Genomic DNA, 57,671 nt, shown 5'->3' with positions numbered 1-57,671 from the left:
GTGACCAGCGCTGTTCTCTGATTGAAGTCATCCTCAACCGCACAGATCAGCGTCACATACCTCGGCAGCACGAACGCCAACCCAACCGGCGCGAACACAAGCAGAAGCGCCACCATGAAGGGCAGATTTAAAGCCCCCACAACGAGCAGCGATAACGCCAACCCGCCGAGGCCAGCATAGATCTTCGTGCGATATTTGGAGATGAAACGCATCGCGCGCCGGTCGTGAGGCAGCAGCGCGCCCTTCAATGCCGCTTTGTCCATTTGATCACCGACGACCGTTAAGCAACGCAACAGTTGGGATAAATGCCTTTGTATTTTTCGAAGGCATAAGGTCCGTATTTGAGCGGCGGAAAATCCTCAAGTCGGATATCCGTTACGCCACCGAAGGGTTGCACGACCGTTTCGTAGTCGGGCTGAAAAAAGAAGGGCAACGATATGCGCGATTGGTTCGTCAAAACACGATGCAACGTCGCCACAAACAAATTGCCTGTCCAGTATTGCAGCATATCCCCGATATTGCAGATATAGGCCCCAGGAATTGCCGGCGCGTCGAACCACTCCCCATCACGGTTACGCACCTGAAGGCCAGGATTGTTCGCAAGCAAGATCGTCAAGCACCCATAATCAGTGTGAGCACCACAGCTGTAATCCCCAATCTCGATTTCCGAGACAGGTCCGCTCTGCGGCGCATACTCGGCCATCTGCCGCACGGACTGAGGTTCAGGATAATGCGTCGTCCGAAACTGCCAGAACGAGCGCTCGTTGAATGCGTCGTAAAAGAAGTCTTCCGGTAGCGATAAGCTCATGGCAATGCCGCGCATCAGGTCAAAGCCCAACTCATTCATACTTGCCACATATCGCATAATAGCCGCGCGATAGCCGGGTAAGGATGGCCAAAGATTGGGGCCATGCATCGGCTTTCCGGCGACCACGTCGGGGTGTTCGTCATCAAATTCGACACTGAATTCCATGAGCTCGTAGGAATTGCGTTTGCCATCCGCCAATTCCGAGAGGACGGGCGCATATCCTCGAAAGCAACGGCTATGGCGCTCCATGGAGAACTTCATCTTCTCAGCAAGCGGCAACGAGAAGAAGGCCTCAGCCTGACGGAAGGTATCGGATATCACACCGTCGGCGATGCCGTGATTCCGCACGTAGAAAAAACCGATGTCTTTACAGGCCTGCCCGATCTGACGCGCGGCTTCACGGGACCCCAACGGATCTCGATCGCGCAACAAACCCACATCGACGACTGGAATAATGTGCTCTCGCATAAAAATGAAACCCCTCAATAGAAAACAACAAACCAACACCAGCTGCGAAAATTTAAAAAAGCAAAATATTGTTTTTTTCAGATTTGCCGATCATTGACTCAATTCAAAGCGCATGTCTATAGTTCGATCGCATTTCGAAGTTGTTTTTTTTAAAACAGTTTTCTACGTTATTCAGAGAATAAACAAATGGTTTTTATACTTTAGAGAACTCATCTGCACAGAACTCACCAAGCCACTTGAAAGAACGTAAAGTCCACCTGCATGGCAACGCGACTTGCAGGACGACCAATCACGTCCAAAGGACAAAGCGGCACCCAAGAACAATTAAAGGGAGACAAGCGATGCACCTAGCTCTCGAAGGCCATGGGATGGAACAAAACCAATCAGGAACTCTGGATTGGACCGAAGCCCTATTTGACCTGACGATGTCGAAGGATTTCGAGCCAAGCACATTAGCAGACATGCACGAGCAGTTTTTACGAGGCGGCTACGTAAAACTGCCGGACTTCCTCACCCCAGCAGCGTTGCACTTCCTGCAAGCCGAGTTGCGGCGTCTCGAAGCGACAGCCAGCCGCCGAACTTTTGAAATGCCGGGATACCTCTCCCCGAGAAATCTCTCCGTCCTTGGCGGCCGCGCGATCAAAGAACATTCCCGTTTTCTCTACCGGCTGTATCACCACACCGCGCTGCGGGCGTGCGTCGAGGCAATTTCGGGCCGTCCGATATTCTCCTGTATCCACCCCGAAGAATTCATGGTCGCCAATTTCCTCCAAAGCAGTGGCGACACACACGGCTGGCATTTGGATGATCCTCCATATGCGCTCGTCATCTTCGCGGAAACTCCAGATCCCGGCCAAGGCGGCGAAGTGGAAATAATCCCAAACTGGTCAGATTTGTGCCGCCGCAAAAAGCGTCAGGCGGACCAAAACATCACGGATCTCATCGCATGGGCTGAGGAGAATAGCCTCGTCGAAAGGCTCCATCATAAAGCCGGCGACGCCTATCTGCTTCGCGCCGACCTAAATCTGCATCGGGTTGTCCCAATCACAGCAGAGGGTGCGCGACGCAGCGTCATAAACATGGCCTTCCAGACGACGCGCGAAACTGAATACGCCAACACTGCCGATCTACTTTACGGCAACGGCAATACGCCGGCTGCTTAGACGATCTCGCACCGTGCCCCCTCCCGAAACGCTAAACGAGAGATCAATGTTATACTCAGCCCTCCCGGCGAAACCGCCAGAAAGCGGCATGCCGATCTCACCCGCATCCGAACCAACGTGCAAGGGTGCCGAAACCATATCGCCATGCACGAATTCTTCTGACACGAAAGCCGATGCACGCGAGAAGTGCCACATATGCCCCCACGCGATCACGTGGAGCTGGTCCCAATTTGAGGACCTACAAGCACAGCAGCTCTATGCCGTACTGCGCCTCAGGCAAGAAATATTCATCGTAGAACAGGGCGTTCCATACGCGGATATTGACGACAGGGACGCGCAGTCCCTGCATCTGCTCGGGCTCCTGAATAAAAAGGTGGTTGCTTATCTTCGGGCTCTACCACCCGATCTCTTTGCGCCAGGCTACGCAAGCTTTGGTCGCGTGGTCGTCACCCACAAGATGCGCGGGCGCGGCCTGGGACGACTGCTCGTTGAAAAGTATTTTGATCGTTTTGAGAACGAAAACAGTGACATCCCAATAAAAATATCCTCACAGGCCTATTTGAAAGATTTCTACGCCTCATTTGGATTCGTTGCCGTCGGCGCGCCCTACATCGAGGATCGGATTCCTCATATAGCGATGATCAAACAAATAAAATCCGCCAAATAAGCACGAGCGATTTCATCTGCCTGACGAAATTATTAGGGCACAAAACATTTTATATTGAAGGCATATTGCGATGAGCACTCAAAACATAGAGACGACAACACCCGCCCCCCCCACCCGCAACGCGGTCACGCGAAAAGCCTTGAGCAAACATGGCCCCGCGCCGAAGCCGGTGCCGGTGACGATCATCGGAGCCGGCCCCTTCGGTCTGTCTGTTGCTGCTCACTTACACGGACTGGGAACGGATTTCCGCATCATCGGCATACCAATGAAATCCTGGCGCGACAATATGCCGAAAGGCATGCAGCTCAAGTCAACGGGTTTTTCCTCAACGCTCTATGATCCCGATCAGAGCTTCACGATACGTCGTTACTGCGAGGACCACGGCATAGCCTTCGAAGACGTTGGGCTCCCCGTTAAGCTAGAAACATTCACGGCTTACGGCTTGGCATTCCAAAAAGCCCTCGTCCCCAACGTCGAAGAAACGACCGTCATCCGCGTAAAGCGCCACCATCAGGGCTTCATCCTTGAGCTAGCAAACGGACAATCATTCACGTCCCGCAACGTGGTCATTGGCATCGGCCTCGATTATTTCCGCAACACACCGGGCGAACTGAGCGGACTACCACAGGAACTGGTCACGCATTGTGCGGAACACCACGATCTTTCCATCTTCAAGGATAAACACGTCGCTGTAATCGGCGCTGGATCATCAGCCATAGATTCCGCGGTGCTGCTGCAAGAAGCGGGCGCCAGGCCCCTGCTCATCGCACGTAAATCTACTATCGAGTTTGGCTTGGACGAGCCGCTCCATCGCCCTCTGCTTGAAAGATTATATCGCCCCATGTCGGGAATAGGCCCCGGCTGGCAAAACCGCGCATGCACCGATATGCCGTGGGCCTTTCGGTACCTTCCCGACCAAGTCCGGCTACGCACCGTCAAGGAGTTTCTCGGGCCGGCAGGCGGCTGGTTCATGAAAGAACGGATGGCGCAGGTCCCCCGCCTACTCGGTCACGACCTGCGCCACGCTCATGAAGCGCTCGGGAAGATACGGCTCCAGCTTTCAGACATAAGTGGTCGGGAAAAAGCCATCACTGTCGACCACGTCATTGCAGCCACAGGTTATCGGCAAGACGTATCCAGACTTCCCTTCATTGCGCCCGACATCATCGACAATCTAGACCGGATAGGCCCAACGCCCAGGCTTTCGGCCAACTTCGAATCGTCCATTCCAGGCCTCTATTTCATTGGCCCAATCTCAGCCAACACCTTTGGGCCTGTGATGAGGTTTTCAATTGGTGCGGCCTTTACGGCCCGACGCTTATCGCGTCACTTGGCAAGGGCGGCACATTCCACTCAACGGTCACTCTCGACCTGACCCTGGCCCTGCAGCCACAGCATCAGCATCCAACACAACAGCGCCCATCCCGCCCCGAGGGTCCAGCCGGCCAACACATCCGTTGGCCAGTGAACGCCAAGATAAATCCGGCTCAGTCCAATCATCAATGTCAGAAGGACACAGACAGAAAAGATGAAAATCTTCACCCTCGGGTCGGGCTGGGAGCGCGCCAGCAACATGCCCAACGTTAGATAAACGACCGCCGACATCATCGAATGCCCGGAAGGAAAACTAAGCGTATGAACCTCTGTGCCATGCGTGATGATATCAGGACGCGGTCGCCCAAAACCGATCTTCAAGAGGTTATTCAACAGCGTCCCGCCCACGACTGCCAAAACCACATAAAGCGCGGAGTGCCCCTTTCGCGTTATGAGCAGAAACAACGCCGAGATAACAACGATGAGGACGACAACGCCGGTACTTCCCAACGCTGTGAAGTCACGCACGGTCCCCTCAAGCCAAGCGGGTCCAATTGGCCCACCATTGTCGCCAGGGGCGCGCATCGCGCGAAGCAACCATTCGTCAAAGTTGCGCGAATTTCCACTAAAGACGAGGGCTGCAATCTGCACGAACACAAAGGTCAGCACAGCCAGCGACGCAAGAAAGAACATCGGCAGCTTCTCGATTTGCCGAACGGACGCCAGACGCCGGAGAAGATTACGGCGCTCAACGGTGCTCCTGGGCGCTGCTCCTTGATCGTCGGCCATTCTCTACTCCACCTCCTGCCATTCGCACGCTTGATGTCGAACCAGTGGCCTATCTATAGGCTTGAGCATCATGGTTCCACGCACGCCATCACTCATCAGTAACATGGCACTGGAACGTCCGAACGAAGGTAGACGTTCATAAGCCATGCGTACCCATACAATCGTAAATTGCCGAGCCGGAACCGCACTCGACCTGTCGCCCCGTGATATCGAAAAAAAAGTTGCACAGGCGTTTCGCGATGGCGGGCATGAAACACGCGTGGAGTGCGTCGAACCGGAAAAGCTTGTCGGCGCGATCTCGGCGGCCGCGCAAGGAGATATCGACGCACTTATTATAGGCGGCGGTGACGGCTCTGTCCGTTCAGCCGCCGAACACCTGATCGGGACCAATAAGGCGCTCGGAGTGCTCCCCCTCGGCACCATGAACAGATTTGCACGGGATCTGAACCTCCCGCTCGAGATCGACGCTGCACTGAAAACGCTCGCAGAGGGGCACTCCGTTCCCATAGACGTCGCCGCCGTCAACGGCCAAATCTTCCTCTGCAATTCGATGTTTGGGCTTCCAACGGGGTTCGCCGAACAACGTCAACATCTGCGCGGCAAAGCGGCCCTTGAACGCTTGCAAGGATACATTCGCATCCTGCGACAGATGCTAGCTAGCACACGCATGATCTCTATCGCCGTCGATAAGGACGGTGAACGGCATCGCATGCGTGCGTTATCGGTTGTGGTAACCAGCAATGAATACGACGAAGTTCCAAGCCTGATGCTCACAAAAACAGCAATGGACCGAGGCTACCTGACCTTATACGCAGCACGGCATAAAAACGGAGCAGCCTTATCCGTCGCTGTGGTACGTGCAATGCTCGGACTATGGAAAAGCGATCCTGAGGTTGAAAAAATATCCGCAACTGAATTTACAATCCGCATGCCTCGGCGCTCTGTGCGCCTGACGAACGATGGCGAAGTCGAGAGTTTTAAAGCTCCACTTCGATACACCATCCGGCCATCAAGCTTGCGTGTCCTTTGCCCTCCTCCAGCGTACGGGACCTAACCCTCGAACGACCGTGTCATCCGACATTCAGATCAAGCCTTTAAGCAGACAGTCTGTGTACTGGGCCTGCGAGCGCTCACGCCACCCTTGCTCTACGAGCCCGCATGGGCAATCCTCTCACCAGAACCCTCGAAAGAAAACGAAATCGTAGACATTCTGGGCGTATGCCGCAGCTCCACGCCCCCGATCCAGCGCTGCCGGAACATAAAATGAAAACAGACACACCGCGCCCCATCTACCTGCGCGATTACCGTCCTCCAAATTTCCTGATCAAGAGCGTCAATCTCGACTTTAAACTCGATGCAGCAGCGACGAAGGTTCGTTCGCGTCTCAAGGTACGACACAACCCAAAATCTCAGGTTCACAATGCGCCCCTAATCCTCGACGGCGAAAACCTCAAACTCGATGCCGTGATCCTGGACGGGAACACGCTCACCCGTTCGCAGTACCGGCTAACCAAGACGTCGCTGACTATTCCCGAAACGCCGATCAAACCCTTTACGCTTGAGATCCATACGACGATCGATCCGAGCCAGAACAAATCCCTTCAGGGCCTCTATCGCTCGCGTGGCGTTTTCTGCACACAATGCGAAGCCCAAGGCTTCCGGCGCATAACGTACTTCCTGGACCGCCCTGATGTGCTCTCGACCTACACAGTTAGACTGGAGGCCGATCCGAAAGAAGCACCGGTCCTGCTATCCAATGGAAACCGCTTGGAACGCGGCACCTCTGATCGCGGCGAACGTCATTACGCCGTGTGGCATGATCCGCATCCCAAGCCCTGCTACCTATTTGCGCTGGTCGCTGGCGACTTGTCGTCAATCGCGGCAGATTTCAAGACCGCAAGCGGTAGCGATGTCGGGCTGACGATCTACGTCGAACACGGCAAGGAGGAGCGCGTTGCATGGGCCATGGACTCACTGAAACGCTCAATGCGTTGGGACGAAAAACGTTTCGGCCGTGAGTACGATCTCGAGGTCTTCAATATCGTCGCCGTATCCGACTTCAACATGGGCGCGATGGAGAACAAGGGGCTAAATATTTTCAATGACCGACTTGTACTCGCATCACCAGAAACCGCGACGGACACGACATTCGAAGCTATCGAAAGCGTCGTTGCGCACGAATACTTCCACAACTGGACCGGCAACCGCATTACCTGCCGCGATTGGTTCCAGCTCTGTTTAAAGGAAGGTCTCACCGTCTACCGTGATCAGGAATTCTCCGCCGACGAGCGTTCACGTGTCGTCCAACGAATATCGGACGTTCGCCAGCTAAAGGCCCATCAATTTCCTGAAGATTCCGGTCCTCTGGCACACCCTGTCCGACCGGAAAGCTATATCGAAATCAACAACTTCTACACGGCAACGGTTTACGAAAAAGGTGCCGAAATCGTACGCATGATCGCGACGATCCTCGGCGCCGAGGCTTTCCGTTCCGGGATGGACCTCTACTTTGAGCGGCACGATGGAGAAGCCGCAACCATCGAACAGTTTTTGGAATGCTTCGCGGAGGTCTCGGGGCGCGATCTTTCGCAGTTCGCTCTTTGGTATTCGCAATCTGGCACGCCGCATGTGGAATGCCGCACATCCTACGATAAACGTGCGCGGACCTACTCCCTAACCCTGAAGCAAACGACCCCGCAAACACCGGGGCAGCAACAAAAGAACCCGATGCACATCCCGGTTCGCATTGGCCTGCTGGGTCCGGATGGCCACGATCTGCCGCTGACGACGGATGCAGGAGACGCCCTGCTGGACGACATCATACATCTCCGCCAACCCAGCCAAACGATCACCTTCACTGACGTCCCGGCGCGCCCGGTCCCTTCGGTCCTTCGAGAATTTTCAGCGCCTGTCCACCTGGAAGTTGAACTCAGCGAAAAAGACCTAGCTTTTCTGCTCGCCAACGATAGTGACGCCTTCAACCGCTGGCAGGCCGCCAATACATACGCAATGCGCACGATGGTGGCGATGGTTGAGGCTCTCTCACGCGGCAAAAGATCCTCGCGTGGCACTGGCTTTGCCAAAGCGCTTAGCGCAGCCCTTGTCGACGATAACCTCGATTGGGCCTTCCGAGCCGAGTTGATGCGGCTACCATCACAAAGCGATGTCGCAACCGAGATAGGACAGAACGTCGATCACACGTTCATTTATCGCGCTCATCGTCAACTCACACGGTTGATTGCACGTCGGCTGGAAGACCAGCTTGCGGCCATCCATGACACGTTGAAGGAGAGCGGACCGTTCTCACCGGATGCCGCAAACGCCGGCAAACGCGCCGCCCGCAATGCCGCCCTGCAGCTGCTCGCGTCTCTGGGCTCAAAAACGGCAATAAACCGAACCGCCGACCAATATTTTAACGCCTCAAATATGACCGAGGCCGCGCACGCACTCAACTTGCTCGCCGCTAGCAACTCACCCCAGCGGCGCACCGCGCTCGACCATTTCTATCAACGCTGGCACGAAGACCATGTCGTCATTGACACTTGGTTCGTGGCGCAGGCCCAATCGCCGCGCAACAACGCCCTTGACGTTGTTCGTGCACTCACGCGGCATGAGCGCTTCGACATTACCGCTCCCAACAAAGTGCGCGCCCTGATCGGCAATTTCGCCCTGATGAACCCCGTTCAGTTCAACCGACCAGACGGCAAAGGCTACGAATTCTTAGTCGAGCAAATCCTCGCTATCGATCGCTTCAATCCGCAAATCGCCGCGCGTCTTCTCAATGCCATGCGGAGCTGGCGCGCACTTGAACCAAAACGTCGAAAACTCGCCCGTAACGCATTGACAAAAATTACGAAACATCCCGACCCCTCTCGTGATGTACATGAGATTGTGCTTCGAATCCTCGATGAATAACGTCATCGTCATAACAGGACGCGAATTGAATTAATCTCCTCGACAGTGACACCCTAATGAGGTGAACTGAAATAGCGATTCGCGTGGCAGGCAGTACCGAGTTTGTCAGCGGGGGCGGGGGCGGCAATTTACAAATATGGCGGGGCATGCGAATGGCGTGGACGGTGTCTGTCCGCCCTCACGGGAGACTTGTGTCTTTCGCGATGAGGCGAGTGACTCACTCTGACGTCGACCGCCCCACGGTGTCCCATCAGCTCGCACGATGTGTTTTGCGTTTTTCAGGCCTTGCGTTGCGCATAGTCTTGATCACGGCAGCATTTGCGCACGTCACCACAGCTCCAATTCTCGCGACCTTGGCTATCATCGGCGCGGTAGTTTCGTTGGTGACGTCGGAGTGGGGGCGCGATTGCTCCTTCGTTGCGAACAATCAGACTGACGAAAACCAGGCGGCTGATCCTGCCGCGTCGATCCAGGCGGCCCCATTTCCCGTTCAAGAAGCGCCTTTTGATCCGCTGACGCTCAACTTTACGACTGGAACTCCTTTATCAAGCCCAGCCGCAAGCTGTTATCCAAATGAAAGCCTTATCGATAAGATAGCTCCGGCGAACGACGCCGATGCCTGGGCTGGCCTGTGCGCGCGCTTGAGTCATGAACTACGGACACCACTTAATGCGGTGCTAGGCTTTTCTGAGCTTATGAAGGCGGAATTGCACGGCCCCCTCGGCCGCCCCCTTTATCGCGAATACGTCAGCCATATCCGCGACAGCGGTCAGGCATTGCTCAAATCCACGGAAGACACGCTCGCTATAACGGCCGCACTGTCATGCATCCGCTTGGGAAATGGCGCAGTGAGCAACCGTCTGGCGATCAAACCACTTCTAGAAGATGCATGGCATTTCATTGAGCCGACCGCGCGTGCACGCAATGTTCAGCTTCATCTGAAGGCACCAGCTGATCTGGAAATATTGGGAGATCCCCGCGCACTGCGCCAAGCCATCATCAACCTGTTCGAAGAAGCCGTCAGCCACGCAGCCAAAGATAGCCGGGTCGAGGTCACCGCGACACCGGAGCGTAGTATCACGTATCTTGATGTACGCGCGTATAGTTCGCATGAACGCTTAAACGACACTCTGTCGATCCATCTCGCGCGCGCACTCTTCGACATTAACGGCGTGCGTCTTGATACCCAAAGTAGCAAGGGATGTTGGCGGGCCATTACGCAGCTTGACCGCGCCGCACAGTCGGACTTCTTTGATTATCTTAATAGCCCATCAGTCGCACAGAATTCCTGAGCTCAACGCTTCCGAGACCCGCGCCACTCCTCATACCATTCAGCATAAGCACGACGCTCTTCCGGCGTCATCTTGTCGATCATGGTTAGAAACTGCTCCGACAACGAGCGCCGGGCCGTCACCCTTTCCGCGAGAATCTCGTTCAAGGCGGCGACAAACTTCTCTCTATCGAATGGATCGGCCTTCAGAAGCTGAACAGCTTCGACTTGCCTGTTGCGAATATCCCTACGAAACGATCGCCAGTGCTCCTTGTAGGATTGAGCAAGTTCGCGAAAGAGCTGTTGACGTTCGCCCTCCAGCCGATGCGCAAAGCCACTGACCCCGTGATCCTTCCACGGTCGCCACCCATGGTGTGAAATCTTTGCGCCGATAAAAAAGCCCGCTACGAGGAGATTCAGCGACAAAGACACCACAAACGCCCACCACAGCCAGCCTCTCCTGCCAGCTTGCTGCGCTGATCCTGAGCCAGAGCTGCCTTGATCGCTCATATTTTATCTTCCTCGGCGAAAATAACGAAGCCATCGTCGGCCAACGAAGTCGTAAATGTCTCCTCATCAAGACTGCTAACTTCCGACGTTTGCTCAACGGGTGACGCAACCAAGCCGCTTTGCCCGACCATAATGCCCGTGACGAGGCAAGCCGCCATAAGGGTCGCGGCCTGCCACAACCGGGCGCGGACCGACTGATAGGACCTGACGTTCGGTAGTGTCTGCCTGAACGAAGCCGCCTGCCTCTTTTCAGCAAGCGCGCGCGCCATGATCCGGTCACCCAGATCATTCAGGCGCATTGAATCGGATCGTCCCGATGGCAATTGACAGTTCATGATTACATCATCGAGGACGCAAGCCTCCCTCAGCAATCGTTGAGCCTCTGCGTCCTCAGCCAAAAACGCTGCCACGCTCAATCGTTCGCGCGCGGGCCAGCGATCGCGGTCGCCTCCATAAACTTCGAGCAAATACCGCAGTCGCTCCATGTCGCGCTGTCTGTTCTGTTCGCTCGTCATGTCTTCCTTCCGACGCTCATTCTTCGAGCCCTTCAGGCTCTATATCCAGCAGTTGCCGCCAAACACCGGCAAGTTTGCCTTTCAGTCCCCGCCGTCCCCGCGCCAGCAGAGATTCGACAGCTTCCGATGAAGTCCCCATTTCGTTCCCAATCTCGATGAGACTGAGTCCCTCGTGGTGAAACAGTAAAAGCGCGGTCCTTTGCCGTTCTGGCAATTCTTGCATCGCTTGTTCGACGCATGCACTCACGTCAGCCGCCTCTAATCCATCCAACTGTCGCGGCGGTTCGATTTCCTCGGGCACCTCCTCCACGACTCTCAGTCTGTGATTGGTACGCTGACGGTCGATGCACAAATTGCGCGCCACACGAAATAGCCATCCACGAACGCCATTGGCGCCGACTTCAATTCGGTCTGCCGTACGCCACAGACGCAACATCGCTTCTTGGGCGACATCTTCAGCTTCGGCAGTGTCACCCAACAACCGTCGAGCCAAACCAACGACAGCTCTTAAGTGACGATCAATGAGGCCACGAAAAGCGCCGTCATCACCTTCAATCAGCCGCGCCATAAGAACACGGTCGTCGTCGAGAGGCACCGCCCCGAATGACGCGTCAGTATCGACCCCCAACGGCCTTTGCGTTTCGAACTCCTGCCCGGAACCGCTTCCAGATCCGGGCAGGACGGACTTTGCCGCCACGCTGAACCTCAAATGTCTTTGACGTGCCAACACGTCATGACCTCCGAATGCCAGCCATTACTTCTGGTCTTTGGCATCCGCCTTGGCCTCCCAGTACCGCGCAGCACGCGGCGGGAGATCATCAACGGTCACCTTACCGTCGCCGTTGAGATCCATCATCGAAAAACGTGACTTAGTCTTGGCAAGGTATTCGTCCTTGCTCACACTTCCATCTTTGTTGGCGTCAAGAACGTGCATGAGAAGCTTTTGCTTATAGGCTATCCGCTCCGCTCCACGGCCACCGATCTCATCCTGATCGATCACACCGTCATCGTTCTTGTCCATGCGCGCAAACCGTCTGTCTACCCGTTCGAGAACACGGTCTAGATCTCGCGCCTGGCGTCCGCTCCACCCTTTACCGCCATGGTGATCCCCACGATGCCAACGTCCTTCGTGGTGACGTTTGCCCTTATGCTCGCGCCCTTCTTCGCGGTCACCATCGTCGGAAGCCTCAGCCTGGCGATCGTCGGCGTCCTCAACATCGTCAGTACGGTGCCGATCGCTCCGTCCAAATCGGGGGGGAAGTTCATCATCGGTGATCTTTCCATCGCCGTTAAAGTCGCGCTCGGCAAAACGGTCCTGCGCAGGCTTTCGGAATTCTTCTTTCGAGATCTTTCCATCGCCGTCAGTATCATAGCGCTTCAGCATACGCTTGATGCGGTAGTCCAACTGCGCCTGTTGACGCGCTACCAGCTGTTCACCGGTCAGGCTGCCCTTGCCATCTGTATCGAGCTCAGCAAAGCGCTCTTCGCTTGGTTTCAGAAACTCTTCCAGAGTTACGACGCCATCACCATCGGCATCGAGCTTCTTAAGCTTGGCGAGTTTGCGATGAAGTCGGTGATGCCCCTTGCCGTGACCTCCGCGCCCCCAATCGTCATCATGGTGATATCCATGCTTGCCATGAAACCCATGATGTTTACCGTGATGCTCAAAGTCACCTCGAGCCATTGCTCCTGCTGTAACAGCACCCATGATCGTCAGAACACCAGCTGTCAGCATCAAAGTTTTTCGCATAAGTCTTCAACCTCCTTGCGCATCACGCAGATTTAAAGGCCCAGGCGTGACCCTCATGACAGCAAGAACGCAAGGAGTGAGTGTATTCCGTCGCAGCGCAGAAAAAATTTAACGAACAATCTCCTCGAACATATCGGCCACGGCGGCCAAGGTCACCGTAAGGTGTTCTTCCAGCATAATAAAACTGGGGGCATCCCCTGCCCGCGCCAGGAGTTCCTTCAAGCCGAGCGGGGCAGTATCACGATCAAAATTGCCATCCGTACAAATACGTAAAATTTGAGTGAGATCGTGAATGAGTCGTGTTGCCGGCAAAAGGACATCAGCCTGTCCAGCCGTGAGGAAACCGGCATCGCGCAGCCGTTCCAAAGACGTGTAGGTAGTTTGATCAAGCACTTCCGGATTCTGGCCCGCCGAGACAAGTTGCAGAAACTGAGCGATGAATTCGAGGTCCACAAGCCCGCCACGCACGTGCTTAAGATTCCAGATATTAGTCGCCCCCTTCTCCGCAAAAATACGCTCACGCATTTCACGGACATCACTGGCAATCTTGCTCCGATGGCGCGGGCGAACCAACACATCACGGATTGACGTGGTGACCCGTTCGCCGAGGTCACCGGTCGCCGCCACGACCCGTGCGCGCGTGAGAGCCATATGCTCCCACGTCCACGCCTCTTCGGTCTGATAGTTGACGAAACTCGAAATCTTCGTCGCGACCGGTCCTTGCTGACCTGACGGCCGCAAGCGCATGTCCACGTCATAGAGTTTGCCTTCCGCCGTCGGAGCCGAAAGCGCACTGATCAATCGCTGCGTCAGACGCGCATAGTACTGCGACGGCGAGAGAGGTCGCTCACCATTCGATTCCTCAACACCCGGAACAAAATCATACACGACAATCAGATCGAGGTCAGAAGCAGCAGTCATCTCACGACTTCCAAGCTTACCCATGGCAATGACAGCCACCTCGCCTCCGGCAATTTGACCGTTCACACGGGCAAGCTCATCACGCGCGGCTGTTAAAAGCGCCGCAATGAGACGTTCGGCAACAAGCGCATAAGCGCCGCCAGCCTGACTGGCATCGATCGTCCCGGACAGAACACGTACGCCAATCAGAAAGCCCTGTTCATTCCCGACAATGCGCGAAGCATCGAGCACGCCTTGAAAATCTGGAGCAGCCGCAATCTCCGTCGCAATGATTTCGTCGAGCTCCGCCGCAGAGGGGCGCGTATCATAGGTACGCGGATCGAGCACCGCATCGAGCAAACGCCGCCGCCGCGATAACACGCCTGCCAACCGAGGCGCCGAGCCCATAATGTGCGCAACAAGTTGCATCAACCCGGGATGTGCGCGTAGCAATGAAAATAGCTGCACGCCTGTCGGAAGTTGTGAGAGGAACCGATCAAACGTCGCGATCGCCGCATCCGGATCCACAGTCGCAGCAAGCGCTTCGATCAGCAGCGGCTGAACCTCCGTCAACCGTTCCTGTGATCGCGGAGACCGTACTGCAGGATAACGGCCATGATGCCAGCCCCTCACCATGGCAATCACGGTAGAAGGCTGAGAGAACCCCATGGCTTTTAATGTCGCTACCGTCTCCGGGTCGTCCTCTCCCCCCGCAAAAACCATATTGGAGCCACGTTTCGTAAGCTCCGGCATATCCTCAAAGAGCGCAGCGTAATGTGCCTGGACCTTTTCGAACACGGCTTTCAGTGCCAGGGAAAACTGCTCAACGTTTTCATACCCACTGAACAGGGCCAAGCTCTCGAGTCTCTCAGGATCATCTGGCAGCAGCTGCGTTTGCTCATCTGCCACCATCTGAAGTCGATGCTCGATACGCCGCAGAAAACAATAGGCCTGCACCAAATCATCCCGAACGTCTTCTCGAATCCAGCCACGCTCAGCCAACGTAGCTAGGGTATCGAGGGTTCGTCTTGAACGAAGGTCTCGCTGACGCCCACCGGCGATGAGTTGTTGCGTCTGAGCGAAAAACTCAATCTCGCGAATGCCGCCGCGACCAACCTTGATGTTATGCCCAGCCACACCGATCTTGCCGAAGCCCTTGAAGGCGTGGATCTGCCGCTTCATCGCATGCACATCCGCGATAGCTGCGAAGTCAAGGTACTTGCGCCAGATAAAGGGTTGCAGCTCCCGCAAGAGCGCCTCGCCGGCACGCAAATCACCCGCCACGACACGCGCCTTAATTAATGCTGCCCGCTCCCAATTTTGCCCGAAGCTTTCGTAGTAGGCCATTGCCGCATCGGTCGACATGGCCAACTGCGTCGCCCCAGCATCGGGCCGTAATCGGAGATCTGTCCGGAAGACGTAGCCGTCCGCCGTATGCTCCTGGATCAGCTTCACCAGCTCGCGTGTCAGCCGCACAAAAAACGTCTGCGCTTCGACACCTTCGCGGAGCCGTGCGCGATCCCGGTCGAAAAAGACGATAAGATCAATATCGCTGGAATAGTTCAGCTCGTCGGCACCGTACTTTCCCATTCCCAGCACGATGTAACCGGATCCGTCTACGCCTTCTGCCCCCTCCTCCGATGCAAGCCAGTCTCCCTTCGCAATCGCACGGGCAAAGAGATAGCGGACGCTCGCACGCAGAGCAGCATCCGCCGTTTCACTCAAAGTCCGCGTCACTGTCATGACCGACCACACGCCACCCAGGTCGGCCAGCGCAGTCAGCAACGCTACCTCGCTTTTAAATTCGCGAACCGCACGCATGATGGCCGCTTGATCGCCGGCCTCTGTCGCAGCCTGAGTCGACTTCTCCAAACGCACTTTAAGTGTTTCGAACAAATCTTCCGGGTTCGTCGCCAGAACCCGAAAGAGGCGGGCAGGATCACGACGCGCTAGCCCAAACAAATAGGGGGAGCCGCAAAACGTGCCGATCAGAAGTTGTTCAGTTTTTGGGGCCGACAGAATTTGGCTGATGGTCGCGCTTTCGAAGCCCGCTGCTTCCGCAGAAGCCCGCAAATCTGCGGCTTCACCCCTCCAGCGCTCTGGAGATGATGCATAAGGAGTTTCCGCTATGCGCGTATAGAGAGCGCCGCTCGCTTCGTGATCTGTTAGTCCCATCTCATCGCTCCGCATCCTCGCCCGTTTTCGATGCCCGAGCGTTATGGACTTCGTTATCGAGGTATCAGGGACCGGCAGGTAAATCCACAACGGCACGCAGGCCAGGTTTGTTGTCTTCGAGACGGATAGCACCGCCATGTAGCCGCGCAACTGCAGATACGAGGCTCAGCCCAAGCCCCGTTCCCGGTGCTGTGCGGCTCTCCTCCAGCCTCACGAAGCGTTCGACAACGCGCTGCCGATCAACAGCTTCAATCCCTGGTCCGTCATCACTCACGCTAATTTCGACGCGATTGCCGCCACAACGGCGTACGTTAACCTCCACGTGACCAGCCAGCCGGTTGTCGCCATCAACACGGCTGCGTCGGGAGGAATACTTGATGGCATTGTCGATGAGATTAGCTATTGCCTGAGCGACTAACCGGCGGTTGGCATTGAGCTTCACGTCATGCTCAACCTTGGACGTCAGTGCCAGCCCGGCATCATCCGCCACAGGCTCATAGAGCTCCACCGCATCCCGTATCAGTGCGCCAATATCAACAGGCTCCAAAGTGGAAGATACGGCGCCGGCCTCCAACCGCGCAATCAGAAGCAATGCGTCGAAGGTTTTGATAATCTCGTCAGCCGCTTCGATAGTCTGTCCCAGACCATCCTGCAATTCCTGACTCGTCGTGGCATCTCGCAACGTCGCTTCTGCGCGGTTGCGAAGTCGGTTCAAAGGCGTCTTCAGGTCATGAGCAATGTTATCTGAGACCTCGCGGAAGCCCGTCATTAGCTGCTCAATTCGAGACAGCATCGTGTTAAAGCTCTCGGCGAGACGATCAAGTTCATCTCCCGTATGCGAGCGGGGCAATCGCTGGGCAAGGTCTCCGGCCATAATGGCACGGCTCGCCTGGCGCATCCCTTCAACACGCGACAGAACGCTCTTCCCAATCACCAGACCCAGAACCAAACCACCAACGCCAAGGCAGCCAAAGCCAATGAGCGCCAAGATACGGATGCGGGCCGCCAACGCCCGCTGATCCTCAATGTCACGCGCGACAATCAAGAGACCGCCGCCGCTCAACCTTACGGGAAGACCAGCGGCAATCCGCTCCCATCCTCCCTTTTTGCCATTCGAGGTGTAGTCGAAAACCCCACCCGTCATCCCATCGGCCAATTCGGACGGCAAACGAGAAAGATTGCCCGCGAGTTTGGAACCCGTAGCGTCCGTCAGATAGTAGAGATTGGATTGATTTAACTCAGAGCGAACATTGATCGCCCGCGTGATCGCATCCAGCCCCCCCGTCGCCTCCGTCGCACTTAAGACCTGCGCCTCAGACGAAAGTGTCCGCAAAACCTGTTCGCTCAGCACTTTGTTCGTCTGCCACACAAGACCGGCAACAACGAGTGCCGCGACGACAAGAAACGCGACCACAGCCGCCGCCGTGACACCGAAGACGGTCGTATAGAAAGCTGTTGTTGTCCGCTTATTCGCTACCGTCACGGATCACATACCCAGCGCCGCGCACCGTATGCAGCAGCGGCCGATCGAAGCTTTTATCAATCTTGGCCCGAAGCCGGGACACGTGCACATCGATCACGTTCGTCTGCGGATCGAAATGATAGTCCCAGACATTTTCAAGAAGCATAGTCCGCGTTACGACTTGCCCAGCGTGCTTCATGAGATACTCAAGTAAACGGTATTCGCGAGGTTGAAGTTGTATGGCTTCACCTCCACGGGTTACGCGATGCGATAAACGATCAAGCACCAGATCCGCGACCGCATAACGCGTGACTTGCTCTTCAGGCACGGTTCGCCGAGAGAGCGCTTCAACTCGCGCTAGCAGTTCAGCGTAGGCATAAGGCTTCGTGAGATAATCGTCTCCGCCGGCTTTCAAGCCCTTGATGCGGTCATCGACAGCGCCCAACGCGGAAAGCACGAGGACTGGAGTTTGCTTTCCTTCTTCACGCAAGGTTTTGATGATTGTTAGACCATCAAGTTTCGGCAGCATTCGATCAACAATCAGAACATCATAGCCGCCTTCACGGGCCATTTCGAGCCCGGTCTCGCCATCCTCTGCCCAGTCGGCGGAGTGCCCGCTTTCCTTCAACGCCTTTACGAGAAAGCTAGCTGCTTCGCTGTCGTCTTCAATAATGAGCACGCGCATCGTGTCTAATCCACCCTTCCGGCAGATATCCGATTAAAACCTTATCGGCCTGAATTTTATACGATTATGATACCGCCAGGGTTCTCATAAGCCCTACCAAAATGCGAACGCTCTTAAAAAAGAAGACGGGAGTGGTTCAGTGGTCCTAATGACCCGAACCACTCCCGACATTTAGTCTATGTGGCACTCACTTGGCTGCGTGAGCACAATGCGCTCAGCTCTTCTTAAGTTGAACAGCGACGAACCGTTTATCGTTGCCGGACATCACATGCAGCAACACGGCGGGACGGTTCTTTTCGCGCGCTTGTTTGAGCCCCTTAACGACGTCATCAACGCTCGACACCTTCACGCCCTGAACTTCAAGCACCCGATCCCCGGCTTTGAGACCCTTGCGAGCTGCGTCGGATGAAGGATCGACATTCGTAATCCGAACGCCTTCCTCATTATCGTCATTAGCTGCAGCAAGCGAGAAACCCAGCTGATCGAGCTCAGCCGTCTTTGGCTCGGCCGGCTGCCCCTGATTCAGAGCCGCCAGTTCGTCCTTCGAGGTCGGAAAGCGTCCGAGATCAACCTTGATGGTCTTCTCCTTACCATCACGCCAGACACCAACATCAACCTTGGTGTTCGGCGAATACGCTGCGATCTTACGAGCAAGATCCCGGCTATCCGAAATCTCAGACCCATCAACCGTCAGAATAGCGTCCTGGGTTTCAAGACCTGCATCCTGAGCAGGACCGTTCGGCGTAACCTCCGAAACCAGAGCGCCCTTCGGTTCCTTCAAACCAAGGCTGGCAGCTGTATCCTCGTCGATGTTCTGGATCTTAACACCCAACCATCCACGGCTAACCGTACCGTTGTTCTTCAGCTGCGCGATGACGTCAGTCGCCGTCGCTGCGGGAACAGCAAAGGCGATACCTACGTTGCCGCCCGAGGGGCTGTAGATCGCGGTGTTCACACCGACCACGTCACCGTTGAGGTTGAACGTCGGACCACCAGAGTTGCCACGGTTCACCGCTGCATCGATCTGCAGATAGTCATATGGACCAGAGCCAATATCGCGACCCTGCGCCGAGAGGATGCCGGCCGTCACAGTACCGCCCAAACCGAACGGATTACCAACGGCCAAGACCCAGTCACCAACGCGCGAAGGCTTATTGGCAAACTTCACGAAATGGAACTTGATGTTGTCGGGATTCTTAATTTTTAGAAGCGCTAGATCCGTGCGAGGATCCGTTCCGACAAGCTCAGCCTCGAATTTGCGATCCTGGTCGAACTGAACCTGAATCTCGCTGGCATCATCGATGACATGGTTGTTCGTGACAACATAACCGTCCTCGGAAATGACGAAGCCTGAGCCTTGCGCCAAGCTAGGACGGCGTGGCTGACCACCACCTGGTCCGCGGAACTCCTTAGGCAGATTCTTGAAGAAATCATGCAGGGGGTGATCGTCCGGGAGGTCTGGCAGGCCCGGGATTGGCTGGCCCTGTTGTTTCTCCTCATTGGACGCCATGGCTTTACCGCCATTTGTCACAGAGATACTGACGACGGCGGGCTTCACCTTATCAACGATGTCCGCAAAGGTCAGAGGCGCGCGGGGGAACGGCGCTTCAGCTGTCTGAGCTTCCGGCTTGAGCTGAGCAACCGCTTGCTGGGGTGGGCTGAAAAACACTGCCGAAACACCGGCAGCAGCAATAAGCGCCGCGGCAGCACAACCATTGCGAAGATTCTTTGACCGGAAAATACCTCCGGCGCGGGTTTTTGAAACCTCATTGGTCTCGATAGGCATTGGGGCACGTCTCCATCTAGCGAAACGACAAGCATGTTCACCAACAAGAGATAGTGCGTGCGCGCTTACAGCAGCCTTTCGAGAGAATTAAACATTCGTAATATTCAGCGGGTGTTCTCTTCGTCAAAACACCACAAGCCTGAAAACCTCACTTCTCATCGAGAATTTTGCGCAACTCAGCTTCTTCGTCAGGAGTGAGTGACTGAGCGGCCGAAATCGTTTGTGCTGCCGCATCGCGTCCACGACTGGATAAAAACACACGATAGGCTAGCCAGATCCCTGAAATCAAAGCCAGGGCCGGCGCAAGCCAAAGCAGCAGCGTATGCGTGTTGAATGGCGGCTTAAGCAGCACAAATTGGCCGTACCGCGCAACCACAAAGTCCAAAACCTCGCGGTTCGTATCTCCGGCCTTCAAACGGTCCCGAACGAGAAGCCGCAGATCCCGTGCCAACGGCGCATTGGAATCATCAATCGACTGATTCTGACAAACCAAACACCGTAGCTTGAGAGATAATTCTCGGGCGCGCGTTTCTAGAGCCGGATCCTTAAGTATTTCATCGGGCTCAACGGCCGCGCCAACACCGGCAAACATCGTGGTCGCCAATGCCAGCGAACAAATACCAACGCGCACTTTCCGTATGAAGGTTGCCATTAGAAGCATATGCCTCCGGTCATTCGGCAGGAGCCACTGCAAACCCGCGCGAGCGACGTGGTGCCCCCACACGCAGACGACGATCCGACAACGACACCGCTCCGCCCACAAACATGATCAGAGCTCCGAGCCAGATAAAGCGTACGAGAGGATTAAAATAGAGCCGGATCGAATAACCGCCATCCTCCTGCGCATCACCCAGCACTGTGTACAGGTCTCCGCGCCAGGAAGCATGGATGCCGGCCTCTGAGGTCGCTTGCGGTGGCGCGTCGTATACCCGCTTGGATGGCGACAGCGTTGTAACGAAAGCACCGTTCTGATGAACCTCGAACTTTCCAACCTGCTCGCGGTAGTTAGGTCCGCGTTGGGGCGCCACACCCCGAAATGTCAGATCATATCCTGAAATTTCCCGGCTCTCTCCTGGTTTCATCAAGATAACCTGCTCGCTTTGATAGGCGGTTGTCGCCGTTATTCCGACGACCATCAAACCGACACCAAAATGGGCCAACGCAGTGCCAAAAACAGAACGTGGAAAATTCCAGAAACGCCGCCGCGTCTCTGCAAAGGGAACCAATCCGAGCTTCGCGCGATACGCCAATTCCGAAATCGCTCCACCCATGATGTAAACGCCTATAGCGAACATGACAGGCGCTAACCACGGACCACGTCCGAACATCGCGAAGACGGCAACCATGACCACGACGGCCACAAGCGCCGCAGCCGCAAGCCGTTCCGCCGCTCCGCGGATATCGCCACGCTTCCACGCCAATAACGGACCGAAAGGCATCGCCAAGAGCAACGGCACCATCAAGGGCACAAACGTCATGTTAAAGTAGGGTGGCCCTACGGAAATTTTTTCTCCGGTAACCCCCTCTAGCGCGAGTGGATAGAGCGTACCGACCAGGACAGTAACCGTGGCCGTCGTCAACAGCACGTTGTTGAGCACGAGACTGCCTTCACGGCTGATCGGCGCAAACAGGCCGCCCTGCCGCAACTGGCCCGCACGGAACGCATAGAGCGTTAGCCCGCCGCCAATGAACAGCACCATGATCCCCAAAATCGCAACACCGCGTTCGGGATCAACAGCAAACGCGTGCACGGATGTCAGAACACCGGAGCGTACAAGGAACGTGCCCATCAGAGAGAGTGAAAACGTCAGGATCGCCAGCAGAACGGTCCAGACTTTCAGAGCCTCGCGCTTCTCCATGACAAGTGCTGAATGCAACAGCGCCGTACCGGCAAGCCAAGGCATAAACGAAGCATTCTCGACGGGATCCCAAAACCACCAACCACCCCAACCGAGCTCGTAGTAAGCCCACCAAGACCCCATCGCGATGCCGAGCGTCAAAAACATCCACGCCGCCAAGGTCCATGGTCGAACCCAGCGCGCCCAGGCCGCATCTGTCCGGCCTTCAATCAACGCTGCGATGGCGAAAGAGAACGCCATCGAAAACCCGACATAGCCCGCGTAAAGAAAAGGCGGGTGAAACGCGAGGGCTGGATCCTGCAGGATTGGGTTGAGACCACGTCCCTCGAAGGGGGCAGGGTCAAGTCGTAAGAACGGGTTCGACGTAAACAGAATAAACAGACCGAACGCCAAGGCGATCGACGACTGCACTGACAGGACGTTGGCTCGTAGTCGCGAGGGTAGATTACCCCCGAAGACAGCAACCAGAGCGCCAAACAGCGCCAGAATAAGCACCCACAAAAGCATGGAGCCTTCGTGGTTTCCCCATACACCAGAAATTCGATAGATCAGCGGCTTCGCTGAGTGCGAGTTAGCGGTCACGTTCGCGACGGAGAAATCCGATGTGACGTACGCGTAGGTGAGCGCACAAAATGAGAGAAGCAAAAGGATGAACTGCGCGAGCGCCGCGGGTTCGCCGGTCGCCATCATGCGAACATCACCCGTACGCGCCCCCCACATCGGAACGATCATCTGAAAGAGTGCAACCACGACCGCGAGCACAAGCGCGAAGTGGCCCAATTCAATGATCATCGCCTTGAGACCCTTTCCTGCCGATTACTGATTGCCCGGATGAGTCGCACCCTGCCCGAGCTTCACGCCCTTCTTCTCCAGCGCATCCGCCACTTCCGGCGGCATATAATTTTCGTCGTGCTTCGCAAGCACGGTATCGGCCACAAAGAGACCGGCATCCGTCAGCTTGCCCTCCGTCACCACGCCTTGGCCTTCCCGGAAAAGATCCGGAAGTATCCCTTCATAAGTGACATTCACAGTCTCAAGTGTATCGGTTACGGCAAACTGGACCTTGGTTCCAGCGCCCCGCTTCACCGATCCTTCCGCCACCAACCCACCAAGCCGAAAGCGTTTACCAGCTTCAACCTTGTGAGCCGCGACATCGCTCGGCGTCTGAAAAAAAACGATCGTATCACGCAGCGCAAACATAACCAGGATGGCTGCAACGGCCAGCAGAGCAACCCCGCCGCCGATAAGAACCCCTCTTTTCTGCTTACGCGTCATGATGTTCCTTAAGATCCGTCACGTTCCAAGACCGAGTTCGACAGCCAAGCCGTCGAGCGCCGCCCTATTCTCGCTGCCGTCAGGAAATGTCTTTCTCGCGCGATCAAGTGCCGCCAACGCGTCGTCCTTCCGGCCCAACACCGTATAGGCACGTACCAACCGTATCCACCCCGCAAGATCATCAGGCTTTTGCTCAAGTCGGGCCGCAAGCTGAGTGACCATTTGACTGATGAACTGACTCCGCTGCTCCGCTGTCATCGATTGCGCTGCAGCGATATCGGCCGCAGATGGACCTCGCGGAGTCTCTGAGCTTTCCGGCGAACCATTCGGCTGAACCGCAGCTGTCTTGTCTTCTGCCTTATTCTCGTTGCCTGCCTCTACCGGTTGCCCTGTGACGGTGGCTAAGCGCTGAGCAACGACTTCTTTCCATCGGGCATCTTCAGGTGCGGATGCCAGCAACGCGCGATACGCGTCCGCTGCAGCATCGCCTTTGCCATCCTGTTCCAGTGCTACAGCTAGCCAGAAACGTGCTTCAGCAAAATCGGGCTGGCTCTCCAACAGACGCTGATAAGCTTTGCGTGCAGGTTCCGTCACAATCCCGTCGTTGTCGAGAATGGTCGCTTCAGCGAAGCCTGCAAGTCGCTTTGGGCTTTCGCCCTGCAAGCGAATGGCCTGCGCGTAGGCATTGGCCGCTTCAGCAAAGCGCTGCAGTCGGAGATAAACCGGAGCAAGAACATCCCAACCCCGGCCGTCTTCGGGATGTGCGCGCAGCTCAGCCTCGACCCTGCCGATAAGATCGGCGACAGTTGCATTTTGGTTAGGAGTGGTGAGACGCGCTGCATGGGGCTTGCTGGGCAGATCGGGAGCACCGAGACTTAGATAAACACCCGCACCAGCTAAGGCGATGAGCACTGCAGAGGCCACAGACACCCATGAGCGATACCGCTCTCCGATCCCAGTCGTTGCGGTATCATCGCCCTGACCGGAACCAGCAACTGCCAACACACGGCGGCCGAGCTCCGCGCGGGCGCTTTCTGCTTCCGCCGCTTCGATAAGACCACGCGCACGCTCGGCTTCAATTTCAGCCATTTGGTCTCGATAAACGGCCAAATCCGCTTGACGCGATGCAGCCGCCTGCACACGCGCACTCAGCAGGGGCCGAGTAATAACCGCAATTACGGCTGCAGTTAATGCCGCAAACCCTATCCAGAGAACCATTTGCCATCCAAATCCGAGCCTCGGATTTGGATTAAGGTGATGAACCCAATAACACAAGGCCCGTAGGCTGAACCGGCTCTATAGGTCGCAACCCAATCACGCCACGGATCAACCCACGTTGCGCCAAGTTCCATCCGGATTACGGCAGGCCGTTCCGCTCATCGTCTGCGGCCGCCCGTCAATATAAACGGTATGCTTAAAGTCACGACAATCGTATTCACCACGCCGATAAGTACGGGTCGGTACGACCTCGCCATAGTGTCCATTATCGGGGTTCCGCCAAGGCCGGGCGACACCTGACTGGCCAGTCTCTAGAGCCGCATATTCGGCTTCCTGCGCCAACATCCGATCCTGCTCATCAAGCGACTGACCGATGGAATGACCGACGATACCGCCGACGAACGCACCCGCTACCGTCGCAAGAACACGCCCCGTGCCGTTGCCAACTTGGTTGCCAATGATGCCGCCGGCAACAGCGCCGACCACCGTACCGGTATCAGCCTTCGTCGGCCCTTCAGGACCGCAACCAGCCAGCACAAGCGCAGCTCCTGCAACAACAAGGCACTTAAAAACCGAACCGGTTGCAACACCCGTTACGGAGAACGGCAATTTGCCCATCGTACGTTTCCTGCTGGTTCAGGTGCGGATAACCGCGCCTGGACAAATACTGAGCCGCGCATTGCGTTAGGGAGCTTCATAACAATGGCAGCATTGTATTGCCGATAACACTTTGGATTCGGGCAAAAGTTCGACGCCGCTGTGGCCGAACAGCCACCGAAGCCCCATCACAAGCCCGGAACACCGAACTACACGGCCGGAAGATCCAAACGGATGAGTAATCCACCCTTCGCCGATTCATCGAGCCCGAGGCTGCCTCGGTAGGACTGAGCCAACTCGATCACAATCGACAACCCCAAACCCGACCCAGGCTTGGTTTCATCCAACCTTAGTCCGCGCTGACCAATACGAGCTCGTTGCTCACTCGTCAGCCCCGGCCCATCATCCTCCACAACAATCTTAAGCCGACGCTGCTGAGGCCGCGCAGTCCGACGTGGTACCGCCACGCTGAGGTAGACGCTCCCACGCGACCACTTAGCCGCATTGTCGAGCAGGTTGCCAAGCATCTCCTCTAAATCCTGCTTCTCTCCTTGGAACTTCGCATCCTCGGGACACGTCACGGTAATGCTGACACCCTTATCGCGGTATATCCGCTCAAGAGCGCGGGCCAACGGTTCGACGACAGGTAAAACGGGCGTTGAACGGCCGATAACGCTCACCCGGGCCGCCATCCGCGCACGATCAAGGTAATGAGTGATTTGATCACCCATGATTTTAGCCTGTTCGGCCACCTTTTCGCCGAGCGGTCCCTTGTGCTCGCGCGCTTCGTTGGTCACTACCGCCAGCGGTGTCTTCAAGGCGTGTGCGAGATTGCCAACCTGCGTACGCGCCCGTTCCACGATATCGAGATTTGACTGGATCAGCGCGTTAAGCTCTTCTTGTAGCGGTTCAATCTCTGTTGGGACCTGGCCTTCAAGGCGTGTCGCCCGGCCCGATCGTATCTCTGCCAGGGCGCGTTGCACCCGCTTCAGCGGCGCTAGGCCGAATCGGATCTGGAACAACGTAACCAGCATCAAGCCAAGCCCTACCAAGGCCAAGGCTATCGTAAGCCGGTTACGGAAATTCACGATCGACGTTTCAAACCATTCAAGCGGCCCAGCAACGATGATCGAATACTGCTGACCGTCCGGGTCATTTCGCAATGTATCGAGAATTTCGACGATCCGAACACGCTCGCCACTGGGACCCACATCATTGCGCCAACGGGTATTCGTCTCGGGGTCCACTGGATACCCAAGCGCATATGGGGACGTGAGGCGCGCGTTACCCAGGGAGACAGATGCAAGAACAGGCCCCCCCGCATCCCCGACCGGCGAAATCTGCCAGTACCAACCCGACTTGCTGACCTCAAATAGAGGTTCATACCGGTTCGTAGGTGCCACAGGCTCATTACCGGTCGCGGCCATACTATCCACATCGATCGCGATCACGAGCTTCTGTAGTTGGCCATCAAAACTGGTCTGAACATCCTCGCGATAGAGCGAGTAAATGAGCAAGCCAGCGAGAGGTAGCGCCAGCAGTGTCCACACTGCTGACGTAGCAAACATACGAAAAGCGAGAGAGTTAAGCTTCATCGCCGCCGCCGCAACTCATGCGGTAGCCCAGCCCCCTCACGGTCTCAATCACATCCGTCGGAATTTTCTTGCGAAGCCGCCCAATAAACACTTCGATCGTGTTTGAATCTCGATCAAAGTCCTGATCATACAGATGCTCAACGAGTTCCGTCCGCGAAACAACGCGTCCGTTATGGTGCATCAAATACGCAAGTAGACGATATTCGTGAGACGTCAGCTTAATCTGCGTCCCGTCACACGTAACCCGGGCCGATTTGGTATCGAGCCGGACACTCCCACATTCAATCTCGCTAGAAGCATGTCCTGATGCGCGCCGCATCTGTGCACGAGCACGCGCGAGCAACTCTTCCATGTGGAACGGCTTCGCCAGATAGTCGTCGGCACCCGCATCGATGCCCTGCACCTTGTCGCTCCAGCGGTCGCGCGCAGTAAGAATGATCACCGGCATCTTCCGGTCAGAGCGCCGCCATTGCTCAAGGATCGAGATGCCGTCCATCTTGGGCAGGCCAATATCGAGGATCACAAGATCATAGGGCTCGGTATCACCAAGAAAGTAGCCCTCCTCCCCATCACTGGCGGAGTCAACAGCGTATCCAGCACCACTTAAGGCGTCGACAAGTTGACGATTGAGATCCTGATCATCTTCAACGACAAGAACGCGCAATGGAATGTGCCCCGATTTGTTTCTCGACACCCCCTTATTAAGGAAGCGTAAGAGAAATCCTAGCCGTTGAATGGGCTTTGCGCATCCCCATTTGGCACCAGCGTGTGAAACGCCTCAAACGCCTATAGCTTCAAGCTCATAGCTTTCCGCATAAGCGGCCGTTTTGCTTGAGTACGCCCATAAATTGCCATCAAGGTTCCCACGAGAGCCGTAAGAGCCTGTCCGACTTGTAGGACCTCTTCCCCCACCTGCCGCACCAGATCAGCCGTAATATCCAGCCCCACAATCGGCGCGATGGCTGGCAAAACGCTGGCCGCCGCAGCGATCAAAGCGCCCCACACGGTCATGGACTCACCCCACCACTTTGGCGTGACGTCTGAGGATGGTTGCTGAGAACTCATACTTGCATCTCCATTTCGCTGCTCGATAGACAGGTTTGGTTTGCTTGCCGAAACTTGGCCAAGAGGCGGCAATGTTTTCGCCCCCTCCAATGTCTTTTCAACCCGCGACAGCCAGCCGCGTCCGAACCGCCAGAAATGCGGCAACGACCGATATCGGCGCCGGCGGATCTCAGCGTACGTCCGAATAAGATCTATAATCGGCATGGCGGCAATCCTCCCGCGCGTTTCTGCTCCGATCTCCCCGTCGACGGCAGCCCCACTCGCTTCCTGCAAAATACGAATTGCAGTACCCACACCGTGGTTGACCGCGGCATCGAAATGCATAAACGCGAGCGCCGGGGCCAAACTCGAGCAGCCCGCGGGACGCCAATAACGTTGCCGGTAAATTTCGGTGACTTCGGATTCGGAAATACGCCGCAAGCCGGTGATCAGATCATCTCTGCGCTCAGATGTAACTTTGAGCCCACGCCAAGCCGCGAACGTCGCCAACGTGATCCCCTTGTTCGTCGGACCACCAGGATCATGCGGATCGTCGGTATATCCGCCCTCCATCTCTAAGACATGCGCAAGCGACAACTCAAAGAAGTCGTCTGAGCGAGGACTTAAAACGCCAGTTTCGCGTTTGGGCCATCGCAGCGCCACAAGCCGCGCGCGATTAAAAGCCGTAACGTTGACTTCATTTGCTTGGTTACCGCCCAACAGCCACAGGCGCGTCTCCGTCCATCCGACAAGAAACCCGACATGGCCCAGCGCCGTATCACGACCTCGACTGAGAACAACAACAGCACCAAAACGCTCTGCCGCTAAGGGAACTCCCCACTCCACGTAAGACCGCGCCATGAGCGACCGCGTACTTGTGACACCCGAACGTTCCAAACTTGCCCCCAGGAATACAGCGCACCACGCCACCTCATCCCTGCGAACACTGTCGTGTCCAAGCTCCCGAAAGAACTCAAGAATACGATCATTGTGACGAGCTCCACTAACTTCGCGTTGGCCAAACTCCTCCCATGCCTGCGTCAGCCAGCCAGGCTGCTCGCTTGCTGCCATCACACATATCCTTGTCGTGGTTTATCCAGTCAGAGGACCGCGGTCGCTGAAGCCCCACGGCCGAAAACCGCGCTTAGCTGAGCAATGCGCACACGAACCTGCTCCTGTGCGCCGCCGAAATCTTCCATCTGGGCACTGACCGTATACGTTACCGACGAAGTGTCAGACGTCAGCGTCCGCGCCACCGAACCATCCGGCCGAAGAATATCGATCTCATAGCGTTCGAATTCTTCGGCCAACGGCACGACTGACGTCCCCCAACTGTCGCCCCCAACCCGCGTGCGACGTACCCACGTCACCTCAAGCTCACCGCCCGCACGCCTCCCCCGCAAATGAACCGGCGCATAGGGCCTGAGACCAATGCCGCGAAACGCATATTGCTGTTGATCGTAGGAAGCGTCGGCGAGATCCCGGTTCGCCGGGCCATAGCGCCAGAAATAGGGCAGCCCCAGCTCTTCTGGACTGAGATCAACGCGTGCAATCGCGCCATTGAGCATCACGAATGGTGCACCCGCTGCGATGGGCTCACCTGCTTGCATCGCGCCTTCGCTGCCTGCTTGCCCGCGCAATAAGTCCGACAGAAGATAGGTCCCCGATCCGATCAATTCGGCCATTTCAAATTGCAGGATCTCCCAATCACCGGCGCCGGTACGCACGGCCGCGGCATTGGCCCCAGCCAACAATTGAAGTCGAGAAACCGAATACAGCTCACCACCAGAAACAGACACCTGAAGCCGGTTCGCATGATCAATCCGGGCAATCGGTCCCGGCGGTAGCGATTCGATCGTCTCGCCCAAAATCGCTGGCGCAGCAGCCGTAGACCGAAGCCGATAGCCCGCCTCTTCAGGCGATCCATAAAGAGCGATTGCTCCCGGCCAAGGTGACTTCAAAGCCGCAAAATAGGCTCCGCAGGCGGCATGAGTGTCCTCATCTGAGGTGAGCAACGGAAGATCAAGAAGTTCCACTTTTGGGCGTCCGACATCGATCGGTCCGACCCCACTTGCTTCTCTATCGGGAGCTGAACCGCCCACGTAGATATCCGGATCGATGCTCCGCGCCTCGATTTCGCGGGCGCCGTGGTCTCCTATCTCCGTGATACGAAAAAGTTGTTCGTTCCCAAGGCGGGTCAGACGCACGACGTCCCCGGGCTCGAGCCCGATCTGGCTCGGCGGCAGAATGAAACTCGCACGCTCCCGCGACGCCCACGTCTCAAACAGCCAGCTCTCCGCAATACGCGTCGCTTGGTCCGCCTCAAGTACGATAGGCAAATCCGCCCGGCCTAAACGGCCACTTGCTCCGACAAGCCGCCGTGCATCCACCACCGCTTGCTGATAGTCCGACAGACTAGAGATATAGTTGAGTTTTGCCGACGCAGGCAGGTCAGTCTCTTGCCCACGCACAACCGTTGCCAGCGGCGTGTCTGGGTCGCCCTCAACAAGATCGGCCTCAACGAAATCAGCAGCAAGACCACTGGCACCGCGATGCCGGAAAGCAATCGCGCCTTGACTCTCGACAGCATCGAAGAAATACGCGAGCCCCAACGGCTGCAGCGCATCTCGCGCACTCATCGCGCGATCGACGATGTAACCCGGCACCATTCCCTGCAAGCTTTCCGCTTCGAAGCGATCGAAATCGAAGTCCCGCAAGATCGCCTCAACAAGCTCCGACAACGGTACACTCGCAAGCCGTCCGCTCAACCAATGCCCAAGACGCCAGTTCGCTCCATCTCCCCAGGCTTCGAGGTTCTGAGGAAAAGCCGGATACGGACGAGCATCCCAGCAGTAGGCGTAGATCCTCTCGCAATCGACCATCCGCCCACCATAAACCTCGGAGATGGGATTGAGCCCAGCGACGTATCCATCCGCATCTGGGTCAAAACCGCTGACGAAGGCACGGATGTAGCAACGTTGCATAAGGTCATCGCGCGCACCGTTCGAGTAGTGCGGCAACGCCGTCTCCGAACTTTTCGGATCGACAAAAACGTTAGGTTGGTTCGCGCCTTTGTCCGCTGCCGGACAACCAATCTCCATGAACCAGATAGGCTTGGACTGAGGCACCCATTCCGTTGCGGCCACGTCCTCAACACCGCCGGGCCGATTGAAATGAGCGTTGATCCACCAGCTTCGGACATCCTTGTAACGGAACACCCAGGGCTTTCCCGCTCCGTCGGTGATCGGCGTACGCGCCTGCACATCACGATCCGTCGGGCTCGCATAATACCAGTCGAACCCTTCGCCCCCGACGAGATTGCTGCGCAGATATGCGAGATCGTAAATCGAACGATGCCCCCCGACGTAGTCGAGGTGTTCTCGCCCATCGCGCCAATCCGCCAGCGGCCAATAACAGTCAATCCCAATGGCATCGATCGACTCTGACGCCCATAAGGGATCGAGATGAAAGCACACGTCTCCGGAGCCATCCTGCGGTTGATGTCCGAAGTACTCAGACCAATCCGCTGCATACGTAATCTTGCAGCCTGCACCAAGCACGGCTTTGACGTCATCCGCCAACGCACAAAGCGCAGCCACGAAGGGATAGCTCCCCTCCCCGTCTCGCACCCAGGTTAACCCGCGCAGCTCGGTTCCAATTACGAAGGTATCAACCCCACCCCCGGCCTTCGCGAGATGCGCCAGATGCAGCACCATCCGTCGATAGGACCACTCCGAGGGCCCCGAATAGGAAACGGTCCGACCAGAAATATCGAAGTCAGCCGCCTCCGCCGTTCCGACAAAGGCTGCAATCTGCGTGGCTGCCGTCGCCGTCTTATCAGGGCTCCCCGGCTGACCTGGAGCGGGATGGCATGTAATACGGCCACGCCACGGGTAAGCAGGTTGCGAAGCCCCGCCGTAGGGATTGGCCAACGCGTTCCCATCGGGCACGTCCATTAAAAGGAATGGCGTTAGCGTAACGCCGATGCCGCGCTGCTTGAGATCGCGGATGGCATCGACCACCGTTCTATCGGCTGGCGTCCCTCCATAGGCCGCCGCGCTATCATGCGTACTGATAAGATGTGCCTGAGCCCGCATCGCGCCACCGGCGCGCCACGTAAAGGGTTCGGTCGTCTTCTCCGCAATATCAACACCCGGGCGTATCGCGCAGTGACCAGCACGCAGATCCGTTCCGAACCAACTCACAATGAGCGAAACATTCTTCGCGTTCGGCAGCTCATCTTCAAGCTGATCGAGCGCCACCTGCCAGTCGCTGGCACCTTGCAGGGTGTGGACATTTTCAGCTCCGGTTCCACCGTATCCGAACGTCCGCACCACCGGCTCGGGCGCATAGACAAATTCGCCCGATCCCGGTATCAGCACAACCCCGCGGATCTCCTCGGCAAACGGTTCGACCGAGCGATAGACCTCAAACGACAGCTGTGGCAGCCGATTGCCGAACCGCGCCAAAGGCAGACGCTCAAACACAACATACGCCGTTCCCCGATAGGCCGGAGCCTGATCTCTCCCCTCCCGCGCGGAGATGAGTGAATCAACGGGCTGCGTCTCAGAACCACGATAAAACCGCGTCACATAGCGTGACAGATCAATCTCGGCACCGTCGGCCCATACGCGTCTTAAACCGCTAATCTCGCCTTCGCAGATCGCCACCGCGAAGTTGGCATAATACCGATACTCAACACGTTCGATGCCGCCTCCACCGCTGGAAACACCCTTCCCGCCACCGGACGTCTCGGTTGTCGTGCGGACCTCTTCTTCAAAATCCGTTGCCCAAATCACTTGGCCCCCGAGCCGCACACGGCCATAGATCCGTGGGATCGCCGCGCCTTCAGTGGACGATGTGACATGCAGATGTTGAAGCCGTGGACCTTCCACCGTCCGCGTTTCCCCAGAAGCTCCAAACAACGCTTGATCGACGTAGGCTCCGGCAAGCGCTCCAATCTGCGACCCGATGGTCGCGCCCGAGATCGTTACCCCGAGCACACTCATGCCGGCAGGCAGAACCGCGCTGCCGACAGCGGCGCCTGCAGCGGCCAAGGCCAGTGTTGCCATTCTCAATTGATCCCAGGAAACGAAAACACGCCAGCAATGCGTCGACGCCACCAAGAGGTCAACGCAACCTCGCTAACCGCAACGCCCTCCATGGCGTGCACAAACGCCACCGGGCTCGTCGCAAGTCCGCAGTGCTTTGCCGCAAAGCCGCAGCGGTAGCGAAACACCAGGACCTGCCCCGCCGCGATCACATCTGGTGGCAGCTCCACGAGATACGTGCGAGCCGCTCTTAGAAGCAGTTCCTCTCCCGCTCGCGAAGACCAGTCACGCGTATAGGCTATGGGCTGCTGCACCTCAGATCCGTAGAGCTCCCTCCAAACTCCGCGTATGAGCCCCAGGCAATCGGTCCCCACCCCGCAACGGCTGGCTTGGTGATGGTAAGGTGTCCCAATCCACGCACGCGCCAGACGCACCACGTCATCAGAGGAAGCCATCCACGCGCCGCACGCTTCAGTTGGCGAGACGTCCACGGTTGCCATTGAGTTCAATCCGGTCAGCTTTTGTTAGTCCGGCTCGGCGCGTACGCCGCCACGAAGTCGTTGCCGGGCATATGCGGGAAGCCACGAAAATTCGCGGCGTTGAAAAACTTCTCCCGGCACGTAACGAGTGTCTTGTCGCAGCCCGCGCGGATGAGAAACGTGTGCCCCGGTTCGAGCGGTGCCCGTGCCGCAGTCCACAACTCGATCTGAATGCCGCTTCCCGGCTTGGAGTGCGATTTTACTTCTATCGACTGACCGCTCGCAGCTCCACTCGAGAAAGTCAGAAGCCCGCGAGTAAACCAACCGTTTGCGAAAAGTTCGAGCCCGCTAACGCTGAAGCGGCGAGGGCTGATGACCGTGACGACCTCACCCGCAGAAGTGTATTCCGCTGTGTCCAGAGCAACCTTGCAGCGATGATCTCCAAGATCGGCCCCACACGTGTATTGGAAAACCCTGCCTTTGGTCTGCTGCAGGTAATGCGCAAGCCCACGAACTTCGGCCGCAAAACCTATGCCCGCGCGGCGCACCTCTCCGAGGCTTCCCGAGCGCATCAGCACACGATTTTCCGGAGCCTCCCAATCGACCCGGAAAATCTCGACCTGCGCATCATCGTAGAGGCCAGCCGCCAGATCAGTCTCCGTCAGCCGTTCTGACGTTAGCGCACCCGTCACCTCCAAGTTATCGACGCTCAGCCCGACGGAGTCCCGTATTTCACTAGCCGTGAAGCCCGTAGCCGCCTCAAATACGGTCTCGTCGAAAAGAACGTTTCGATCATGATCTGTGAAGCCTTGCGTCACACCATCATGCCGTTTCAATCGCCAACACCAACACAGCGTCGTCACACCGCTGGTAAGCTTTGCAGCCAATCCCTCGGGCAGTTGCTTCATAGGCGGATCTCAACAACGGGAATGTTAGGGAGGGCTCCGTGCGTAAATCCCTGTACGTTGACTTCAAGCTTGTCGGTATCGAAACGGACCGGGACATCAAACGCGAACCCAGCCGACACAACCGCACCTGCCTCCGGTTCATAACCAGGCAAAAACGTCACGAGCCCACGCGTCGTATCAGCCGAGAACACCTCACCCTCAGCCACCGGCGTTCCATCGATCGCAACGAGCACGCTCTCAGCCACCGGCTTCTTGATCTCCCGAACCCACGGCGCATCCGCGCCACCATAAGTCTTGGTCAGCGGAAATACGGCGCGGGCACCGTCCCCCACACCAATCACCTGGTCCTCAGCGCTCGGCACCTGTCCGGGCGTACACGACTTCCAGTCGCTATGATCTCGCCAACGAAACCCGTAAAGCCGCCCACGCCGCTCTTCGAAGAAGGTGATCACCGCGTGCAGATCATCCAAGGAACGTACGCCGTATCCCGCATTAAAACTGCGCCGCGAATCCGCCCACCGGCTGTTGCGCTCTTCGAAGCCGGAACCCAGCACCACGACATCCGTCCGGCGTTCCGGTCCACCTTGCGCTCCCCGGGAAATCCCGCTGGGAAAGCGCACCTCATGAAACGACATAGCCAGTTAGCCCGCCCACCTAGAGATTGCGCTGCCCCATAGAGATCGCGCGCGCCATTGCAGCCGCCACCTGTGTCTGCGCGCGCTGAAAACTTTCCGCGTTCGGTGTCGTGACATTGACCACAACATTGATTCCCGCGCGGTCACCCTGTGCCACAACACCGAGTCGACCGTCCCGCCCCCTGGCCAACGGCATAATGGCTTCGGCGCCGGCTTCGCCAGCCAAGCCAACGCCACCTTTCACCGGAAATGTGAAAGGGCTTTGCACGACGCCGCCCTTGGCAAAGGGAACCGGCAAAGGGGTTGGTGCACCCCGGGCAACACCAAGTCCGCCCGCAAACAATCCCGAAACAAGTGATCCAAATCCCTGTTCGAGCGGTTTGAAAGCAGCTTTGAGAACGATGCCTGAGAGATCAGCCGTCAGCCCCCGCAACACCTCCCCCAGGCTACGCCCCTTGACCGCAATCCCCTCAAAAGCCTTGACCAGAGAATTCGAAAACCGCCGCCCGAGCGTTGACGCAACGTCCAACTCCTGACGCAGCGCCCGCGTGTCCGCATCCACCACAACCGTCCACGTCTCGAGCCCTTCATCGAAGTCACCCATGGATCAGTCCTTTCGATCTGGATATGCGCGCATCAGGTGGCCCAGATCTTCTCGCGAGAGCGCCGATAATCTTGAGCCACGGCCCAGACGGCCACGCAGCGCAGCTTCGAACTCACGCGGCGTCATTGCCCAGAGCTCAGCAGGCGCCAACCCAAGCAGGCCTAAGCCCACGGCCATCACCTCGTCCCAGGGAAAGGGACACCCGCAATCCCCTCCGCCTCCCGCTGAGGCTCCGGCTCTCCACTGGAAGAAGTCCCTTCAGAACCTCCGAACGTCACTGAAAGCAGCCGAGCGACGATGTCTACGAACCCCGCCGCACCGCCCTCCGCTTGCATCGAGGCAACCACCGCATCGGAAATATCGTAACTCGCCCCTCGGAGCCCGGCCCCGATCACACGCTGGGCGTCTCTTGCCGAAATCCGCCCGCGTTCAAAACGCGATGCCAGCCCCACCATGTCATCATGCCCGAAAACCGCTTCCAATTCCGCAAGCGCGCCCAACGTCAGACACAGCGTGAAAGCCTTGCCATCCAGTTGCGCCTCGATCTCACCGCGATGCCGGTTCGCCATTCCAACTGCTCCTGTTGTCTCAAGCCGCCGCAAAATCGATTTCGCCGGCGCTTTCCAGCGACAGCTCAAAATTGACTTCCCCATCGTGGCGACCGTTGAACTCAAATGAGGTGATCTGGAACAGTCCGGTCATCGTGCCAAAATCCGGAATCACCACCTGCCAGGAGCGAATCGAGCCGTTAAAAAAATACGCCCGCACCGTCTCGTCTGAGGCTTCGTCTTTAAAAATCCCAGCGCCCGTCAGCCGGGCACTTTTAACACCCGCACCTGCAAGCAACTCACGCCAATGCCCAGCCGACTCCTGATGCGTGACGTCCACCGTCTCCGCGTTGAAAACGAGACTCCGCGTTCGCAATCCCGCAACCGTAACAAAGCTGCCCAACCCATCGCTATCGACCTTCAGCAACAGGTCTTTGCCCTTTTGAGCCGCCATTCGGATCGTCCTTTTTTAAAGTCGCACTCGGCACAACCAACTGGCCCGCAACGCACCTTCATCCCAACCGGCGTCATCACCGCGTCATGACGCAGGAATGCGTGCGGGCCAATGCTGTTTAAACCTCAGGCTCCGTGACAGCCCGGAACCGCACGATCCCTTGATAGGTCTCGCCATCCTCATCGCGTCGTACCTCCGACATCTCATGCCGGAGGTTTATGAGTCGGTGTCCGTCGAGAGTAAGAGGCCGCTCATGCAGTGCGGCTCGCACGACATCCATCACTTCAACCGTCTCTCGTCGTCCGCTATGCCGCGACCACACATGCAAAACGAATACATGTTCACGCCCCACCTCAGACCCGGTGCTCCAGTCCCGCTCAACCGTTGGGCCGAACGCGACGTAAGGAAACTCGGCTTCGCGCGGCACGTCATCGAAAACTTGGTTCGACCCGAGCCGCGCCGTAAGAGCCGCGTCACCCGACAGGGCGGCGTAAACAGCCTTTTGCAATGCCCATCCAGCACTCGCCATTAGGTCCTCACCCGCATCTCACGAAGGTTGAGGGAGAACCGACGAACACGCCGTCCACGCTTTGCAATGAGCCTGGCAATCCGCTCTTCCACCAGACGTCTGCGTGACGAGCGTGCTTTGCTGCTTAATCCACGCAGCGTCACGCCCACCTTCACAGATCCCGCTCCTCGCATAAGCACCGCAGAAACCGGCGACGTTCTTCGACATCCATGACGGCCCGTACGTCGAACAGCCGAGGCCCAAGGCGCAGCCGCATATCAGGAGCGACATCCGGGCGATAACGCATCCAGATCTCGTGGGAGACGTTCCCATTAACGGCATCGGCTTCGACGCGTTCGGTGCCTGTCAACGGCATCACGGCCGCCCAGACTTCAGCCACCATGTCCCATTCTTCTTCCGCACCGCCGCCACCATCCGTGACGCGCACAACACGTTCAATACCAACACGTTGCCGCAGGTCGCCAATGCGAACATCCCCACCTCGGATCATACGCGCACCATTCGATAGGGCTTCAACAACCGGGAAACACTAGCCGGAATAGCCACCCCATCCGATCCGATTTCGATCGGGTCGCGGTGCTCATACCAATGGGCGACGAGTAACAGCAGCGCTTGGCGGATGGGTTCAGGCACATCCTCAAGCGCACCTCCATAGCCGGCTGTCAGATCGATCTCTATCCCGTTGCCGGCGCGGGTCGGCTTAGGCCAGCCAGCAACCGTCGCGATCAAACGCGCTGGCGTTCCCGCAGTGTCGACCACGTAGCGGGCGGGATCGACCGTGGCGTGCCCTCCATCGGCATCGAACACACGCACTGCGTTCACTGACTGTAGAGGGCGAAGCGGCAACCGCACCGCTCCCGAACGCGGCCAGTGATCCAGAACCAACCGCCAATCCTGCGTTATCAACGCCACCCCAAGAGCCGCCTCGACATGCAGGCGCGACGTCAGGATTAGACTGGAGACGAGGGCATCCTCGCTATTTCCGTCAATGCGCAGATATCCCTTCGCCTCCTCAACCGAAACGGGTTCGGAAGCCGGGCCGCTTTGCAGGACGAGAGCCATTAGGTCACCTATTCTCGACAACCGCGTTTTGCCATTCCAGTTCAACGAACAGCCTGACAGCCGTCTTTAAAAAGAAAGCGGCAGGACCGCCGTATGTGGCGTGTCAGGCGGCCCTGCACTCTCCGGCAGCGGCAGAGGAGACCCGCTGGCGGAAACAAAAAAGGGCGCGACCCCAACGGCCAGCGCCCATCCCAATGAATCGTCGTGTCGCGGAATTCAGCGACTAGGCGCTGAACTGCAAAAGCTTGATCGCATCGAAATCTTGGATGCCACCGCCCACACGCTTCGTCGTATAAAACAACACGTAGGGCTTCGCGGAATAAGGGTCTCGCAGCACGCGAATACCCAGTCGGTCCACGATCAGATAGCCGCGCCTGAAATCGCCGAAGGCCACGGCAAGCGCATCCGCCGCGATATCCGGCATGTCCTCCGCCTCTGCCACGGGGAAGCCCAACAAGGAAGGAGCTTCACCAGGTCGCGCGCCCGGCTGCCACAGGTAATGACCATCGTTGTCTTTGAGCTTTCGGATCTCCGCCTGCGTTGACCGGTTCATGACGAAGTGAGCATTCGCCCGATAACCCGAACGCACCGCGTAAATGAGATCAATCAGAATGTCGCCAGGATTAGACGCAGCAAAGTCTCCGGCAACACCCGTCGTCAAAACACCGACCTTGCCCCATTCCCACGCAGCGTTGTCGACGGTCGTATAGCTGAGAAATCCTTTCGGCTTATTCACACCATCGCCGGCGACAAAGGCTTGGCCTTCCTGTTCCGCAAAGGCGATACGCACTTCTTCCGCCAGCCAGGCATCGATGTCGACGGCACTGTCATCGAGCAAGCTCGAAGTCGCCGCAGGCATTGCGTAAAGTTCCATCGTGGGAAACGACAGCTCTGCAAGCGTTGGCGTCGCCGTCTCAACGCGCGCTGCGGTCTCCCCGATCCAGCCCGTATCCGGACCCGATACAGCAAACGGTCGCTTGTAAATGGAGCCGGAAACCTGCCTCACACCGGAGATCGCCCGGATAGGAGAGATATCTTTCAGCGCGCGGTTGACCGCCGCTTCCGTTTCCTCCGGCACAAGATACCCTCCATCCGGATCAGACCCCACGGAAAGCGCCTTGCCTTCAAGCTCTCGAAGTGTGCCGCTTTCCCCCTTCCGTACGTAGGTATCGAAAGCGTTCCGATGCTCGATGGAGAGCGCCGAACGGGCAACGCCACCCGATGCACCGAGCAGAGGACGTCGCGACTTCAGCGTCAAATCATCGAGCGCACGGTTGATGCGTTCAAGCTTGTCAGTGGTGACTACATCCGCCGAAACGCGTTTCTCGATGCTCTCCAGACGCTCATCGTTGGCAGCCTTGAAAGCTTCAAACGCCTGCATAAAGTCATCAAAAGCAATGGAGATGTCATCCGTTCCCTTTCGTTCAATATCATGTGTCGTAAACATGGTTACATTCTTCCTGCTCGATCCGGTCAGTTGGTCCTCAAAAGACGCGCGGCAGCACTGATCCGTTCAGTGAGCCGCTGGCCTTCGCGACAGCCTCCGCCCGCATCCCGCAAGGATCGGAAACCTGTGAAGCCGCTACGCATGAGCGCGCGCGCTTCTGAACGCGTGAGCCCAGCATCCCGCGTGAGCCAACGTTCGAATTCTCGTTCCGTAGGATCACCCACCGGTAGCGATCCGGCTTTAACGCGTGAAACCCGCGCCTCCGGAAGCATCGGAAACGTGACCACCGATATCTCCCAAAGGTCGACCTTCTCGATACGGCGTATCCCATTGCGTGGATCACGACGTGCCTTGAGTGCACGAAACCCAATAGACAAGCCGTCCAGTGCACCCGCACGCATCAACGACGCGACCTCGCGCGCCCGCGCGACCTCGTCCGTGAGCTGCCCTTTGGCAAAAAGCCCACGGGCATCCTCGCGCAGCTCTGTCCAGATCCCGATGGGTTGATTAGCATCGTGCTGAAACAGCAGCTTGACGCCCCCCGCCCCCTTCTGACGCAAGCTCTCCGCAAAGGCGCCGACGGCAATCACATCGCGACCGAGATCCTCCCGCTCGAACAGGCTCGCATATCCGGAAAAACACCCTTGGGCATCGACGCCCTTGAAATCGAGCGACAAGAATTTCGCTTCCAAGCCAGCCTCCCGAACTTGTCCAGCTTCACTCATACGCGCCGTCACCATCAGGGGCCGTCCCGTAGCCAACCGCTGCGCGCTTTTCGTCACGCGTGAGGAAACTTGCTCCCTCCACGCGTGACCACAGAGCTTCACGCTCAATCGACAATGCTTCGATCTGATCGAGATCAGGGCGCAACTCGAGCCCGCCTCCGAAGGAAGGACCTAACCACGCCGACATGGCCTTCGCGGTCCGGTGCACCATGGGCAACACCGTCTGCCGCCAGAACGACCGGTTGGCTTCCTGATAGTTTGAGTAGGTATTGTCGCCAGGAATACCGAGCAGCATCGGCGGCACACCCAGCGCAAGGGCGATTTCACGCGCAGCCGCGTTCTTCGCCTCGATGAAATCCATCTCCTTCGGGCTAAGGCTGAGCTGTTTCCAGTCAAGTCCGCCCTCGAGTAGCAGAGGCCGCCCGGCATGGCTGGCGCCTTGAAACCCACCCTCGAACTCAGCCTTGAGACGATCATATTGTTCGCCCGTCAGATGACCGTCGCGCGCCGCGTAGATGAGCGCACCGGAAGGTCGTGCGGCATTGTCCAAGAGCGCCTTGTTCCACTTTGCCGCCTCGTTATGAATATCGATCGCGGAGGCAGCCGCCTCAATTGGGCTCATCCCATAATGATCGTTCGTCGGATGAAACAACCTGACATGCAGAATGGGACGTATGCCGCCCTCCAAATCCTGCTGAAATCGAACCGTTCGCCCGTCCGCAGTGTATTCATAGGCTTCCGGCCACCCATCACTACCGGGCACGACCTTCATGCGATCAGGCCGCAACACAAACAGCTCGCGGATCTCACGCCCGACCGCGACCGCTTCGGCATACACGTTGCCGGCCACCAACAAGTGTCCGTACCAGGACTCGAACAAATCGACACCGGTCTGCTCAAGCCCCGGTCTCGCAATCAAATCCAGCAGCGGATGTTCGCTAAGCTCGATGTCGCCTTCGTAAAGCAGCAACGGAACGGAGGCGGCAGCTTCGGCGATCATGCGGACCGATCGATAGACGATCGCGTTCTGTCCATAGCCCTCGCAAGCAAAGGTTGCATAATCTCGCGGACTCCACACGGCACGCCCCGGGCCGCCAACCGCGATCAGCGCACCAGTCGCACTAGCCTTCGCCGCGCCAGGATCTGACCGCAGACTGGGCAACAGCCATCGCGCCAGCGCCTGCATCATGCGCGCCATGCGAACCATCCCTCGGTTTGTGTTTCGAAAATTAGAACGTCAAAGCAGTCGAACCGCTGGCCCTGCTGTCTCAGGTTCCATCAGGTCGCTCAACGCCCACACCAGGGCATCAAGCCGATCAGGACTGCGACCACGCCCCCAGGCATTCGTCCCAAACAGACACATTTCGTCTTCCAACGCAGTCAACGCCCCAACGTGGGCAACGCGGCCTTCGGCATAAAGAGCAGCCACGGGCTCAGCGCGAAGCCATTTGCCGCGCGTCGCACGCACCTTGCGGACAGGGCATTGCGGATCAACGTGACGGAGTACGCTCGCCACCAAATCCCCGCCCTGATTGACCTCCGCCACCACGCGATCTGCGTCGAAGTCCTTCTTCGCGGCAATTGCTGCCCGTGCCCAGACCGCAGGCGCGCGTCCTTGAATACTGCGATCGGCAAGCACATAATAGCGCCGATCCAATCCTTCTCCCGCAACCACGATTCCGCAGGCATCCGACTGAACGGTCGCCGTAACCGGCGGATCAACCGCGACGACGATCCTTTTCAACGGTGGCGGACTGGCAACTCTCTGTTCCTCAATCCAATCGCGGCGCCATAGTCCTCCGCCGTCGTCCGCGATGATCTCTCCAAACAGCTCCTGCCGCCCGAGAACGCTTCCGCCGTAGCGACGCATCATCTCTGCAACAAACGAGGGCGCGAGATTGCCCGCGTTGTCCGCAGTGGTCGAGCGGCTGACAACTGTCGACTCATCCTCCATCAGCCGTTCCAAAATTGGCACACGCCGCGGCGTCGTGGTCGCCACCACCTGTGGTCGCTCACCAAGACGTAGGCCGAATTGCAGCATGTCCCAGGTTTCGTCCGCAGTCCGCCACTTCGCGATTTCGTCACACCACGCCGCATCGAACTGCGGCCCACGTAGCCCCTCAGGATTTTCGGCCGAAAACATCTGCGCCACAGCACCATTCGACCAAGTAAGTTGTAGCTTCGACATTTCAAAACTTGGCCGCTCCCCGGCCCCATGAACCGAAAGTATTCCCGAAACGCCTTCGACCATGACATTGCGAACTTCGCCGATTGTCTCACCGACCAAAGCAATGCGTTGCGCAGGCTTCGATCCCACCGGACCAAGCCCCAGGGCTTTTGCCCTCACCCACTCAGCACCTGCTCGCGTCTTGCCCGCCCCGCGCCCACCAAGAATAAGCCAGACGCGCCAAGGCACTCCATCTTCCCCAACTACAGGTGGAAGTTGATCATCACGCGCCCAGACTTGCCAATCGCGGTGGAGTACCGCGACCTGATCATCGCTTAGGAGGACGAGATCCCGCTCCAGGGTTCCCCTCTCCATTGAGGCGTTCAAGGCGCTTCGCAATCTCTTCGCGCATGCGCTCCGCATCGGCGGAACTGATACGCTCCGGTGCGGCGGGTTTACGGCTACGTTCGATGTCGGTTGCAAACGCCGTCACCTTTTCGAAGCTTCGAATCATCACCCCAAGTTCCCGCGTCTCTCGCGCGCTTTCCGCCGCGGAGACTTCTCGTCCAGAGCCCATCCGGGCCTCCAATCGTTTAAGGTTTTCGTCAATGGCCCGATAAAGCCGCTGGATCATTGCCACGTGACTGATTTTGCGATCGTCACGGCCGCGCGGCTTAGCTCCACAAACTTTGCCCGCAGCGCGTTTGCCCTTGGCCTGTTTCACACGCCGCGATGACCGGCGCGTCCAGCCTTCCTTCCGGGCGCGTCTGTAGATCCTATCTGCCGAAACCGCACACCGTGTCGCGAGCGCCGCCACTGTTTCCAGTCCAGCCTCGTAGGCACGCCTGATCTCGGCCCAATTCGCGTCTGCGATGGGCATCGAGCCTCTTCAATGGTCAGTGATATTATATTTCGGCCGGAACGATCTTTCTATGATCGCCGTAAGGATCTCGAGACCCTTTACCAGCCATACCCAAATACTATTCGAGCAGCGCGACGGTGGGGATAAGTATCGAAATTCATTCTTCTTCAAAATCCGCGATAATATACCTGTGCATGCTGTAGGCGTTGACCGTACCTTCTGGGCGCGCCCAACCGCGCACCGAAATTCCAGCCTGATGCACCGTCTCAATCGTCCCCGAAACCAAGGGATGCCACCAAGCCAAGTCGCGTCCCTCCGCAACCCGCCGATAGGCGCAACTTCCCGGAAGCCAATCCAGCTTGCGGATCATTTCCGGTGAAATCGAAATGCAATCGTGCACGGCGTCATGTCGACGCTCATAATCCGCACACCTGCAGTTGCCGACATCAAGCAGGCGGCATGACAATCGCGTGAGGTGTACCTCGCCGGTATCCTCGTCCTCAAGCTTAAGAAGGCAGCAGCGTCCACAGCCATCGCACAAAGCCTCCCATTCGTCCTGAGACAATTCTTCAAGCGATTTCGTGCGCCAGAACGGCTCTGACATCTTGTCTCCTTATTGCCTCAGCATCCGCTATGCTCGCCTGGCATACCGGGTGCCGAACCATATTTGCGACCTCTTATTGCGCAAACTTGATAGCTGGCTCTGGCACCTTGCGTCGAGCTGAGTTAATTCAGTGCGATCAGTACCAAACTACGCACCGTCAAATCGACAGGGCAACATGCCGTGAGCGACTGGTTTTTCAAGCAGGGCGGACGCGACCGCATCATAGATTGGCTCAGCATCGATTCGAAGATCGATTCGATGATGTCCGAAACCTGGGTCCGCATTTGCGATTCCTGGAATTCGGCGTCGAGCTTCTTTGCGCGCTTCCGGCTCACGGGATGGAAACGCCTCTTCAACGAATTGGCCTGCGAGTGCCTGACCCTGGCAACCGGCGGTTTTATTCTACTTTACGCTCTGGCTCTCCCGGCCTTCATGGAATTTAGTGAGGAAAGCTTCCTCACCGGCCAATACTCCGTAAAGTTCCTCGACCGAGATGGCAACGAAATCGGCAAGCGCGGCATCCTGCACAATGACGCAGTTCCACTCGAAGAAATCCCAGACCCGGTCATCAAGGCAACCTTGGCGACGGAAGACCGGCGCTTCTTCGAGCATTTCGGTGTCGACTTCCAGGGCACTCTCCGCGCGCTGATCGAAAACCTGCGTGCGGACGCCGTCGTACAGGGCGGTTCGACGCTTACGCAGCAGCTCGCCAAAAACCTCTTTCTTTCGCCGGAACGCTCAATCCAGCGCAAACTGAAGGAAGTGTTCCTCGCGTTCCTATTGGAATCCCGCTTCACCAAACGCGAAATTCTCAAGCTCTATCTCGATCGAGCTTACATGGGCGGTGGTGCTTTCGGCGTGGAAGCCGCCTCGCAATTTTACTTCGGCAAATCCGTCCGTGACGTAAACTTGGCCGAGGCTGCTCTCCTCGGTGGTCTGTTCAAAGCTCCGACCAGCTACGCGCCACACATCAACCTGGCTGCATCGCGCGCGCGCACCAACGAGGTCCTTTCAAACTTGGTGGAAGCCGGCTTCTACACGGCGGGCCAAGTTTACGATGCTCGGCTTCATCCTGCGAAGATCGTTGAACACAACGATCCTTCGAGCCCGGACTGGTTCCTCGACTGGGCCTTCGAAGAAGTTCAGCGCATAGCCAAGGGCAAAGGTGAATTTGTCCTGACGGCCCGCACGACAGTGGATCTCAATTTGCAACGCGCTGCGGAAGAGGCTCTGACCTCCACGATCCGCCGCGAAGGCAGGCACAATCGGGTCAAGTCCGGCGCCCTAGTCTCGATGGAAACGGATGGAGCAGTCCGCGCCATTGTTGGTGGCGTAGATTACGGCGCAAGCCAGTTCAATCGTGCAACAGCCGCACGTCGCCAACCCGGCTCATCCTTCAAGCCTTATGTCTATTTGCTAGCACTGGAAAACGGCTACAAACCCAACACAATGGTTCGCGACAGCTCCCGCAGCTGCGGAAACTGGACACCGAAAAACTACAGCGGCGGATATGGTAGCGGTCGGCGCGTTCCCCTGTCCTACGCCCTGGCAAAATCTTACAACACCACCGCCGTCGATCTGTCGCTGAAGTTCGGCCGCGACAATCTTCTTGAAGTTGTAAACCGCCTCGGTGTTACGGGCGTTACCAAAAGTTGCTCGATGGCGCTCGGCGATGGCGGCGTAACGGTACTAGAACACACGGGCGGCTACGCCACTTTTGCCAATGGCGGACGCTTAGTCCGGCCCTACGGTATTTTAGAAATCGTCAACTCACGCGGCGAACTCGTTTACTCGCGCGAACGCGACGAACCCGAACCGCCGCGCGTCATTGAACAGTCAGTTGCGGAAGACTTGAATCGAATGTTGCAAGAGGTCGTCGAAGCCGGAACCGGTGGACGCGCACGCCTCGATTTCACAAACGCGGTCGGTAAGACGGGCACGAGCTCAAGCTATCGCGATGCTTGGTTCATGGGCTTCACCGGAAAATACGTCACCGGTGTATGGCTGGGTAACGACGATTTCCGCCCGACAAACCGCGTCACCGGCGGCAGCCTTCCTGCAGAAACGTGGCACGCCTACATGTCGGTGGCCCATACAGACATGAATATCCCGACAATTCCTGGTCTGCGGCCCCACCCAGTTCAAGTGGCTGAACGCCAACGTTTGGCTGAACTCGCCAGCGCTGAGGGCAGCTTTGCAAACAGTGATGCCCAGAAGCCGTCCAACACGGCGAGCCTCATGCCGGGCAAAACACGGGACGTACTGAAGCAGGTAAGCACAGCAATGCGCAAAGCCAGTGGCCAGGAGCCTGCGGAGGGTCCTCCCGGCGAAAAAGAAGCCCAGCCAAAATCTGACCTCGGGCGACGCGCCGAGGCGGGGGCTCCGTTGAGGTCCCGGCCATGAAATATAAAATCGAACGAGCCAGAGAGGCCTGATAAAACACTTCACGAGCAACCCGCGTCACACTTCGAGCCACGCACACAACGCTTAGCCCCACCTCCGAGCCCACATGCCGTTCGCCCTTCACAAGATCAAGAAGACCACGCTGACAGTCATCAACAAACTGTCGGACTGGGCGATGTTCATCGGCATAGTCCTGATCGGTGGGCTGACGTCGAGCTGGTACATGGTGAGCGCCGGCTCGAACCTGACCACGCGAAGCGTAGGGCCCTGGGTCACGTGGACGGCTGAAGGCCGCGCTGATGCAGATCCGTACACACGAGCCCACTTCGCACGATCCGGCACGCTAAACTTGTCGACCGAACTCGCAGGCACCTACGTCGCCAGCCATGACAGTGACGGGATGCGCCTGCACTCTTCATGCGAATACAGCATCAAGGGACAAGAGATAGACGCCCGCTGGTGGAGTATCACTGTCTTCGACGATAACGGCCGCCTGATCCCGAACCCCGCAGCGCGTTATTCCTTCACAAGCGATACCGTAGCCGTGGGGCCTGACAATACCTTCACCGTAACATTGGCCCGTGATGCACGGCCAGGAAACTGGCTTCCAACCGGTGGCGGTGGCCGCCTGACACTTATTCTGGCTGTCGTGGAAGGCGCCACGTCCATTGTAGACGGAGAAGCCGCCGACCTTACCCTTCCCTCAATTAAGCGCATGGCCTGCCGATGATCATGCGCATTCTGAAAAGATTGGCAAAGCTCGGGCGCCCCAATCTGCGCGTGATTTTGGCCGCTCTGTGCGCCATAGGCATTCTGCACATCATCGCAACCTTGACGGCACCTCTCTTCAACGTCTCGACAGCCTACGCCCGGCTGGAGCCCGTTCTACCAGTCAACAAGATAAAGATACTTCCACCTGTAACACCTGAAGCGCAGCCGCTGCCGTTCCTGACGCCCGACGTTCGTTACGCCATGTGCCGCTACGATGCCACGGCGGGTCCGGTCACGGTTACAGCCGTGCTACCTGGGCGCGGGTGGTCCCTCGCCTTGCACACACCCGACGGTGACAACGTCTATTCTGCCACGGGCCGAGATGACCGCAGCACCACGCTGCGCCTTCGTATCGTGCCCACTGAAGACCGCTTTTTTGGAATGTCTCCCGAGGCCCTTGGCAGACCTCGCCCTACAGCGCGCACGCAAACCGTGGAAAGCTCGCGCGGAATAGCCATCATCAGAGCGCCGGATAAAGGTGAGGCTTACAACCACCTTATCGAAGCCGACCTACGTCGCGCCCGCTGCAGCTGGGAGCCGTTCTAAAATCAGCCAAGCAAACGGCCCCGGTTTAGGCCGTCGCGTCTTTCTCATTACTACAAGCGTTGGAACCGTCCTCATGGACAGCTTTATTCTGTGCTTCCAACTCTGCGTATCTAACGCCTGTGAAGAGCACTACTTCACCGGTCGTGCATAAATCATCCAGATCTATGCTGTCGGTTCGTACAGTCCTCGCCTTTGGAAACTCGATCACGGTGCCCATAGCACCCCCCGGAATTAGTCGCCACACGAGCGATAGAACACGCCATCGCTACGTCGCACAGGGTGCTTCCGGGCTTGTCGCACCACCAGGATGCTCCCACTTTCGAAGATTAGGGCAATGATTCCCTTAACCGAAGCTTAAGCGGAACACACACCGACGACAATCAATCTTCAGCAAGCCAATCTTCGAGAAAATGTCGCCCCTCACGATCCTCAACCTCAATAACCCAAATGTCCGGATCGAAGCTGATTTCACGTGCTACGTACGCGTCGATATCCTCGTCTGGTTTGGGATCCTGACCCAGCCGGAGGGACCATCGGCGTTCGATCTCTGCTGTCTCTAACCCTGCAGCAGCCGGACCAAATAACGTCGATGTCCCGTCGAGACGATTGATGCGAATAAAAATACTCCCTGCAGCGTCATCACCCCGCCGGACGACAAATGCCGCCCCCCCGGAAGCTCCGCAGCGCCGGATATAGGCCTTCACCCAGATTTCAGATTTTAATCGCATCGCGCCGCCAAACTAGGCCCCCCGCGCTAGTGCTGCGAGGCGACACGAGCCCGCAGCTTGTCTACAGCCACCGATCCGTGATCGAGCTTACTAACCTGAGCAAGTTGCGCCATAAGCCGTCCCGAAACTCGGCCCGTTACAGGGAGCTTATAGTAGGCCTCAAATTCACGGATAGCTTTTTGGGTCTCAAGGCTGGGAAGACCGTTTGCTTCGAGTTTATAACCGAGTAACGCAAGCGACCGCTGCGCCGCGGCGATAACCTCGCGCGCGTCTCGCGAGACCTCGGCAGAGGCAGGCATCGCATCTACCATAGGAGCGTTTCTCGCGACGCCGAACAAGAGCTGCTGCAGAAGCTCCGAACGTACACGTCCGGTCAAAGGCAAACCTGCATCGCTCTCAAAGGCCAAGATAGCTGCACGTGCTTCAAGGCCCGAAAAATCCCCCTCACCAGGCGCATACCCACGCAGTCCCAATTCGCGACGTACCGCACCTTCAAGATCCGGTGTTTTCTCGCCGTTCAATACCGACGGTTCCGCCTTGGACACATCAGCCTTCTCCGGCACCGTAGCCGTCTCAACAGGGGCAGCTGCTTTGGTAGCCGGACCGATTGCTCGCCGGCCAATAGGTTGCAACGCCATCACGTTGGCGGTCACCGTCGCGGCCAACACGACAAACACGAGTAACCCAATCTTGACCATATTTGCCGGCACTACCCCCTCCAGCGATCAATTCTACGCTCAAATCTCTTTCACGGCAGACTATTGGGGAGCCTGTGAAGGCGACGTTAACCAGCGAGCTGCTGAGCTAGATCGCGAACGCATATCCGTTAACAGAAGCATAATCAAAGCTTTGCAATTCAACACAAATTGCATCGCCCTCGCGAGCGGTTCTGCAGCTTTCCTCCGCTATTGTACAAGCTGACGAACGACGCCCGCATCTCACTGCCGCCCTCACCAGGGGAGCCTTGAGACCCTGACCGGATTTCGCGGCGTTCGAGACGAGTAAATTTGTAGACTGGAGGGGGAGTTCCCCATGAGACTACTGCTGATCCTGGCTCTGATCGTGATCTTCGTGCCGCGCGACGGCATTGATCGCGAACGGCTATTGGAGCGCGTCGGTGAGGCTTACGATTGGACGTCACAGACTTGCGTGCGCGACCCGCATCTGTGCGATCAGGCCATGTCCACGTGGGATAACGTGTACGTTAAAGGCGGGCAGGCCTTCGCCATGATGGAAGGCGCGGTTCGCCGCAATCTTGCCGCCAGCAACCTGGGCCGTATGCCGGAAGATGGCCAGCTTGATCACTACGCTATATCTTCTCTTGAGCGAGGCACGCTGACCCCCAGCGACCGCCTTCCGGCCTGGCGGGGCCACGAGCTCACAAACTAGACGCCGAGAGAGGTCATCGCTCGCAAGAGCGCGCACGCGCGAGAAGGAACGCCTTCTCGCGGGAATTGCGGGTCAGAACCGCAGCGCGCTCAAATTCGGTCTTGGCCTCTCCTAACCGCCCCGCACGGAAGAGAAAGTCACCCCGGGCCGCCGGCAAAGGGGCATAGCCACCCAACGCCTCCGCCTGTTCAATCGCATCCAGCAGCACCAATCCGGCCTCAGGGCCAAACGCCATGCTATGCGCAACCGCCCTATTCAGATCGACCACGGGTGATGGCATGACCTCACGCAGCGTGTCGTAAAGTGAGCAAATCCGCTCCCAGTCGGTCTCCTCAACCCTACGAGCCCGCGCATGACAAGCGGCAAGCGCTGCCTGCAGCGTATAGGGCGAATGTGCACCTCCAAGCGCCTGAGCGCGCTCCAATGCAGCGAGCCCTCGCCGGATCAAAAGTTGATCCCAGCGCGCGCGGTTCTGTTCATTCAATGTCAGAAGCGAACCATCCGTCGCTGTGCGGGCTCCCAGACGCGATGCCTGAATTTCCATAAGAGCAAGCAGACCGAAGACTTCCGCCTCATCTGGAAGAGCGGCGGCAAGGATACGACCAAGACGCTGAGCCTCCGCACACAACGCCGGTCGGATCAGATCCTCTCCGGCAGTCGCCGCATAACCCTCATTGAAAATGAGGTAGATAACCTCCAAAACCGAAGCCAACCGTTCCTGGAGGGCCGCCCCGCGCGGCACCTCAAAAGTTAGACCCGCCTTCCCGATCGTCTTCTTCGCCCGGACGATCCGCTGCGCCACAGTCGCTTCACTCGAAAGGAAGGCACGGGCAATCTCATCCGTCGAAAGCCCGCCGATCAGCCGCAGCGTGAGAGCCGCGCGCGCCTGAGCCGATAAAATCGGGTGGCATGCGGTGAAGATCAGCCCTAAGAGTTCATCGCCAAGATCATCGTCCATGGCGGTCTCGATCTTTTCTATGCTCGTGTCGCGAACGTTCTCCTGATCTCGTCCAATCTCCGCATGTTTGCGCTCCAGCATCTTGTCGCGGCGAAACCCGTCGATGGCTCGGCGTTTCGCTGCAGCCATCAACCACGCTCCGGGCTTTACGGGCACACCGGTTTTCGGCCATTCCACCAGCGCGGCCACAAGCGCTTCCTGAGCCAGCTCTTCTGCACGATCCACATCGCGCACAATCCGCACGAGCCCGGCAATAAGCCGGGCCTGCTCGATACGCCAGATGGCGTCAATGCTCGCTTGAACGTCGGTAGCAGTCATGGCTACCGACTATCGCAACTCACCGCATCCAGGCAACTTTTCGCCTAATGGACTGAAGAGGTTTCCCTATTCCGAGGCAATTTGGCGAATTTCACACTCACCTTCCCGTTCCGGCCAATGCTCCAGATGCAGAGCCAGAAGACGTTTAGCCCAATCAATCGCCTCTTCCTTGCTCTTCAACTCAAACATGGCACATCCCCCAATAACCTCTCTGGCCTCTGCAAATGGGCCATCGGTCACACTCAATTTGCCATTGGAGAGACGGACACGAGCGCCCATCTGGCTCGGCATCAGCCCACCCACATTGATGACGATACCCGCCTTCGTCGCCTCCTCTACGAGACCACCGACCGCTTCCATCAGCGCCATGGGCGGCGGCCCTTGGTGCTCCGCAGACTTGACCATCGATAGGAATTTCATCGTCACTCATCCTTCTGCATCCGGTTATGAACCGACATTTGCGGTTTTAACGCGGGAGAATTAGGCCGGCGCTGCCCTAACGTCGAACGAGCAACACCCGGATCGGCACGATGGATGTTTTTTTTCCTCGAGCGATTTTTTTTCCGACGGTGGAGTGCCCACCCACCGTGCTTAATGTGCCGCGCCACCGGCAGCCGCCTTCGGCTTGCTGACCAGAAGCGAAAGCAACGCGAGGCCGGCAAAGAGCAGCGTCAGCAGCAAAAACACATCGGAAAAGGCCATGACGACACCTTGCTGATGCGTGATCTGCATCAGCTGCTTGAGCGCCATGGCATGCGCATCGCTACCGAAAGAGTGAAAACGCTCCGTCAGCATGTTGAGCGTCTCTTCTACGACTGGCCGCGACCAGGTGATCGACTCGTGCAAACGCGCCAAGTGGAGATCCGTGCGATCATTCAAGACCGTCGTCAGTCCCGCAAGACCTACGGCACCACCAAGGTTGCGCATCAAGTTGAACAGGCCCGAAGCATTCTTCACCCGCTCAGGCGGCAGAGTGCCAAGCGCGATGTCGTTGATCGGAATGATTGACAGCATCAGCCCAACGCCACGGAAGATCTGCGGCCATAAAAGCTCATAGAAATCCCAATCGCTGGTCAGATACGTCATCCACCACGTGCCAACCGCGAAAAACAGAAAGCCCACCATCAGCATCAAGCGCTTGTCGACTACCGGCATCAACCGCCCGGCCACCGGAGCAGTGAGGAACATGGCCAAACCGGACACAAACATCGTCTCGCCAATCATGAGTGCGTCATACCCACGGATCTGGCCGAGGTAGATGGGATAGAGATACGTCAACCCATAAAGACCGATGCCAAGCACAAACGAGAAGAGCGAGCCCACTGCGAAGTTGCGGTTTTGGAAGGACGACAGATCGACAATGGGCGTGCGCGCTGTCAAAACCCGCACAAAGAACGCAATCGCCGAAAGCCCGGAAACCCACGCCATAACGAGAACGGCATCGTCACCGAACCAGTCATTGCGCGGCCCCTCTTCCAGAACATATTGGAGGCCGCCTAGGAACCCAGCCATAAACAACAAGCCAAACCAGTCGAAAGTATTGAAGAGACTGAAATCGGGCTCATCGAAATCAATGAGAGCCAATGCGGCGATCGCCACACAGATACCCGGAATAACGTTGATGAAGAACAACCAGTGCCATGACAGGATATTGGTGAGGTAACCTCCCACCGTCGGACCGATCGTCGGTGCCAATGTCGCAACCAACCCGATCAACGGTACAATCACATTCATGCGCGACCGCGGAAAAATCAGGTAGGCTGAGGCGAAAACCGTCGGGATCATACCGCCGCCGATGAACCCCTGAATGGCGCGCCATATGATCATCTCGTTGATAGAGGTCGAAAGCCCGCACATGAGGCTAGCAGCCGCAAAGCCTCCCGCAGAAACGGCGAACAGGATGCGCGTCCCCAGCGCGCGAGACAGGAACCCCGACAACGGGATCATCACCACTTCGGCGATGAGGTACGCTGTCTGAACCCAGGTGATCTCATTACTGCTCGCTGCGAGACCAGCCTGGATCTCCGTCAGCGACGCCGAAACGATCTGGATGTCCAGGATCGCCATGAACATCCCGAATACCATTGTCAGGAACGCGATGAGCCGGCGCGGATCTATGCGATCGTCAGCAATCTCTGAAGATATTCCGTTCGTATCGGCCATGGCATGGCTCGCTTATCTCTCACACTTACTTGACGCTTTGAACTGCAGCGACAGAGGCCCCCTCGGTCGCGCCTGGCTTCGCATCCACCGTTACGACGACCGACATACCGGGCCGCAAAAGCTCATGCTTCTTGTCCGAGACCGGCACACGGATCCGCACCGGGATGCGCTGTACGATTTTGGTGAAGTTGCCTGTCGCATTATCCGGCGGCAGTAGGGAGAAGACCGAGCCTGAAGCCGGCGCCACACTCACAACGCTGCCCTTGAGGTCATGATCAGGAAGCGCGTCCACTGACACGGTGACCGGCTGCCCCGGACGCAGATCGGCAAGCTGCGTCTCCTTGAAATTCGCATCGATATAGACGTCATCCAGTGGCACCAGCGCCGCGAGACGCTGCCCCGGCTGCACGTAGTCGCCCACCTGCATGGCGCGGTTTCCGATCACGCCATCAATCGGCGCGCGAATTACAGTGAAGGACAGATCCCGCTCAGCCTTGGCCAGTGCGGTCTGCTGTTGCTTGAGTGTCCGCTCGGCTTCCTGCTGCTGCGCCTTGAGCACAGCCACATTGGTCTCCGCCGCCGTCACACCGGCCTTCGCCCCTTCCACAGCCGCCGCCGTCTGATCACGGTTCGCCTGCGCCTGCTCCAGCGCCTGCCGGCTGGCATAATCACGATTTGCGAGTTGCTGCTGACGCACCAATTCAAGTTCGGCTTGTTTGGCTGCGGCGTTGGCGGAAATAAGCTGAGCCTTGGCCTGTGAAACTGCTGCGTCCTGGGCGTCCACTTGCTTGCCGATCCGCGCGATCGCAGCTTGCTGGATCGCCACGTTATCGCGGGCGGACTGAACCGCCAGCTTGTAGTCACCGTCATCGATACGCGCGATCACCTCACCCGGATGCACCTCCTGGTTATCGCGAACATCAATGGAAGAAATATAGCCTGAAACCTTGGCCGCCAGCGTCGCCGTGTGCGCGCCCACATAAGCGTCATCGGTCGAAACGAGGAAACGGCCCGTCGTCCACCAGTAATGTCCATACCAGCCGCCAGCGCCCAGCGCGATCAACGCAACCGCAACAATCACAAGCCGCCGCAGCCGATGCCGCTTGGCTGGCGCAGGCGGAGAAGCCTCCGCGTCGGGCTTCGCCCCCGGCGCATCTTGAGGCGCCTTCTCCGCCTCGCGGCTCTCAGGGTCTGCAGGCGGGGGCACAACACGCGGCCCCTTCGCTTCGACAGTCAGGGACGAAGGCGTGAAATCCGGCTCCGAGACCGGCACATCGCCATCCTCGAAAGACTTTAGCTCATTGTTATCACGAACCTTTAGCATGTATTCGCCTGCTTAAATCATGATTGACCGAACCGTTCAGTCATGGCTTGACTTAGCCATCTTATACGCCTACGTCAATACTGACTGAACGGTTCGGTCATCACACTCACCTCCGGAGCGATCACAAAATGTCGAGCAAGGTCACCGACGCACCGGCCGTCGAAGAAAGCGCCAAGCGACGGCAGATCATGGAAGGCGCGCGACAGCTCTTCCTGACCCACGGCTTCGATGCGGCCAGCATGGGCGAAATCGCGCGCGTCGCGGGCGTGTCGAAGGGCACGCTCTATGTCTACTTCGAAAATAAGGAGAGCTTGTTCGAAGCCATCGTCGAGGACGAGCGCGCTGGCCAGGCGCAGCAGGTCTTCGCCCTGGATGCCAGCGATCACAACGTCGAAGCCGTTCTCACGCGCCTCGGCGACGCCTACGTCCGCTTCCTCTGCCAGCCCTCCGCCATGTCAGCACTGCGCACTGTCATCGGCATCGCCGAGCGCATGCCGGAAATCGGCCGCAAGTTCTACGAGTTCGGCCCCCAATATGGGATCCAGCGCCTCTCGCAATACCTTGAGGCTCAGGTGAAAGCCGGTGTCGTCGCCATTGACGACTGCGAGGTTGCCGCCGCGCAGTTCCTGGATTCCTGCCAGTCGACGATGTTCAAGCCGGTCCTGTTCGCCGCCGCCCCCGCACCAAGCGACGAACGCATCGCCCACGTGATCGGCATCGCCGTGCGCACCTTCATGGCCGCCTACGGCAAGCGGTAACGGCGCGCGTTGCGCCGCAGCCACTGGCCCACGCTAAGAGATGGAAGCCCCGATCGAACCCTATTGCCGGCAACAAATCCTCCGCCTAATGAATATGCGTTCGTCAGCGTCCGGAGGATTTCCAGGTTATGCTTTTCCGAAAGGGTTTCGGCGCGGGCGTTCTCATCGCGCTCACCGTTGCCGGTTGCGCGCAGCAGCCGAAGCTCACAGCAGATGAACTCGCAAAACTGCAAGGCGGGCGGACGACGGTCGTCGCCTACTTCCAATGCGCGCCGATCAACTACCTCACCGGCGGCAAGATCATGACCTACACGTCGACCATCCGGGTCGACGGCAAGGAAGTCGGCAAAATCGAATACTGCGGGCACACACGCTTCACCGTCGACTCCGGCCAGCGTCAACTGGTAATCAGCAACCCCAACGCGGTCTTTAATCCGGACGGGCCTTCAATGACAGAGATCTTCCGTCCGGGCGCGACCCAGTATCTCTCGATCCAACAGGACGGCTACTACGTCATCACCCATCACTGGGTGACGAAAGCGGATGCCGACACCGGCATCGCCGCCCTGGACAAGATCAAGCCGGTCTTCTGATCCGCGTTGCCCTCCCGCGCCGCCGTGTTACAGCTAGGCGCATGTCATCAGAGCCCGCCGCCATCCGCCGCCTCGGCCCTGCCGATCTCCCCCTTTTCCGCAAGATGAACGCCTTGTTCGGCGAGGTCTTCGCGGAGCCCGACACCTATGGCACCGCGCCTCCGGATGACGCCTACGTCACAACCCTGCTCGCCAAGGAGCATGTCGTGGCCCTGGTCGCACTCTCCGGCGAAGACATCGTCGGCGCCCTCGTCGCCTACGAACTCGAAAAGTTCGAGCAGGCGCGCCGCGAAGTCTACATCTACGACCTCGCCGTCCACGAAGCCCATCGCCGCCGGGGCATCGCCACCGCCCTCATCGAACACCTGCGCACCCATGCCGCCGAACGCGCCGCCTGGGTCATCTACGTCCAGGCCGACCATATCGACGCCCCGGCCATCGCGCTTTACACAAAACTCGGGCTCCGCGAGGACGTCCTGCACTTCGACATCGCGGTGGAGAAAAAGCCAAGCCCGGGAACAGCCGGGTCCGAATGAGGTGTCACCATGCCCGCAAGCCCACACGTTGAAATCACCTACTGCCGGTTATGCGGCTGGGGCCTGCGCGCCTCCTGGATGGCGCAGGAGCTTCTGACAACGTTCGCCGAAGACCTGGGCTCCGTGACCCTCACGCCGGACACGACCGGCGGTGTCTTCGAGGTGCGTCTTGACGGCGACGTTATCTGGTCGCGCAAGACGGAAGGCCGCTTTCCGGAGACGAAGGAACTCAAACAGCGCGTCCGCGACCTGATCGCCCCCGACCTCAGCCTCGGCCATTCCGATACGCCCTAACCGAACCATATGTCATACCGGGGCTCGTCCCCGGTATCCAAGGTCCAGCAGGCTCCGTGGTAGCGGTGGAGCACAACCAGCGAACGGACACCCCAGCCGAGAGTTGGGTCCCGGTAACTTCGTTCCAGCCACGCCACCGGCATGAGTGCCGGGACGACGGTAGGGGATGTACGGCAGTTGCGCTCCGAACCCCGACAACATGTCATCCCGCGACTCGTGCCGGAGGCGCGGCAAACAAGTATTCGCGGGATCCAAGGCCCAGCAGTCGCCGACGCAAAGGGTGAAGCACAAGCGTACAGCGGCCTCCCCAGCCGAGAGTTGGATCCCGGCAATAAATGCCGGGATGACGGTAGGGAATGTGTCATCCCGTGACCTGTGCCGGGACGACGGTAGAGGGTCTGGCGGATGTTGCACTCGGAACCCCGACAACATGTCATCCCGTGGCTTGTCCACGGGATCCAAGGCTCAGCGAACGCGGCGGAAGCGGTGGGGCACAACCGGCGAACAGAAGCCCCAGTAGCACCTTGGGTCCCGCCAGCAAGTGCCGGGACCGACGCGAGCAGGCACCCTACCGCATAAACGGAAACACCGCCCGCACCCGCGCATCGCGCAGCCACAGCCCGCCCCACATGACAAGCCCCAGATAGACAGGCTGAACAGCCAGTTAAACACTAAAAAAGTGGCTGAAGAGCGGGCTCTCCGCGCGGATCTGCGTCGCCATCGCGCCGCCGAGCAGCCCCATCATCAGCACCGTGCCGAGCACACGAGAGTGCTTCCGGAAAAGTGGGAACCGGTTTTCCGATAAGAAGCACGGAAAAAAACCGGTCCGCGGGATGAGGTAGAGCACGACGCAAACCAGCTCGATGATCCCGATCATGAACGCATAGCCCGGAGGCCAGCCGAGCTGCGCCATCGTCTCTTCCGCAATCGGCATCTGCGCCAGCTTCGGCGTCACGGACGCCCCCAGCATGAACAGAGCGAAAAGACCGGACAGCCCCCAGCCAGCCCAAAGCATCGCGCGCGTACTCATCGTGGTCTCCTGGTGATGTG

At 57.8% G+C, this 57,671-nt stretch carries 57 protein-coding genes (1 of these 57 only partly in view); 14 read left to right on the top strand and 43 right to left on the bottom strand.

Annotated elements, in window-relative coordinates:
- Positions 1–263, bottom strand: partial view of a nucleotidyl transferase family protein gene (locus tag K5845_RS15675; RefSeq protein WP_287959440.1) — the 5' portion only. It extends 979 nt beyond the left edge of the window; 263 of the gene's 1,242 nt are visible here — the first part of the coding sequence; it begins with the start codon at positions 261–263; its stop codon lies beyond the left edge, outside the window.
- A gap of 17 nt (positions 264–280) precedes the next feature.
- Positions 281–1,276, bottom strand: coding sequence for an isopenicillin N synthase family dioxygenase (locus tag K5845_RS15670; RefSeq protein WP_287959439.1), 996 nt, complete (start codon positions 1,274–1,276; stop codon positions 281–283).
- 341 nt (positions 1,277–1,617) lie between these two features.
- Here K5845_RS15670 and K5845_RS15665 point away from each other — a divergent pair, with 341 nt between their 5' ends.
- The 3 genes from K5845_RS15665 to K5845_RS15655 all read left to right on the top strand — a co-directional run bounded on the left by K5845_RS15665 (position 1,618) and on the right by K5845_RS15655 (position 4,481).
- Positions 1,618–2,439: a HalD/BesD family halogenase gene (locus tag K5845_RS15665; protein ID WP_046500930.1), complete on the top strand. Its 822-nt coding sequence runs from the start codon at positions 1,618–1,620 to the stop codon at positions 2,437–2,439.
- Positions 2,440–2,758: 319 nt separating this feature from the next.
- Positions 2,759–3,106: a GNAT family N-acetyltransferase gene (locus K5845_RS15660; RefSeq protein WP_287959487.1), complete on the top strand. Its 348-nt coding sequence runs from the start codon at positions 2,759–2,761 to the stop codon at positions 3,104–3,106.
- 70 nt (positions 3,107–3,176) lie between these two features.
- Entirely contained in the window at positions 3,177–4,481 is a 1,305-nt protein-coding gene (locus K5845_RS15655) for an NAD(P)-binding domain-containing protein (protein ID WP_287959438.1), read from the top strand.
- On the opposite strand, the gene K5845_RS15650 is transcribed toward K5845_RS15655, so the two are convergent.
- A complete protein-coding gene (locus tag K5845_RS15650; RefSeq protein ID WP_046478381.1) occupies positions 4,460–5,209 on the bottom strand; it encodes a phosphatase PAP2 family protein in 750 nt (249 codons plus the stop codon). The two genes, K5845_RS15655 and K5845_RS15650, sit on opposite strands and share 22 nt — an antisense overlap.
- Positions 5,210–5,354: 145 nt before the next feature.
- Between K5845_RS15650 and K5845_RS15645 the strand changes: the two genes are divergently transcribed.
- The 3 genes from K5845_RS15645 to K5845_RS15635 all read left to right on the top strand — a co-directional run bounded on the left by K5845_RS15645 (position 5,355) and on the right by K5845_RS15635 (position 10,416).
- A complete protein-coding gene (locus K5845_RS15645; protein ID WP_090229956.1) occupies positions 5,355–6,263 on the top strand; it encodes a diacylglycerol/lipid kinase family protein in 909 nt (302 codons plus the stop codon).
- 209 nt (positions 6,264–6,472) lie between these two features.
- On the top strand, positions 6,473–9,124 hold the full coding sequence (gene pepN / locus K5845_RS15640) for an aminopeptidase N (RefSeq protein WP_287959437.1): 2,652 nt from the start codon (positions 6,473–6,475) through the stop codon (positions 9,122–9,124).
- A 212-nt stretch (positions 9,125–9,336) separates the two neighbouring features.
- On the top strand, positions 9,337–10,416 hold the full coding sequence (locus K5845_RS15635; protein ID WP_287959436.1) for a sensor histidine kinase: 1,080 nt from the start codon (positions 9,337–9,339) through the stop codon (positions 10,414–10,416).
- A 2-nt stretch (positions 10,417–10,418) separates the two neighbouring features.
- On the opposite strand, the gene K5845_RS15630 is transcribed toward K5845_RS15635, so the two are convergent.
- From K5845_RS15630 to K5845_RS15470, 33 genes are all read right to left on the bottom strand, one after another.
- Complete coding sequence (locus tag K5845_RS15630) at positions 10,419–10,904, bottom strand: periplasmic heavy metal sensor (protein WP_090229952.1); 486 nt, start codon at positions 10,902–10,904, stop codon at positions 10,419–10,421.
- Positions 10,901–11,419, bottom strand: coding sequence for a hypothetical protein (locus tag K5845_RS15625; protein ID WP_287959435.1), 519 nt, complete (start codon positions 11,417–11,419; stop codon positions 10,901–10,903). Before K5845_RS15625 ends, K5845_RS15630 begins: the two co-directional genes overlap by 4 nt.
- A 16-nt stretch (positions 11,420–11,435) precedes the next feature.
- Complete coding sequence (locus K5845_RS15620; protein WP_287959434.1) at positions 11,436–12,116, bottom strand: sigma-70 family RNA polymerase sigma factor; 681 nt, start codon at positions 12,114–12,116, stop codon at positions 11,436–11,438.
- A gap of 57 nt (positions 12,117–12,173) precedes the next feature.
- Entirely contained in the window at positions 12,174–13,169 is a 996-nt protein-coding gene (locus K5845_RS15615; RefSeq protein WP_287959433.1) for an EF-hand domain-containing protein, read from the bottom strand.
- Positions 13,170–13,277: 108 nt separating this feature from the next.
- Positions 13,278–16,244 carry a bifunctional [glutamine synthetase] adenylyltransferase/[glutamine synthetase]-adenylyl-L-tyrosine phosphorylase gene (locus tag K5845_RS15610; protein ID WP_287959432.1) on the bottom strand — a complete coding sequence of 989 codons (2,967 nt, stop codon included), beginning with the start codon at positions 16,242–16,244 and terminating at the stop codon, positions 13,278–13,280.
- 64 nt (positions 16,245–16,308) lie between these two features.
- Entirely contained in the window at positions 16,309–17,727 is a 1,419-nt protein-coding gene (locus K5845_RS15605; protein WP_287959431.1) for a HAMP domain-containing sensor histidine kinase, read from the bottom strand.
- Positions 17,711–18,391: a response regulator transcription factor gene (locus K5845_RS15600; protein ID WP_046478377.1), complete on the bottom strand. Its 681-nt coding sequence runs from the start codon at positions 18,389–18,391 to the stop codon at positions 17,711–17,713. Before K5845_RS15600 ends, K5845_RS15605 begins: the two co-directional genes overlap by 17 nt.
- Before the next feature lie 214 nt (positions 18,392–18,605).
- A complete protein-coding gene (locus K5845_RS15595; RefSeq protein ID WP_287959430.1) occupies positions 18,606–20,177 on the bottom strand; it encodes a Do family serine endopeptidase in 1,572 nt (523 codons plus the stop codon).
- Positions 20,178–20,325: 148 nt separating this feature from the next.
- Entirely contained in the window at positions 20,326–20,829 is a 504-nt protein-coding gene (locus K5845_RS15590) for a cytochrome c-type biogenesis protein (RefSeq protein ID WP_287959429.1), read from the bottom strand.
- Positions 20,830–20,848: 19 nt separating this feature from the next.
- On the bottom strand, positions 20,849–22,828 hold the full coding sequence (locus K5845_RS15585; protein WP_090229939.1) for a heme lyase CcmF/NrfE family subunit: 1,980 nt from the start codon (positions 22,826–22,828) through the stop codon (positions 20,849–20,851).
- 24 nt (positions 22,829–22,852) lie between these two features.
- Complete coding sequence (ccmE, locus tag K5845_RS15580) at positions 22,853–23,311, bottom strand: cytochrome c maturation protein CcmE (protein ID WP_046478375.1); 459 nt, start codon at positions 23,309–23,311, stop codon at positions 22,853–22,855.
- Between the two features lie 18 nt (positions 23,312–23,329).
- On the bottom strand, positions 23,330–24,529 hold the full coding sequence (gene ccmI, locus K5845_RS15575; RefSeq protein WP_287959428.1) for a c-type cytochrome biogenesis protein CcmI: 1,200 nt from the start codon (positions 24,527–24,529) through the stop codon (positions 23,330–23,332).
- A 108-nt stretch (positions 24,530–24,637) separates the two neighbouring features.
- On the bottom strand, positions 24,638–25,147 hold the full coding sequence (locus tag K5845_RS15570) for an RT0821/Lpp0805 family surface protein (protein WP_287959427.1): 510 nt from the start codon (positions 25,145–25,147) through the stop codon (positions 24,638–24,640).
- Positions 25,148–25,335: 188 nt separating this feature from the next.
- On the bottom strand, positions 25,336–26,721 hold the full coding sequence (locus tag K5845_RS15565; RefSeq protein ID WP_287959426.1) for a sensor histidine kinase: 1,386 nt from the start codon (positions 26,719–26,721) through the stop codon (positions 25,336–25,338).
- Positions 26,711–27,385, bottom strand: coding sequence for a response regulator transcription factor (locus tag K5845_RS15560; RefSeq protein WP_046478372.1), 675 nt, complete (start codon positions 27,383–27,385; stop codon positions 26,711–26,713). The genes K5845_RS15565 and K5845_RS15560 overlap by 11 nt, the downstream gene beginning before the upstream one ends.
- A 122-nt stretch (positions 27,386–27,507) precedes the next feature.
- Positions 27,508–28,836 carry a TIGR02594 family protein gene (locus K5845_RS15555; protein ID WP_287959425.1) on the bottom strand — a complete coding sequence of 443 codons (1,329 nt, stop codon included), beginning with the start codon at positions 28,834–28,836 and terminating at the stop codon, positions 27,508–27,510.
- A 29-nt stretch (positions 28,837–28,865) separates the two neighbouring features.
- Positions 28,866–32,837: a baseplate multidomain protein megatron gene (locus tag K5845_RS15550; RefSeq protein ID WP_287959424.1), complete on the bottom strand. Its 3,972-nt coding sequence runs from the start codon at positions 32,835–32,837 to the stop codon at positions 28,866–28,868.
- Between the two features lie 2 nt (positions 32,838–32,839).
- The gene (locus tag K5845_RS15545; protein WP_244464907.1) at positions 32,840–33,316 is read right to left on the bottom strand and encodes a C40 family peptidase; all 477 of its coding nucleotides are present in this window, start codon (positions 33,314–33,316) and stop codon (positions 32,840–32,842) included.
- A 14-nt stretch (positions 33,317–33,330) separates the two neighbouring features.
- Positions 33,331–34,203 (bottom strand): phage/gene transfer agent baseplate hub protein, encoded by an 873-nt coding sequence (locus K5845_RS15540; RefSeq protein ID WP_046478369.1) that lies wholly within the window; start codon positions 34,201–34,203, stop codon positions 33,331–33,333.
- Complete coding sequence (locus K5845_RS15535) at positions 34,200–34,838, bottom strand: DUF2460 domain-containing protein (RefSeq protein WP_046478368.1); 639 nt, start codon at positions 34,836–34,838, stop codon at positions 34,200–34,202. The genes K5845_RS15540 and K5845_RS15535 overlap by 4 nt, the downstream gene beginning before the upstream one ends.
- Positions 34,839–34,857: 19 nt before the next feature.
- Positions 34,858–35,442, bottom strand: a complete 585-nt coding sequence (locus tag K5845_RS15530; protein ID WP_046478367.1) for a phage tail tape measure protein — start codon at positions 35,440–35,442, stop codon at positions 34,858–34,860.
- A 3-nt stretch (positions 35,443–35,445) separates the two neighbouring features.
- The gene (locus tag K5845_RS15525) at positions 35,446–35,619 is read right to left on the bottom strand and encodes a phage tail assembly chaperone (protein ID WP_076605319.1); all 174 of its coding nucleotides are present in this window, start codon (positions 35,617–35,619) and stop codon (positions 35,446–35,448) included.
- Positions 35,619–36,011: a gene transfer agent family protein gene (locus K5845_RS15520; protein ID WP_287959423.1), complete on the bottom strand. Its 393-nt coding sequence runs from the start codon at positions 36,009–36,011 to the stop codon at positions 35,619–35,621. The genes K5845_RS15525 and K5845_RS15520 overlap by 1 nt, the downstream gene beginning before the upstream one ends.
- A gap of 19 nt (positions 36,012–36,030) precedes the next feature.
- Positions 36,031–36,444, bottom strand: a complete 414-nt coding sequence (locus tag K5845_RS15515) for a phage major tail protein, TP901-1 family (protein ID WP_090229924.1) — start codon at positions 36,442–36,444, stop codon at positions 36,031–36,033.
- A gap of 118 nt (positions 36,445–36,562) precedes the next feature.
- Entirely contained in the window at positions 36,563–36,973 is a 411-nt protein-coding gene (locus K5845_RS15510; RefSeq protein ID WP_046478364.1) for a DUF3168 domain-containing protein, read from the bottom strand.
- Positions 36,974–37,124: 151 nt separating this feature from the next.
- The gene (locus K5845_RS15505) at positions 37,125–37,463 is read right to left on the bottom strand and encodes a phage head closure protein (protein ID WP_287959422.1); all 339 of its coding nucleotides are present in this window, start codon (positions 37,461–37,463) and stop codon (positions 37,125–37,127) included.
- Positions 37,460–38,035 carry a head-tail connector protein gene (locus K5845_RS15500; RefSeq protein WP_287959421.1) on the bottom strand — a complete coding sequence of 192 codons (576 nt, stop codon included), beginning with the start codon at positions 38,033–38,035 and terminating at the stop codon, positions 37,460–37,462. The genes K5845_RS15505 and K5845_RS15500 overlap by 4 nt, the downstream gene beginning before the upstream one ends.
- A 223-nt stretch (positions 38,036–38,258) precedes the next feature.
- On the bottom strand, positions 38,259–39,482 hold the full coding sequence (locus tag K5845_RS15495) for a phage major capsid protein (protein WP_287959420.1): 1,224 nt from the start codon (positions 39,480–39,482) through the stop codon (positions 38,259–38,261).
- Between the two features lie 26 nt (positions 39,483–39,508).
- Positions 39,509–40,222, bottom strand: coding sequence for an HK97 family phage prohead protease (locus K5845_RS15490; RefSeq protein WP_287959419.1), 714 nt, complete (start codon positions 40,220–40,222; stop codon positions 39,509–39,511).
- On the bottom strand, positions 40,200–41,396 hold the full coding sequence (locus tag K5845_RS15485; protein WP_287959486.1) for a phage portal protein: 1,197 nt from the start codon (positions 41,394–41,396) through the stop codon (positions 40,200–40,202). Before K5845_RS15485 ends, K5845_RS15490 begins: the two co-directional genes overlap by 23 nt.
- 48 nt (positions 41,397–41,444) lie before the next feature.
- Positions 41,445–42,749, bottom strand: a complete 1,305-nt coding sequence (locus K5845_RS15480) for a DNA-packaging protein (RefSeq protein WP_287959418.1) — start codon at positions 42,747–42,749, stop codon at positions 41,445–41,447.
- Positions 42,703–43,254: a hypothetical protein gene (locus tag K5845_RS15475; protein WP_287959417.1), complete on the bottom strand. Its 552-nt coding sequence runs from the start codon at positions 43,252–43,254 to the stop codon at positions 42,703–42,705. Before K5845_RS15475 ends, K5845_RS15480 begins: the two co-directional genes overlap by 47 nt.
- 139 nt (positions 43,255–43,393) lie before the next feature.
- Entirely contained in the window at positions 43,394–43,840 is a 447-nt protein-coding gene (locus K5845_RS15470) for a YcgN family cysteine cluster protein (protein WP_046478358.1), read from the bottom strand.
- A gap of 180 nt (positions 43,841–44,020) precedes the next feature.
- Here K5845_RS15470 and K5845_RS15465 point away from each other — a divergent pair, with 180 nt between their 5' ends.
- The 3 genes from K5845_RS15465 to K5845_RS15455 all read left to right on the top strand — a co-directional run bounded on the left by K5845_RS15465 (position 44,021) and on the right by K5845_RS15455 (position 47,560).
- The gene (locus K5845_RS15465; RefSeq protein WP_076605318.1) at positions 44,021–46,243 is read left to right on the top strand and encodes a transglycosylase domain-containing protein; all 2,223 of its coding nucleotides are present in this window, start codon (positions 44,021–44,023) and stop codon (positions 46,241–46,243) included.
- Positions 46,244–46,349: 106 nt separating this feature from the next.
- Positions 46,350–46,973 (top strand): DUF1214 domain-containing protein, encoded by a 624-nt coding sequence (locus K5845_RS15460; protein ID WP_052744009.1) that lies wholly within the window; start codon positions 46,350–46,352, stop codon positions 46,971–46,973.
- A gap of 2 nt (positions 46,974–46,975) precedes the next feature.
- Positions 46,976–47,560: a DUF1254 domain-containing protein gene (locus K5845_RS15455; RefSeq protein ID WP_046478357.1), complete on the top strand. Its 585-nt coding sequence runs from the start codon at positions 46,976–46,978 to the stop codon at positions 47,558–47,560.
- Positions 47,561–47,940: 380 nt separating this feature from the next.
- Here K5845_RS15455 and K5845_RS15450 read toward each other — a convergent pair whose 3' ends face one another.
- Positions 47,941–48,288, bottom strand: coding sequence for a DUF1491 family protein (locus K5845_RS15450; RefSeq protein ID WP_046478355.1), 348 nt, complete (start codon positions 48,286–48,288; stop codon positions 47,941–47,943).
- A gap of 26 nt (positions 48,289–48,314) precedes the next feature.
- The gene (locus K5845_RS15445) at positions 48,315–48,998 is read right to left on the bottom strand and encodes a peptidoglycan-binding domain-containing protein (RefSeq protein ID WP_287959416.1); all 684 of its coding nucleotides are present in this window, start codon (positions 48,996–48,998) and stop codon (positions 48,315–48,317) included.
- Between the two features lie 322 nt (positions 48,999–49,320).
- On the opposite strand from K5845_RS15445, the gene K5845_RS15440 reads away from it, so the two are divergent.
- On the top strand, positions 49,321–49,677 hold the full coding sequence (locus tag K5845_RS15440; RefSeq protein WP_287959415.1) for a hypothetical protein: 357 nt from the start codon (positions 49,321–49,323) through the stop codon (positions 49,675–49,677).
- A 13-nt stretch (positions 49,678–49,690) separates the two neighbouring features.
- On the opposite strand, the gene K5845_RS15435 is transcribed toward K5845_RS15440, so the two are convergent.
- The 4 genes from K5845_RS15435 to K5845_RS15420 form a co-directional block, all read right to left on the bottom strand.
- Positions 49,691–50,953, bottom strand: coding sequence for an RNA polymerase sigma factor (locus K5845_RS15435; protein WP_287959414.1), 1,263 nt, complete (start codon positions 50,951–50,953; stop codon positions 49,691–49,693).
- Between the two features lie 66 nt (positions 50,954–51,019).
- Complete coding sequence (locus K5845_RS15430; RefSeq protein WP_287959413.1) at positions 51,020–51,373, bottom strand: YciI family protein; 354 nt, start codon at positions 51,371–51,373, stop codon at positions 51,020–51,022.
- 171 nt (positions 51,374–51,544) lie between these two features.
- Positions 51,545–53,116 (bottom strand): DHA2 family efflux MFS transporter permease subunit, encoded by a 1,572-nt coding sequence (locus K5845_RS15425; protein WP_046478350.1) that lies wholly within the window; start codon positions 53,114–53,116, stop codon positions 51,545–51,547.
- A 25-nt stretch (positions 53,117–53,141) separates the two neighbouring features.
- Positions 53,142–54,440: an HlyD family secretion protein gene (locus K5845_RS15420; protein WP_082101175.1), complete on the bottom strand. Its 1,299-nt coding sequence runs from the start codon at positions 54,438–54,440 to the stop codon at positions 53,142–53,144.
- 128 nt (positions 54,441–54,568) lie between these two features.
- Here K5845_RS15420 and K5845_RS15415 point away from each other — a divergent pair, with 128 nt between their 5' ends.
- The 4 genes from K5845_RS15415 to K5845_RS15400 all read left to right on the top strand — a co-directional run bounded on the left by K5845_RS15415 (position 54,569) and on the right by K5845_RS15400 (position 56,621).
- On the top strand, positions 54,569–55,198 hold the full coding sequence (locus tag K5845_RS15415) for a TetR/AcrR family transcriptional regulator (RefSeq protein ID WP_287959412.1): 630 nt from the start codon (positions 54,569–54,571) through the stop codon (positions 55,196–55,198).
- 128 nt (positions 55,199–55,326) lie between these two features.
- Positions 55,327–55,791 carry a hypothetical protein gene (locus K5845_RS15410; protein ID WP_287959411.1) on the top strand — a complete coding sequence of 155 codons (465 nt, stop codon included), beginning with the start codon at positions 55,327–55,329 and terminating at the stop codon, positions 55,789–55,791.
- A gap of 41 nt (positions 55,792–55,832) precedes the next feature.
- Positions 55,833–56,327: an AAC(3)-I family aminoglycoside N-acetyltransferase gene (locus tag K5845_RS15405; RefSeq protein WP_287959410.1), complete on the top strand. Its 495-nt coding sequence runs from the start codon at positions 55,833–55,835 to the stop codon at positions 56,325–56,327.
- 9 nt (positions 56,328–56,336) lie between these two features.
- Positions 56,337–56,621 carry an Rdx family protein gene (locus K5845_RS15400; RefSeq protein WP_287959409.1) on the top strand — a complete coding sequence of 95 codons (285 nt, stop codon included), beginning with the start codon at positions 56,337–56,339 and terminating at the stop codon, positions 56,619–56,621.
- A 664-nt stretch (positions 56,622–57,285) separates the two neighbouring features.
- Here K5845_RS15400 and K5845_RS15395 read toward each other — a convergent pair.
- A complete protein-coding gene (locus K5845_RS15395; RefSeq protein WP_287959408.1) occupies positions 57,286–57,651 on the bottom strand; it encodes a DoxX family protein in 366 nt (121 codons plus the stop codon).
- Positions 57,652–57,671 lie beyond the last annotated feature (20 nt).

The sequence above is a fragment of the Filomicrobium sp. genome (genome assembly GCF_025698805.1).
Classification (GTDB): domain Bacteria; phylum Pseudomonadota; class Alphaproteobacteria; order Rhizobiales; family Hyphomicrobiaceae; genus Filomicrobium; species Filomicrobium insigne.
Note: the sequence above shows the minus strand (reverse complement) of the source record. Positions and strands in the feature narration are given on the sequence as shown.

Excerpts from the sequence above, each read along its gene's own strand:
- K5845_RS15475 (WP_287959417.1), bottom strand. The coding sequence starts at position 43,254 with ATGCCCATCGCAGACGCGAATTGGGCCGAGATCAGGCGTGCCTACGAG.
- K5845_RS15450 (WP_046478355.1), bottom strand. The coding sequence starts at position 48,288 with ATGCGATTAAAATCTGAAATCTGGGTGAAGGCCTATATCCGGCGCTGC.
- K5845_RS15610 (WP_287959432.1), bottom strand. The coding sequence starts at position 16,244 with ATGGGACTAACAGATCACGAAGCGAGCGGCGCTCTCTATACGCGCATA.
- K5845_RS15395 (WP_287959408.1), bottom strand. The coding sequence starts at position 57,651 with ATGAGTACGCGCGCGATGCTTTGGGCTGGCTGGGGGCTGTCCGGTCTT.
- K5845_RS15500 (WP_287959421.1), bottom strand. The coding sequence starts at position 38,035 with ATGGCTCTCGTCCTGCAAAGCGGCCCGGCTTCCGAACCCGTTTCGGTT.
- K5845_RS15650 (WP_046478381.1), bottom strand. The coding sequence starts at position 5,209 with ATGGCCGACGATCAAGGAGCAGCGCCCAGGAGCACCGTTGAGCGCCGT.
- K5845_RS15510 (WP_046478364.1), bottom strand. The coding sequence starts at position 36,973 with ATGGCGAGTGCTGGATGGGCATTGCAAAAGGCTGTTTACGCCGCCCTG.
- K5845_RS15505 (WP_287959422.1), bottom strand. The coding sequence starts at position 37,463 with ATGATCCGAGGTGGGGATGTTCGCATTGGCGACCTGCGGCAACGTGTT.
- K5845_RS15525 (WP_076605319.1), bottom strand. The coding sequence starts at position 35,619 with ATGGCCGTGGGCTTAGGCCTGCTTGGGTTGGCGCCTGCTGAGCTCTGG.
- K5845_RS15595 (WP_287959430.1), bottom strand. The coding sequence starts at position 20,177 with ATGCCTATCGAGACCAATGAGGTTTCAAAAACCCGCGCCGGAGGTATT.
- K5845_RS15405 (WP_287959410.1), top strand. The coding sequence starts at position 55,833 with ATGTCATCAGAGCCCGCCGCCATCCGCCGCCTCGGCCCTGCCGATCTC.
- K5845_RS15530 (WP_046478367.1), bottom strand. The coding sequence starts at position 35,442 with ATGGGTGACTTCGATGAAGGGCTCGAGACGTGGACGGTTGTGGTGGAT.
- K5845_RS15655 (WP_287959438.1), top strand. The coding sequence starts at position 3,177 with ATGAGCACTCAAAACATAGAGACGACAACACCCGCCCCCCCCACCCGC.
- K5845_RS15400 (WP_287959409.1), top strand. The coding sequence starts at position 56,337 with ATGCCCGCAAGCCCACACGTTGAAATCACCTACTGCCGGTTATGCGGC.
- K5845_RS15480 (WP_287959418.1), bottom strand. The coding sequence starts at position 42,749 with ATGGAGAGGGGAACCCTGGAGCGGGATCTCGTCCTCCTAAGCGATGAT.
- K5845_RS15535 (WP_046478368.1), bottom strand. The coding sequence starts at position 34,838 with ATGTCGTTTCATGAGGTGCGCTTTCCCAGCGGGATTTCCCGGGGAGCG.
- K5845_RS15545 (WP_244464907.1), bottom strand. The coding sequence starts at position 33,316 with ATGGCAACCGTGGACGTCTCGCCAACTGAAGCGTGCGGCGCGTGGATG.
- K5845_RS15515 (WP_090229924.1), bottom strand. The coding sequence starts at position 36,444 with ATGGCGGCTCAAAAGGGCAAAGACCTGTTGCTGAAGGTCGATAGCGAT.
- K5845_RS15645 (WP_090229956.1), top strand. The coding sequence starts at position 5,355 with ATGCGTACCCATACAATCGTAAATTGCCGAGCCGGAACCGCACTCGAC.
- K5845_RS15630 (WP_090229952.1), bottom strand. The coding sequence starts at position 10,904 with ATGAGCGATCAAGGCAGCTCTGGCTCAGGATCAGCGCAGCAAGCTGGC.
- ccmE (WP_046478375.1), bottom strand. The coding sequence starts at position 23,311 with ATGACGCGTAAGCAGAAAAGAGGGGTTCTTATCGGCGGCGGGGTTGCT.
- K5845_RS15430 (WP_287959413.1), bottom strand. The coding sequence starts at position 51,373 with ATGAAATTCCTATCGATGGTCAAGTCTGCGGAGCACCAAGGGCCGCCG.
- K5845_RS15665 (WP_046500930.1), top strand. The coding sequence starts at position 1,618 with ATGCACCTAGCTCTCGAAGGCCATGGGATGGAACAAAACCAATCAGGA.
- K5845_RS15590 (WP_287959429.1), bottom strand. The coding sequence starts at position 20,829 with ATGGCAACCTTCATACGGAAAGTGCGCGTTGGTATTTGTTCGCTGGCA.
- K5845_RS15540 (WP_046478369.1), bottom strand. The coding sequence starts at position 34,203 with ATGAAGCAACTGCCCGAGGGATTGGCTGCAAAGCTTACCAGCGGTGTG.
- pepN (WP_287959437.1), top strand. The coding sequence starts at position 6,473 with ATGAAAACAGACACACCGCGCCCCATCTACCTGCGCGATTACCGTCCT.
- K5845_RS15520 (WP_287959423.1), bottom strand. The coding sequence starts at position 36,011 with ATGGCGAACCGGCATCGCGGTGAGATCGAGGCGCAACTGGATGGCAAG.
- K5845_RS15460 (WP_052744009.1), top strand. The coding sequence starts at position 46,350 with ATGCCGTTCGCCCTTCACAAGATCAAGAAGACCACGCTGACAGTCATC.
- K5845_RS15625 (WP_287959435.1), bottom strand. The coding sequence starts at position 11,419 with ATGACGAGCGAACAGAACAGACAGCGCGACATGGAGCGACTGCGGTAT.
- K5845_RS15455 (WP_046478357.1), top strand. The coding sequence starts at position 46,976 with ATGCGCATTCTGAAAAGATTGGCAAAGCTCGGGCGCCCCAATCTGCGC.
- K5845_RS15415 (WP_287959412.1), top strand. The coding sequence starts at position 54,569 with ATGTCGAGCAAGGTCACCGACGCACCGGCCGTCGAAGAAAGCGCCAAG.
- K5845_RS15600 (WP_046478377.1), bottom strand. The coding sequence starts at position 18,391 with ATGCGCGTGCTCATTATTGAAGACGACAGCGAAGCAGCTAGCTTTCTC.
- K5845_RS15425 (WP_046478350.1), bottom strand. The coding sequence starts at position 53,116 with ATGGCCGATACGAACGGAATATCTTCAGAGATTGCTGACGATCGCATA.
- K5845_RS15470 (WP_046478358.1), bottom strand. The coding sequence starts at position 43,840 with ATGTCAGAGCCGTTCTGGCGCACGAAATCGCTTGAAGAATTGTCTCAG.
- ccmI (WP_287959428.1), bottom strand. The coding sequence starts at position 24,529 with ATGGTTCTCTGGATAGGGTTTGCGGCATTAACTGCAGCCGTAATTGCG.
- K5845_RS15440 (WP_287959415.1), top strand. The coding sequence starts at position 49,321 with ATGAGACTACTGCTGATCCTGGCTCTGATCGTGATCTTCGTGCCGCGC.
- K5845_RS15485 (WP_287959486.1), bottom strand. The coding sequence starts at position 41,396 with ATGATGCAGGCGCTGGCGCGATGGCTGTTGCCCAGTCTGCGGTCAGAT.
- K5845_RS15550 (WP_287959424.1), bottom strand. The coding sequence starts at position 32,837 with ATGGCAACACTGGCCTTGGCCGCTGCAGGCGCCGCTGTCGGCAGCGCG.
- K5845_RS15495 (WP_287959420.1), bottom strand. The coding sequence starts at position 39,482 with ATGTTTACGACACATGATATTGAACGAAAGGGAACGGATGACATCTCC.
- K5845_RS15490 (WP_287959419.1), bottom strand. The coding sequence starts at position 40,222 with ATGGTGACGGCGCGTATGAGTGAAGCTGGACAAGTTCGGGAGGCTGGC.
- K5845_RS15435 (WP_287959414.1), bottom strand. The coding sequence starts at position 50,953 with ATGACTGCTACCGACGTTCAAGCGAGCATTGACGCCATCTGGCGTATC.
- K5845_RS15420 (WP_082101175.1), bottom strand. The coding sequence starts at position 54,440 with ATGCTAAAGGTTCGTGATAACAATGAGCTAAAGTCTTTCGAGGATGGC.
- K5845_RS15410 (WP_287959411.1), top strand. The coding sequence starts at position 55,327 with ATGCTTTTCCGAAAGGGTTTCGGCGCGGGCGTTCTCATCGCGCTCACC.
- K5845_RS15565 (WP_287959426.1), bottom strand. The coding sequence starts at position 26,721 with ATGAAGCTTAACTCTCTCGCTTTTCGTATGTTTGCTACGTCAGCAGTG.
- K5845_RS15615 (WP_287959433.1), bottom strand. The coding sequence starts at position 13,169 with ATGCGAAAAACTTTGATGCTGACAGCTGGTGTTCTGACGATCATGGGT.
- K5845_RS15555 (WP_287959425.1), bottom strand. The coding sequence starts at position 28,836 with ATGGCAGCAAGCGAGCAGCCTGGCTGGCTGACGCAGGCATGGGAGGAG.
- K5845_RS15585 (WP_090229939.1), bottom strand. The coding sequence starts at position 22,828 with ATGATCATTGAATTGGGCCACTTCGCGCTTGTGCTCGCGGTCGTGGTT.
- K5845_RS15670 (WP_287959439.1), bottom strand. The coding sequence starts at position 1,276 with ATGCGAGAGCACATTATTCCAGTCGTCGATGTGGGTTTGTTGCGCGAT.
- K5845_RS15570 (WP_287959427.1), bottom strand. The coding sequence starts at position 25,147 with ATGGGCAAATTGCCGTTCTCCGTAACGGGTGTTGCAACCGGTTCGGTT.